Source organism: Chromobacterium sp. INPA-IVC (genome assembly GCF_059047085.1).
This window is the reverse complement of sequence record NZ_JBTNLS010000001.1, coordinates 168,013-225,683: the sequence shown is the minus strand read 5'-3', so window position 1 is coordinate 225,683 and position 57,671 is coordinate 168,013. Positions and strand designations below refer to the sequence as shown.

The 57,671-nt window shown below is 65.9% G+C and carries 44 protein-coding genes (2 of these 44 only partly in view); 11 read left to right on the top strand and 33 right to left on the bottom strand.

What is annotated here, in order from left to right; genetic code table 11:
• The 3 genes in view from fepD to ACX17K_RS01015 are tightly spaced (each overlapping or abutting the next) and all read left to right on the top strand, a layout consistent with a single transcriptional unit that may run on beyond the window.
• Nucleotides 1-78 carry the 3' portion of a Fe(3+)-siderophore ABC transporter permease gene (fepD, locus tag ACX17K_RS01025; protein WP_493773311.1) on the top strand. 903 nt of this gene lie to the left of the window's left edge, so only the last 78 of its 981 coding nucleotides appear in the window; the start codon falls outside the window, past its left edge; its stop codon occupies nt 76-78.
• Nucleotides 75-1,118: an iron-enterobactin ABC transporter permease gene (gene fepG / locus ACX17K_RS01020; RefSeq protein WP_493773310.1), complete on the top strand. Its 1,044-nt coding sequence runs from the start codon at nt 75-77 to the stop codon at nt 1,116-1,118. The genes fepD and fepG overlap by 4 nt, the downstream gene beginning before the upstream one ends.
• Nucleotides 1,115-1,954, top strand: coding sequence for an ABC transporter ATP-binding protein (locus ACX17K_RS01015; RefSeq protein ID WP_493773309.1), 840 nt, complete (start codon nt 1,115-1,117; stop codon nt 1,952-1,954). The genes fepG and ACX17K_RS01015 overlap by 4 nt, the downstream gene beginning before the upstream one ends.
• 53 nt (nt 1,955-2,007) lie before the next feature.
• Here the strand turns inward: ACX17K_RS01015 and ACX17K_RS01010 are convergent, their stop codons facing one another.
• The 4 genes from ACX17K_RS01010 to fes all read right to left on the bottom strand — a co-directional run bounded on the left by ACX17K_RS01010 (nt 2,008) and on the right by fes (nt 13,246).
• A complete protein-coding gene (locus ACX17K_RS01010; RefSeq protein WP_493773308.1) occupies nt 2,008-2,748 on the bottom strand; it encodes a hypothetical protein in 741 nt (246 codons plus the stop codon).
• 304 nt (nt 2,749-3,052) lie between these two features.
• Nucleotides 3,053-11,539, bottom strand: coding sequence for an amino acid adenylation domain-containing protein (locus tag ACX17K_RS01005; RefSeq protein ID WP_493773307.1), 8,487 nt, complete (start codon nt 11,537-11,539; stop codon nt 3,053-3,055).
• A gap of 103 nt (nt 11,540-11,642) precedes the next feature.
• A complete protein-coding gene (locus tag ACX17K_RS01000) occupies nt 11,643-11,855 on the bottom strand; it encodes an MbtH family protein (protein ID WP_021477819.1) in 213 nt (70 codons plus the stop codon).
• A 71-nt stretch (nt 11,856-11,926) separates the two neighbouring features.
• A complete protein-coding gene (gene fes / locus ACX17K_RS00995) occupies nt 11,927-13,246 on the bottom strand; it encodes an enterochelin esterase (RefSeq protein ID WP_493773306.1) in 1,320 nt (439 codons plus the stop codon).
• 252 nt (nt 13,247-13,498) lie between these two features.
• On the opposite strand from fes, the gene ACX17K_RS00990 reads away from it, so the two are divergent.
• A complete protein-coding gene (locus ACX17K_RS00990; RefSeq protein WP_493773305.1) occupies nt 13,499-15,544 on the top strand; it encodes a TonB-dependent receptor in 2,046 nt (681 codons plus the stop codon).
• An 83-nt stretch (nt 15,545-15,627) separates the two neighbouring features.
• On the opposite strand, the gene ACX17K_RS00985 is transcribed toward ACX17K_RS00990, so the two are convergent.
• The 8 genes from ACX17K_RS00985 to ACX17K_RS00950 all read right to left on the bottom strand — a co-directional run bounded on the left by ACX17K_RS00985 (nt 15,628) and on the right by ACX17K_RS00950 (nt 27,748).
• Nucleotides 15,628-17,184, bottom strand: coding sequence for an MAC/perforin domain-containing protein (locus ACX17K_RS00985; RefSeq protein WP_493773304.1), 1,557 nt, complete (start codon nt 17,182-17,184; stop codon nt 15,628-15,630).
• Between the two features lie 244 nt (nt 17,185-17,428).
• Nucleotides 17,429-20,170, bottom strand: a complete 2,742-nt coding sequence (locus ACX17K_RS00980) for a nitrate reductase (protein ID WP_493773303.1) — start codon at nt 20,168-20,170, stop codon at nt 17,429-17,431.
• On the bottom strand, nt 20,155-20,469 hold the full coding sequence (nirD, locus tag ACX17K_RS00975; protein WP_493773302.1) for a nitrite reductase small subunit NirD: 315 nt from the start codon (nt 20,467-20,469) through the stop codon (nt 20,155-20,157). The genes ACX17K_RS00980 and nirD overlap by 16 nt, the downstream gene beginning before the upstream one ends.
• 11 nt (nt 20,470-20,480) lie before the next feature.
• The gene (gene nirB, locus ACX17K_RS00970; RefSeq protein WP_493773301.1) at nt 20,481-22,937 is read right to left on the bottom strand and encodes a nitrite reductase large subunit NirB; all 2,457 of its coding nucleotides are present in this window, start codon (nt 22,935-22,937) and stop codon (nt 20,481-20,483) included.
• A 10-nt stretch (nt 22,938-22,947) separates the two neighbouring features.
• Nucleotides 22,948-24,150 (bottom strand): nitrate/nitrite transporter, encoded by a 1,203-nt coding sequence (locus tag ACX17K_RS00965; RefSeq protein WP_493773300.1) that lies wholly within the window; start codon nt 24,148-24,150, stop codon nt 22,948-22,950.
• Between the two features lie 288 nt (nt 24,151-24,438).
• Nucleotides 24,439-25,545 (bottom strand): CmpA/NrtA family ABC transporter substrate-binding protein, encoded by a 1,107-nt coding sequence (locus tag ACX17K_RS00960; protein ID WP_493773299.1) that lies wholly within the window; start codon nt 25,543-25,545, stop codon nt 24,439-24,441.
• 9 nt (nt 25,546-25,554) lie between these two features.
• Complete coding sequence (locus tag ACX17K_RS00955) at nt 25,555-26,145, bottom strand: ANTAR domain-containing response regulator (protein ID WP_493773298.1); 591 nt, start codon at nt 26,143-26,145, stop codon at nt 25,555-25,557.
• A gap of 100 nt (nt 26,146-26,245) precedes the next feature.
• The gene (locus ACX17K_RS00950; RefSeq protein ID WP_493773297.1) at nt 26,246-27,748 is read right to left on the bottom strand and encodes an alanine/glycine:cation symporter family protein; all 1,503 of its coding nucleotides are present in this window, start codon (nt 27,746-27,748) and stop codon (nt 26,246-26,248) included.
• 271 nt (nt 27,749-28,019) lie between these two features.
• Here ACX17K_RS00950 and ACX17K_RS00945 point away from each other — a divergent pair, with 271 nt between their 5' ends.
• Both ACX17K_RS00945 and ACX17K_RS00940 read left to right on the top strand, forming a co-directional pair.
• Nucleotides 28,020-28,349, top strand: a complete 330-nt coding sequence (locus ACX17K_RS00945; RefSeq protein WP_070978225.1) for a hypothetical protein — start codon at nt 28,020-28,022, stop codon at nt 28,347-28,349.
• A gap of 83 nt (nt 28,350-28,432) precedes the next feature.
• A complete protein-coding gene (locus ACX17K_RS00940) occupies nt 28,433-28,702 on the top strand; it encodes a hypothetical protein (RefSeq protein WP_346560604.1) in 270 nt (89 codons plus the stop codon).
• Here the strand turns inward: ACX17K_RS00940 and ACX17K_RS00935 are convergent.
• Nucleotides 28,699-29,688 (bottom strand): CgnE/CgnB domain-containing protein, encoded by a 990-nt coding sequence (locus ACX17K_RS00935; protein WP_493773296.1) that lies wholly within the window; start codon nt 29,686-29,688, stop codon nt 28,699-28,701. The two genes, ACX17K_RS00940 and ACX17K_RS00935, sit on opposite strands and share 4 nt — an antisense overlap.
• Nucleotides 29,689-29,863: 175 nt before the next feature.
• The gene (locus ACX17K_RS00930; protein ID WP_260799464.1) at nt 29,864-29,995 is read right to left on the bottom strand and encodes a hypothetical protein; all 132 of its coding nucleotides are present in this window, start codon (nt 29,993-29,995) and stop codon (nt 29,864-29,866) included.
• Nucleotides 29,996-30,196: 201 nt separating this feature from the next.
• On the opposite strand from ACX17K_RS00930, the gene ACX17K_RS00925 reads away from it, so the two are divergent.
• Complete coding sequence (locus tag ACX17K_RS00925; protein WP_493773295.1) at nt 30,197-30,703, top strand: GAF domain-containing protein; 507 nt, start codon at nt 30,197-30,199, stop codon at nt 30,701-30,703.
• A gap of 12 nt (nt 30,704-30,715) precedes the next feature.
• On the opposite strand, the gene ACX17K_RS00920 is transcribed toward ACX17K_RS00925, so the two are convergent.
• From ACX17K_RS00920 to ACX17K_RS00900, 5 genes are all read right to left on the bottom strand, one after another.
• Nucleotides 30,716-31,900 (bottom strand): metallophosphoesterase family protein, encoded by a 1,185-nt coding sequence (locus ACX17K_RS00920; RefSeq protein ID WP_493773294.1) that lies wholly within the window; start codon nt 31,898-31,900, stop codon nt 30,716-30,718.
• 34 nt (nt 31,901-31,934) lie between these two features.
• Nucleotides 31,935-33,821, bottom strand: a complete 1,887-nt coding sequence (locus ACX17K_RS00915) for a c-type cytochrome (protein ID WP_493773293.1) — start codon at nt 33,819-33,821, stop codon at nt 31,935-31,937.
• Between the two features lie 75 nt (nt 33,822-33,896).
• Nucleotides 33,897-37,355 carry a GMC family oxidoreductase N-terminal domain-containing protein gene (locus ACX17K_RS00910; protein ID WP_493773292.1) on the bottom strand — a complete coding sequence of 1,153 codons (3,459 nt, stop codon included), beginning with the start codon at nt 37,353-37,355 and terminating at the stop codon, nt 33,897-33,899.
• Nucleotides 37,356-37,627: 272 nt separating this feature from the next.
• Entirely contained in the window at nt 37,628-39,193 is a 1,566-nt protein-coding gene (locus tag ACX17K_RS00905; protein ID WP_493773291.1) for an alkaline phosphatase D family protein, read from the bottom strand.
• Between the two features lie 138 nt (nt 39,194-39,331).
• Nucleotides 39,332-40,933, bottom strand: a complete 1,602-nt coding sequence (locus ACX17K_RS00900) for an NAD(P)/FAD-dependent oxidoreductase (RefSeq protein WP_493773290.1) — start codon at nt 40,931-40,933, stop codon at nt 39,332-39,334.
• Nucleotides 40,934-41,299: 366 nt separating this feature from the next.
• On the opposite strand from ACX17K_RS00900, the gene ACX17K_RS00895 reads away from it, so the two are divergent.
• The 4 genes from ACX17K_RS00895 to ACX17K_RS00880 all read left to right on the top strand — a co-directional run bounded on the left by ACX17K_RS00895 (nt 41,300) and on the right by ACX17K_RS00880 (nt 45,667).
• Nucleotides 41,300-41,620: a hypothetical protein gene (locus ACX17K_RS00895; RefSeq protein WP_021477840.1), complete on the top strand. Its 321-nt coding sequence runs from the start codon at nt 41,300-41,302 to the stop codon at nt 41,618-41,620.
• Between the two features lie 93 nt (nt 41,621-41,713).
• Nucleotides 41,714-42,922 (top strand): EAL domain-containing response regulator, encoded by a 1,209-nt coding sequence (locus ACX17K_RS00890; RefSeq protein WP_493773289.1) that lies wholly within the window; start codon nt 41,714-41,716, stop codon nt 42,920-42,922.
• Between the two features lie 26 nt (nt 42,923-42,948).
• Complete coding sequence (locus tag ACX17K_RS00885) at nt 42,949-43,458, top strand: putative pterin-binding protein (RefSeq protein WP_493773288.1); 510 nt, start codon at nt 42,949-42,951, stop codon at nt 43,456-43,458.
• A 4-nt stretch (nt 43,459-43,462) separates the two neighbouring features.
• The gene (locus ACX17K_RS00880; protein ID WP_493773287.1) at nt 43,463-45,667 is read left to right on the top strand and encodes an ATP-binding protein; all 2,205 of its coding nucleotides are present in this window, start codon (nt 43,463-43,465) and stop codon (nt 45,665-45,667) included.
• Nucleotides 45,668-45,725: 58 nt separating this feature from the next.
• On the opposite strand, the gene ACX17K_RS00875 is transcribed toward ACX17K_RS00880, so the two are convergent.
• The 14 genes in view from ACX17K_RS00875 to frr are tightly spaced (at most 51 nt apart) and all read right to left on the bottom strand, a layout consistent with a single transcriptional unit that may run on beyond the window.
• Nucleotides 45,726-45,941, bottom strand: a complete 216-nt coding sequence (locus ACX17K_RS00875; protein WP_021477844.1) for a hypothetical protein — start codon at nt 45,939-45,941, stop codon at nt 45,726-45,728.
• Nucleotides 45,942-45,967: 26 nt separating this feature from the next.
• Complete coding sequence (locus ACX17K_RS00870) at nt 45,968-46,471, bottom strand: DNA-deoxyinosine glycosylase (RefSeq protein WP_493773286.1); 504 nt, start codon at nt 46,469-46,471, stop codon at nt 45,968-45,970.
• 1 nt (nt 46,472) lies between these two features.
• Nucleotides 46,473-47,060: a ribonuclease HII gene (rnhB, locus tag ACX17K_RS00865; RefSeq protein WP_231163822.1), complete on the bottom strand. Its 588-nt coding sequence runs from the start codon at nt 47,058-47,060 to the stop codon at nt 46,473-46,475.
• A complete protein-coding gene (gene lpxB, locus ACX17K_RS00860) occupies nt 47,051-48,223 on the bottom strand; it encodes a lipid-A-disaccharide synthase (RefSeq protein ID WP_021477847.1) in 1,173 nt (390 codons plus the stop codon). Before lpxB ends, rnhB begins: the two co-directional genes overlap by 10 nt.
• Before the next feature lie 4 nt (nt 48,224-48,227).
• Entirely contained in the window at nt 48,228-49,004 is a 777-nt protein-coding gene (lpxA, locus tag ACX17K_RS00855) for an acyl-ACP--UDP-N-acetylglucosamine O-acyltransferase (protein WP_493773285.1), read from the bottom strand.
• 2 nt (nt 49,005-49,006) lie between these two features.
• Nucleotides 49,007-49,459 carry a 3-hydroxyacyl-ACP dehydratase FabZ gene (gene fabZ, locus ACX17K_RS00850; protein WP_104947085.1) on the bottom strand — a complete coding sequence of 151 codons (453 nt, stop codon included), beginning with the start codon at nt 49,457-49,459 and terminating at the stop codon, nt 49,007-49,009.
• Nucleotides 49,452-50,498, bottom strand: a complete 1,047-nt coding sequence (lpxD, locus tag ACX17K_RS00845; protein ID WP_493773284.1) for a UDP-3-O-(3-hydroxymyristoyl)glucosamine N-acyltransferase — start codon at nt 50,496-50,498, stop codon at nt 49,452-49,454. The genes fabZ and lpxD overlap by 8 nt, the downstream gene beginning before the upstream one ends.
• Before the next feature lie 51 nt (nt 50,499-50,549).
• Nucleotides 50,550-51,035 carry an OmpH/Skp family outer membrane protein gene (locus tag ACX17K_RS00840; RefSeq protein WP_493773283.1) on the bottom strand — a complete coding sequence of 162 codons (486 nt, stop codon included), beginning with the start codon at nt 51,033-51,035 and terminating at the stop codon, nt 50,550-50,552.
• Nucleotides 51,036-51,053: 18 nt separating this feature from the next.
• Nucleotides 51,054-53,369 carry an outer membrane protein assembly factor BamA gene (bamA, locus tag ACX17K_RS00835; protein ID WP_493773282.1) on the bottom strand — a complete coding sequence of 772 codons (2,316 nt, stop codon included), beginning with the start codon at nt 53,367-53,369 and terminating at the stop codon, nt 51,054-51,056.
• 9 nt (nt 53,370-53,378) lie between these two features.
• On the bottom strand, nt 53,379-54,722 hold the full coding sequence (gene rseP / locus ACX17K_RS00830; protein ID WP_493773281.1) for an RIP metalloprotease RseP: 1,344 nt from the start codon (nt 54,720-54,722) through the stop codon (nt 53,379-53,381).
• Entirely contained in the window at nt 54,716-55,900 is a 1,185-nt protein-coding gene (gene ispC / locus ACX17K_RS00825; RefSeq protein ID WP_493773280.1) for a 1-deoxy-D-xylulose-5-phosphate reductoisomerase, read from the bottom strand. The genes rseP and ispC overlap by 7 nt, the downstream gene beginning before the upstream one ends.
• Nucleotides 55,901-55,916: 16 nt before the next feature.
• Nucleotides 55,917-56,723, bottom strand: coding sequence for a phosphatidate cytidylyltransferase (locus ACX17K_RS00820; protein WP_493773279.1), 807 nt, complete (start codon nt 56,721-56,723; stop codon nt 55,917-55,919).
• Between the two features lie 4 nt (nt 56,724-56,727).
• The gene (uppS, locus tag ACX17K_RS00815) at nt 56,728-57,483 is read right to left on the bottom strand and encodes an undecaprenyl pyrophosphate synthase (protein ID WP_115617142.1); all 756 of its coding nucleotides are present in this window, start codon (nt 57,481-57,483) and stop codon (nt 56,728-56,730) included.
• A gap of 10 nt (nt 57,484-57,493) precedes the next feature.
• Nucleotides 57,494-57,671: the end of a ribosome recycling factor gene (frr, locus tag ACX17K_RS00810; protein ID WP_347372181.1), read on the bottom strand. 380 nt of this gene lie beyond the right edge of the window; 178 of the gene's 558 nt are visible here — the last part of the coding sequence; its start codon lies off the right edge, out of view; its stop codon occupies nt 57,494-57,496.

Sequence of the window (57,671 nt, the reverse complement as noted above, 5' to 3'; positions counted from 1 at the left end):
ATCGTCACCGCCTTCATCGGCGCGCCGGCGCTGATCTGGCTGGCGCGCAGCCACGGCGGATCGGGAGGCAAGGCATGAAAACGGCGCATCTGCGGCTGGGCGACCCAGACGGCCGCTTCAATCTTCGCATCAAGCCGGGCCGGCTATGGCCGGCGCTGCTGCTGATGGCGGCCTGCGCCGCGCTGGCGCTGCTGAGCTTGCGCGCAGGCGCCCTGCATCTGAGCGTCGAGCAAGTGTGGGCGGCGTTGCAAGGCCAGGGCAGCCCGCTGAACGTGGCCGTGGTACAGCAATGGCGGCTGCCGAGGGTGGCGATGGCGCTGGTCATCGGCGCGTCGCTGGGCATGAGCGGCGCGATTTTCCAGTCATTGCTGCGCAATCCCTTGGGCAGCCCGGACGTGGTGGGTTTCAACACCGGCGCTTACACCGGCGCGCTGCTGGTGATCACCACCATCGGCGGCAGCCATTTCCAGATCGCCGGCGGCGCGCTGGCCGGCGGTCTCGCCTCCGCCGCGCTGGTTTATCTGCTGGCCTGGAAGCGCGGCGCGCACGGGCTCCGGCTGATCATCGTCGGCATCGCCGTCAGCGCCATGCTGAGCGCGCTCAACAGCTGGCTGCTGATCAACGCCAGCCTGGAGTCGGCGATGAGCGCCGCGATCTGGGGCGCCGGCACGCTGAACGGCATGACCTGGAGCAAGGGCCTGCCCTCGGCGCTGTTCTGCCTGCTGGCCATGCTGGCTGCGCTGGCGCTGAAGCCGCGGATGCGGCTGTTGGAAATGGGCGACGACTGCGCCAATGCGCTGGGCGTGCCGGCCGAGCGCACCCGGCTGTGGCTGATGGGCCTGGGCGTGGCGCTGATCGCCTCCGCCACCGCGGCCGCCGGCCCCATCGCCTTCATCGCGCTGGCCGCGCCGCAAATCGCCCAGCGGCTGCAGCGCGCGCGCGCCACCAGCCCGCTCACCGCCGCCTGGACCGGCGCGCTGCTGCTGTTGGCGGCCGACTACGCCGCCCAGCATCTGTTCTATCCGCGCCAGCTGCCGGTTGGCGTCGTCACCATCTGCATCGGCGGCCTTTACTTGCTGTGGCTGCTGCTGCGCCAAACCGGAGGCGCGAAATCGTGACCACCCTGTCCTTCAAGCTCAACCCCGCCGCGGCACTCGACGCCGCCCTGCCCGCGTCCGGCCTGCCGCGACTATCCGGCGACGGCCTGCGCCTGGGTTACCGCCAACGGACGATTTGCGAGCGGCTGAACCTGCGGATACCCGATGGCTCCTTCACCGTCGTCATCGGCCCCAACGGCTGCGGCAAGTCGACGCTGCTGCGCAGCCTCAGCCGCCTGCTGAAGCCGCTGGAAGGCCAGGTGCGGTTGGACGGCCGCGACATCCACAGCCAGCCGGCCAAGGCGGTAGCCCGCCAGCTGGGCCTGCTGCCGCAAAGCGCCGTGGCGCCGGACGGCATCACCGTGGCCGACTTGGTGGCGCGCGGCCGCTACCCGCACCAGGGCCTGCTGCGGCAATGGAGCCGCGACGACGAGAACGCGGTCAACGAAGCGCTGAAAGCCACCGGCACCGCCGAGCTGGCTAACCAGCTGGTGGATGAGTTGTCCGGCGGCCAGCGCCAGCGCGCCTGGGTGGCGATGGCGCTGGCTCAGCAGACGCCGCTGCTCTTGCTGGACGAGCCGACCACCTATCTGGACATCGCCCACCAGATCGAACTGCTGGAGCTGTTCCGCCGGCTGAACCGCGACGGCGGCCGCACGCTGGTGGCGGTGCTGCACGACATCAACCACGCCTGCCGCTACGCCACCCACTTGATAGCGATGAAAGACGGCCGCATCGTCGCCGAAGGCGCGCCGTCGCGCATCGTCACCGCCGAATTGATCGAACAAGTATTCGGCCTGCCCTGCCTGATCATCGAAGACCCGGTCAGCCACACGCCGATGGTGATTCCGCGCTGAGAGCCACAATAGGGTGACGGGCCGGTTCCATACGATTCAGCTCGGCTCGTCATTCAGCTCTTGCTCAGCGCCAGCGACGCGGTTTCCGTCACCGCGAACTCAGGCGTGGAATGATCCTTGAATCCTTTCAGCGCCTGAATCACCGCCTTCTCATGCTCGTTGATTGTCGGCTTGTCCATGTCTTCTATGTCGACGATAAAAAACAATTGACAAACATCCTCAAACAATCGATCCAGCTTGTCAGACTCGCAAAAATTCTTGATATGGCCATTTTGCCCGACATTCAGTCCGGTCAGCCCACAAGCAATGCAGCTATTGCTCAGCTTATTCAGGATGGCTCCCGGATAGCAATGCAGGCCGATGTATACATCCGGGCGAATAGCATTGATGTCTTTATCTTCAATGCACTTATCCGCCCCCTTCCCATTCAGCAATTGCACCGCGCCCCCGCCAATAATCTGAAAACCGTGGCCGATCACTATCAGGCAAGTACGCTCATTGCGCGCCTTCATCAGTGCTTCCATCAGTCCGGCGATGCTGTCATAGAAGAACGCGGCATCCACAACCGACGTCCTCATGGCCTCGCTCATGATATTGAGATATTCGGAGTGCTGCTGGCTTATGGAGCCGGGGATATAAAGCTCCACCCCCACGCCTCTTGAGTCCTCTTCGCTGAAACGAAGGTATTTTTTCACCAGCTCAAGCCCATACCCGTAAAACTCCAGGGACTGGTCCAAAACCGAGACCCCAGAGCTGTTCGCCACCCCCTCTCCCACTACGATCAAGATTTTCATCTGAGTCTCCTTCGCTTGCGGTTCAAGATGCGGGACGCGGCCGGTTCTCACCAAGCCAATCACCACCCGACTCACAAGATCAGGGACGTCTGGAACAGATGTCTGTGACTCCGACCGTTCAGACATGGCCTAGCCGTTTATGCAAGGTCTTTTCCTAACCGGCATTACACAGAAAACAGCAGTGACCCAGCAAAGATCTTGAGCAAACATCCCATTGCAAAAAAATGCCGCGCCTGATTACCAAGCGCGGCATTTCCGCGTCCTCAATGCGCCTTGCCTATCCAGCACAAGGCAAAACGCACCATCACCCCAGGCTGTCCACCTCCTTCAGGATGCCATCCAGCAACGGTCCTAAAGTCTCCAGCGACTGCGGCGACACGATGTCCTCGTGCGCGCAATCGAGCTCATGCACGGAGAGGCCGGCCAGGTGCGGCCGCCAGGTCTCGCGCACGTCCATGCCTTCCGGCAAGGTACGGCGGGCGACGAACAGCGTGGCCTCGCCGTCGTAGCGCGGCGTGCGCGCCTGCGACAGCAGACGCACCGCGTCCTGGTAGTTGGCGACGATGTGGCCGAACATCTCGGTCTTCTCGCGCAGCATGAAGGCGTCGGCCGCGTCCTCCGTGGCTGACATGAACAGCTCCTGCTCGCGTGCCACCTCGGCCTTGGCCTCGTCCTCGGTCGGGCCGTTCCAGTCCTGACCCTCCGGCGGATAGGTGTCGAGCAGGCCCAGGAAGGCCACCTCCTCGCCCAGCTGCCTGAGCTTGGCTGCCAACGCCTGCGCCACCGTGCCGCCCAGCGAATAGCCGATCAGGTGATACGGCCCTTGCGGCTGGATGCGCCGCAGATTGGCCAGATGGCGTTCGCACACCTCGTCCATGTCGGCGCAGCGCGCGATGGCGCCGTCCGGGCGCGGCGACTGCAGACCCACCAGTGCGAGGCCGGGGCGCAGATGGCGCGACAGGCCGCTGTACTGCCAAGCAAAGCCGGACGCCGGGTGGATGCAGAACAGCGGCCGCCCCTTGCCGGCGCGCAGCGGCAGCACCTCGCCGAAGCCGGCCAGCGCCGGATCGGATGCCAGACCCGCGTCGGACAACACCGCCGTCAGCTTGGCCACCGTCGGCGAGCTCATGATCTGGCCGACCGAGACCGGCAGCTTCAACTCGCGGCGCAGCGTCGCCGCCAGCCGCATCGCCAGCAGCGAGTGGCCGCCCAGCGCGAAGAAGTCGTCGTCGGCGAACACCGCATTACTCTCCAGCGTCTCGGCGAACAACGCGGCAATGCGGCTCTCCAGGCCCGGACGCGGCTCGCGGCCTTGGGCCGCCGCCATAGCGGACGGCTCCGGCAGCGCCTTGCGGTCCAGCTTGCCGTTGGCGCTGAGCGGGAAATCCGCCAGGCGCATCACGGCCACCGGCACCATATGCGCCGGCAACGCCTTGGCCAATGCCGCCCGCAGCGCGTCGGCATCGGGCGGGTTGTCCGGATCGGACGCGATCACATAGCCGACCAGCTGGCGGTTGTCGGCGCCGGCGGCGTGGGCCGCCTGGCCGCCCAGCGCGCGGGCGTGGACCACGGCGCGGGCGACGCCCGGCAGCGCTAGCAGCGCCGCCTCGATCTCGCCCAGCTCGATGCGCTGGCCGCGTATCTTCAGCTGGTCGTCGCTGCGGCCCAGATACTCGACCGCGCCGTCCGGCAGCCAGCGCGCGATGTCGCCAGTGCGGTACATCCGCTCGCCGTCGGCGTACGGATCGGCGACGAAGCGGGCCGCAGTCAGATCCGGCCGGCCCAGATAGCCGTGGGCCAGCTGCGCGCCGCACAGATAGAGCTCGCCCGGCGCGCCGACCGGCACCGGCCGCAGCGCGGCGTCCAGTATCCGCAGCGCGGTGTTCCACACCGGCAGGCCGATGGGCACGCTGGCCGATTCCGGCGCCGGCTTGGCCGCCGGCTGGTAGCTGACATCCACCGCCGCTTCCGTCGGGCCGTACAGATTGTGCAGCGGCGCGTCTATCAGGCCGGCGCAGCCGTCGGCCAGCTCGCGCGACAGCGCCTCGCCGCTGCAGAACACCCGGCGCAGGCCGGCCGCCTGGGCCGAACGCGCCGCCGCGTCGCCCTGCATGTGCGCCAGCAGCGCCGCCAGCATCGACGGAACGAAGTGCAAGGTGGTGACGCCACGCGCGGCGATCAGCTCCAGCAGCGCTTCCGGGTCGCGGTGGGCGTCCGGCGGCGCCATGAACAGCCGCGCGCCGACGATCAGCGGCCAGAAGAACTCCCACACCGACACGTCGAAGCTGCAAGGCGTCTTCTGCAGCACCACGTCGTCCGCGCCCAGGCCGTACTCGTGCTGCATCCACAGCAGGCGGTTGACGATGGCGCGGTGCGAAACCAGCACGCCCTTGGGCCGGCCGGTGGAGCCGGAGGTATACAGCAGATAGGCGGCGTGGTCCGGTGTCAGCGCCGGCGCGTCGAAGGCCTGCGGCTCCACCGCCAACTCGTCCTGCAGCAGCAGCGCGCCCATGTCGGCGAAGCGCGGCGCGAGCTCGGCGCAAGTGACGATCAGCGCCGGCTTGGCGTCGGCCACCATATAGGCCAGCCGCTCGTCTGGGTAGCCGGTGTCCAGCGGCAGGTAGGCGGCACCGGCCTCCTGCGCCGCCATCAGCGCCAAGCTCAGGTGCACCGAGCGCGGCAGCGCCACGGCGACGATGTCGCCCGGTTTGACGCCGGCCGCGCGCAGCCTTCCGGCCAGATGGCCGACCTGGGCGCGGGTTTCGGCGTAGCCGAGCGCGTGCTCCTCGTCCAGCAGCGCCGGCGCGTCGGGCGTCCTGGCGGCCTGGGCCGCCAGTAAGGCCGGCAGCGTGGCTTCGGGTATGACGACGGCGGTGGCGTTGACCTTGTCGATCAGCTCGCGCTCGGCGCCGGTCAACGGGTCGAAGGCCGACCATGCTAGCTCGGGCCGGTAGGCCAGATGCTCGAGCAGCGCCAGCATCCGCTCAGCCAGCTGCTGCGGCTCTTTCACCAGATTGCGGTACTCGATCAGCAGGCGCAGCCGGTCTCCCGGCAGCGCCAGCACCGTCAGCGGATAGTGGGTATGGCCGCGGTTGCGCAGCGAGGCGATGCGCGCGCAGTGGTAGTCGCGCGACTGCATGTCCTGATCCGGGTAGTTCTCCACCACCAGCAGCGTGTCGAACAGCGTGGTCGCGCCGGCCAGGCGCTGGATTTCGGCAAGGCCCAGCCCATCATGCTCCAGCAGACGGATCTGCCGCGCCTGCAAATCGGCCAGCTGTTCCCACAGCGGCGCGTCCGGCCGCAGAACCACCCGCACCGGAATGGTGTTGCTGAACAGGCCGATATGCTCGTCCACGCCGTCCACCGGGCTGAAGCGGCCCGACACCGGCGAGCCGAACACCACGTCGTTGCGGCCGGTCAGCACCGACAGCAGCGCACCCCACATGCCCTGCATCGCGGTATTCAGGGTCAGGCCGCGTTCGCGGCAACGCTCGGTCAGCGCGTCTTCCAGCGCTTGCGGCAGCACCAGCTCGAATTCCCGCACTTCCGGCGCGGCCGTCTGCTGGCCGAACAGCAGCGTGGGCTTGACGCCGCCCAGCGTCTGCAGCCACAGCTGCCGCGCCGGCGTCAGATCGCGCGCGGCCAGCGCGCGGACCACGCTGGGGTAGTCGACGCGGATAGACGGCAGCGTGTCCGGCCCGTCGCCGTAGGCGGCCAGCAGGTCGCGCAGCATGATGGGCGTGGACCAACCATCGACCACCAAATGGTGCGCGGTCAGGAACAGCGTGGACAGTTGGCCGTGGCGCGCCAGCGTGGCCTGCAGCAGCGGGCCGTCGCCGGGGCCGCCGACCGTAAAGTCGCGGTTCAGCTCCTCATGCTCCAGCGCCTGCAGCGCCTCGGCCTCATCGGCCGAGGCGGCCAGCTCCAGTTCGCGCCACGGCCATTCCGGCAGCGCAAGCGGCAGCAGTTGCAACGGCTCGGTTTGGGCCTCGCTGTCGAAACCGGCGGCCAGCTGCGGATGGCGGCGCAATACCGCCGCCAGCGCCGCGCGCAGCCTGTCGCTGCCCAGCGGGCCTTCGAAAGTGACACGGGTGATGGAGTTGTACTTGCCGGCCGCCTCGCCCAGCTGGGCGTGAAACAGCAGGCCCTGCTGCAGCGGCAGCACCGGCAGCGCCGCGGCCAGACTGCCGTGGCGGGCGCAGAGCGCCGCCAGCTCGGCGTCGGACAGCGGCGCGCCGCCGGCGCCGAGCGTCTCAGCGGCCACCAAGGTATCGGCCGCGGCCAGCGGATCGCGTTCAGCGAGATGCGCCAGCGCGGCGATCGCGCCATCCATCCGCTGTCCCAGGCGCTCTATGGCGTCGGCGCCGAACAGCGCGTCGGCCCAGGTCCAGTTGACCGCCACGCGCGGCGCGGCGCCGGACTCGTCGACGAAAACATTGGCCTCCAACCCGTATTGCAGCGGCAAGGCCGGATCGATGTCGACGGCGAAGGCGTCGGCGAAGCGGCCGCCGGCGGCCAGCGGCGTCCATTCGCCTTCGCCGGCCTGGAAGCGGCCCAGGTAGTTGAACAGCAACGCCGGGCGGTTCTGCGCCTCCAGCGCGCCCAGGGCCGGGCCATGCTCGTCGTCCAGATAACGCAGCACGCCATAGCCCAGGCCGTGGTCCGGTATCGCCCGCATCACGCGCTTGACCGCGCGCAGCGCCTCCAGAGCCGCCGCGTCGCCGGCCGCCCGGGCCGACAGGTCGAACAGCGCCGGATATTCGGCGGTCAGCCAGCCGACGGTGCGGCCCAGATGCATGCCGTCGTCGCTGGCGTAGCGGCCATGCGACTCCAAACCTACGCGCAAGCGCGGCGCGTCGAATTCGCCGCGGCAAGCCAGCAGCAGCGCCGCCAGCAGGATTTCCTCCACCGTCGCGCGGCAGGCGTTCGGCAGCTTTTGCAGCAACGCCGCGCTGGCCGCCTCGCCGAGCAGCGCGCGGCGGTGGCGGGCCGCGTCGTGGCGGTCTCGAGCCGGGTCCAGCGCCTTGGCGCTCAATGCGTCGGCCGGCGCGGCCAGCATGCCGCGCCACATCGCCAGCTCGCCGCGGCGGGCCGGCGCCTGGCCGGCCAGCGTCTTCGCCCATTCGCGCAGGCCAAAGTCCTCGCGCGGCAGTTGGACGGCCTCTCCGGCCATCGCCGCCTCGCAGGCGGACTGCAGCTCCGGCAGCAGCGCGCGCCAAGACACGCCGTCGACCGCCAGGTGGTGAACGGCCAGCAACAGATGCTTGCCGTCGGCTCCACTCCGCAGCGCCGCCTGCAACATCAGGCCGTTTTCCGGGTCCAGCCGCGCGCAGGCGGTTTCGAACAGGCTGTCCGGCGTCGCCTCCGGCGCGGCCTTGATCAGTACCCGCACGTCCAATGCGGACGGCGCGGCGTCCAGATGCAGCTGGCCGTCGGCGGCGCGGCTGCGCAATGCCGGGTGGGCGCGCTGCAAGGCCAGCAGGCCGGCGGCCAGGTGTTCGGCGGCCAGCGCCGCCGGCGCCTTCAGCCACACGCCCTGGACGAAGCGGCTGGCCATGCCGTATTGCTCGGCGAACCAGCTGACGATGGGCAGCTTGCCCAAGGGCCCTGCCGCGTCGTCGGCTGCCGGATTAACAGCAGACAGCGGCTGCAGAGCCGCCGCCATGCCGGCCGGCGTGCGCTTGGCGAACACATCGCGCGGGCGCAGCAGGAAGCCGGCGCGGCGCAGCTCGGTGCCCAGGCTCATCGCCGAGATGCTGTCGCCGCCCAGTTGGAAGAAGTCCTCGTCGGGGCCGGCCTGCCCCAGGTTCAGCACCCGGGCCACCGCCGCGCACAGCAAGCGCTCGGCGTCGTTGGCCGGCTCCCGCCCTGCGGCGGCGTTCTGCGGCCGGATCGCCGGCAGCGCCTTGCGGTCTATCTTGCCGTTGATGTTGACCGGCCATTCCGGCAGCACCGCCAGCGCCGACGGCACCATGTAGTCCGGCAGCGTCTCGGCCACTTGCGCCAGCAAGGCGGCGGACAGGCCGGCCTCCTCGTGGCGGCCGGCGTCGGCCATCGTGCAATAGGCGATCAGCCGGTGGCTGCCGCCAACCGCCTCGGCCTGCACCACGGCGGCGTTGACGCCCGGCAGGCTGGCCAGCGCGTGCTCGACCTCGCCCATCTCGATGCGGAAGCCGCGCACCTTGATCTGGTGGTCGACGCGGCCGATGAAGTCCATCTGGCCATGGGCGTTCCAGCGCACCAGGTCGCCGGTGCGGTACATCAGCTCGCCGTCGCCGAAGGGGCTGGCGACGAAGCGGGCCGCGGTCAAGGACGGGCGGTTCAGATAGCCCAGGCCCAGGCCGGCGCCGGCCAGGTACAGCTCGCCGGCCACGCCTATGGCCACCGGGCGCAGCGCGGCGTCCAGCACCAGCGCGCGGGTATTGGCCACCGGCCGGCCCACCACCGGCTCTTCGGCGATGGAGCCCGGCGCGCCCAGCGCGGAGATCGTGTATTCGGTCGGGCCATAGAAATTATGGAAATGCAGCTGTGAGTAGCCGCGCATCTCCTTCCACAGCGCCGGTGGCACCGCTTCGCCGCCCACCATCACCATGCCGGGCTGCCAGTGGCCGTCGTCCATCAGGCCGCAGTCCAACATCTGCCGCAGCAGCGATGGCGGCACGTCCATCTCGTCTATGCGCTCGCGACGCACCAGATCGACCAGCTGCTGCGCGTCGCGGCGCAGCTCCTCGTCGCACAGATGCACTTCCTGGCCCATCAGCAACCAGAACAGCTGCTCCAGCGCTCCGTCGAAAGACAGCGAGGCTGTCTGCATCGTGCGCACCCGGCGGCCGCGGGAGCGGATGAAGTCGCCGAACAAGCCGGTCTGCTGGCTCAACAGCAGGTTGAGGAAGCTGGCGTGGGCGATCATCACGCCCTTAGGTTTGCCGGTAGAGCCGGAGGTGTAGATCATATAGGCCAGCCGGTCGCCGTCCAGCGGACGCAGCCGTTCCGCGTCGTCCAGCGGCTGGGCGGCGCGGGCGGCCAGCCGCGCGCGGACCGCCTCGTCGTCCAGGCACAGCGCCGGCAGGTCCGGCAAGCGACCGCGAACGTCGGAGCGGGTCAGCAGCAGCGCCGGCGCGGCGTCCTCGCACATCATCGCCAGCCGCTCGGGCGGGTAATCCAGGTCCAGCGGCAGGAAGGCGGCGCCGGCCGCCAAGGTACCCAGTATCGCTACCACGGTATCGGCGCTGCGTGGCACCGCGACGCCGACCACGCTGCCGTCGCCGATGCCGCTCGCCAGCAACTCGCGCGCCAGCTGCGCCACGCGGGCCGACAGCTGGCCGTAGCTCAGCCGCTCGTCGCCGCATGCCAACGCGGTCTCATTTTGGTATTGCAAGGCGCTTTGCAGGAACACGTCCAGCGCGGTGCGCACGCCTGCCGGCGCGGCTACCCGCGGCCCCTGAGCCCACTCGTCCAGCGCCATCCGCTCGGCGGCGCTATGCAAGGGCGCGTCGCCGACAGCCGTGCCGCCAGCCAAGGCGGCGATGAAGCCGCGCAGCCGCCACGCATGCCATTCCAGCTCGGCCTCGTCATAGCGCGCCGGATTGGCGCTCAGCTCCACCACCAGCGCCTCGCCCTGCTGCCAGAGGCCGAATTCGATGTCGTCTATCGGCCCCACCGCCAGCGGCAGCGTGACGCCCGCCACCTCGCCCAGCCGCAGCGACTGATCGTAGATCTTCAGGTTCAGCGTCGCGCCGTACAAGGCGCGGTTGGAGCCGACCATGCCGCTGTCGCGCTGGATCTGCTCGGCATCGTAGCGCTCATGGCGGCGCACCTGTTTCAATTCGTCGGCCAAACGCCGCGCGAGCGTAGCCAGATCGTCGCCATCGTCGATATCCAGCGCCACCGGCAGCACGTTGACCACCGGGCCCACGGCCCGCAGCGCCGCCGACCCCATGCGCCGCATGAAAGGCACGCCCATCGCCACCCGGCTCTTGCCGCTCATCCTGGCAAGGTAGGCGAAAACGGCCGCCATGGCCTGCGGCGCCGCCGTTCCTCCGGCGATTTCAAAACGCCGGCGCAGCACCTCGACATTGGCCGCGCCATCTCCGGCCAGCGCGTCGCGCGCGGACAGGGTGGACGGAGATGGCAGCGCGGCGGCGTAGTCGCGCCAGAACGCGCGGTCTTCCTCGCAGCGCGGGCTGGCCAGATAGTTGTCGCGCTCGGCCGCGACATCGGCGAAAGAAACGAATGGCGACGGCGACGGCGCTTCGCCGCGGCTCAAAGCCTGATAGATATCGGCGATGCGGCGAGTCAGCGCGGCAAAGCTGTAGCCGTCAACGCAGACATGGTGGTAACGCTGATACCAGAACCAGCGCTCGCCCGCGCCGCCAGCCAGCTTGAACAGGCGGTGCAGATACAGCGGCCGCTCGCCGTCGGCCGGCAGGCCGGCGGACAAGTCTTCGCGCATCCACCGCCGAGCCAGGCTTTCCGGATCGGCCTCAGCGCTCAGGTCATGGACTTCGGGAAGGGGCAGGCTCTCGGCGCTCAACCCTTGCCGCAGAAGCTGCGCCGGGCCCTCCGGCGTTTCCAGATACTGGGCGACGACAGTGTCGGCCTCGGCCAGGCCCAAGCGGATGGACTGCCGCAGCCGCTCGGCGTCTATCGCGCCGTCCAGTTCGACGCAGTGGGCGACGGTGTAGGTGTTCTTTTGTTCGGCGATCTGGTCCGCTAGCCAGATGCCCAGTTGCGAGCCGAACAGCGGCAGCTCGCGCTCGACGGCGGAGGGTTTTGTTTCAATGGTCAACACGATGCTTCCCCGGATGCGGGTAATCGGAACGGCCGGCGCGCAGCCAGCCGCGCCCAGGCCTGCGGCATGGGCGGGACGATGCGAAAATGAGGAAACGGCGGCCTTAACCGCTGCGCAGCGATCGCGGACGGATGTCGGTCCAGTTGGCGTCGAGATAGGAAACGCACGCGCCGCGGCCGGCCGGGCCGAATACGGCGCGCCAGCCCGCGGGCGACGCGAGTTGCGACGGCCACAGGCTGTGCTGGTCCTGGTGATTTACCAGGACGAGAAAGGAAAGGCTTTCGTCATCGAAAGGGTTGGTTTGCTCCGCGCTCATGGCGAACACTCCAGCAAGGCGAGCCGGCCTGCAGGCGGGCTTGGCCCGCCATCGGACGATTCTGGTTTGTTTTAGGGGGCGACCCAGGGCCGCCACAGACAGCCCAACCCTTGCAACAAACCGCCGCGCCAGCACAGCCAGTCATGCCCTCCCTCGAATATCTGGTAATGCACGTCGTGCCCGGCGGCCTCCAGCGCCGCGCGATGGCTGTCATTGACGTCCACCATCACCTCCTCGCGGCTGCCCACCTCCTGGAACACGCGCAGCCGTCCGGGCGGCGTCTCGCCGGCCTCCAGCCGCTCGGTCAGGCGCCCCTTGCTGCCCGGCAGGCGGCGGGCGCTCGCCGCGCGCGCCTTTTCATGCAATTCCACGCTCGGCCACCAGAACGAGCCGGACTGGCTGAGCACGCAGCCGAAACGATCCGGCCAGTTGAGGCCGGCGAACATCGCCGCCAGGCCGCCATAGCTCTGCCCGGCCACCACTGTGCAATCGGCCCGGCCGCTGAACGGCGCGATCAGCGCCGCCTGCGGCAGCAGTTCCTTTTGCAAGGCCAGCCAGAATTCGGCGTTGCAGGGCAGGTCTTCCTCGCGGTGCTTGCCGTCGATGCTGTCGATCAGCAAATACACCGCGGGCGGCAAACGGCCGCGGCGGGTGTCCTCGTCCAGCGCGGCGAACACCGGCAGGCGCTGCGCCCAATGCTGGCCGTCCAGCAGGATCGCCAGCGGCCTCCCGGCCCATTGTCCGACAGAAACCTCGCCTGTGTGGTAGATCCAGACCCGGCGCGCCTTGCCGAGCATGGCGCTGTCCCAGCGGATTTCCGTCAGGCGGCGCGGATCGGCCCCCTGCCCGGTTTTGTCCCAGGCGGCCCAGGCGGACTGGTCCGGAGCGTCGGGCAGATGCAGCGGCGACAAGCTGGCGCCCCAGCTGCTGCGGTAGCCGGCGGCGGGGTTGAGCGGATCGGCGACGGCCTGGACCATGATGCTCAGCCACCATTCGCGATGGCGCAGCCGGTTCTGGCGGATATCGCCGCCGGGAACGGGAGGCGTCTGTCCCGCCGCTACCGGGATATAGGCGTAACTGCCGCGCCAATCCGCCGGCAACACCGCCTGCCACCACCAGACGTCGGTATCGCCCAGGCGGGACAACGATTGCGGCTGCGGGCTGTGGTGGTCGGTGACGGAGTTGACGTCGGCGTACACGCGGACAATGGACGAAGCGACAGGACCGCCGACAGGGTCCCGCCACAGGAAAGTCACGCATACGCGCCCATCCGGCAGCCGCTCGCGCAGCGGCGCGCCCGCGGCGGCCAGCCGGTCCCACCATTGCGGTTCGCCCGCTTCCGGGTGTTGCAGCCAAGCCGCGCTTTCCACAGCCACTTGATTCAATTCCACAACGTTCTCCACCGATCCAGGCCGCGCAATGAATGCGGCCGCTGCCGGCCAATTCAATTCGCGTTAAGTTATTGCATATTGTTAATGATAAATATTATCATTCGTATCTGTTGATCGCAACGATCTCAACGGGTCAGCACCGGCCCCACAGTTCCGTCCGCCGCATTAGCCAACGATTCCTCGCCAGCCAGACGACGCCGCAGAACCGCCCCCGGTCAATCTGACAATAACCACAATGAGGAATCTGGAACGATGGAAAAACTCCCGCACCGCAAGCGCGACGCCCTGGCCCACGCCACCCTGCTGGCCTTGGCCTGCCTGGGAGGCATGGCGCTGCCCCACTCCGCGCTGGCGGCTCCGGCCGACCAACAAGACGCCGCCCTGCCTACCGTGACCGTCACCGGCGAGAAGATCAACCGTTCGCTGAAAGACACCACCACCGCGGTATCGGTGCTGCGCGACGCCGACACCGGCGAGATCAAATCGGTCTATGACGCGGCAGCAGCCACCCCCAACGCCACGGCCAACGGCGCCGGCATCATCAACATCCGCGGCGTGGAAGGCACCGGCCCCGGCACCGGCTACAACACGCTGGTCTCCGGCTCCCGCCCGCGCGTCAGCACCACGGTGGACGGCATGTCGGAAAGCTGGAACGGCCAGCGCTACGTCGACGCCAGCCCATGGGATGTGGAACAGATAGAAGTGCTGCGCGGCCCGCAGTCCACCACCCAGGGCCGCAATACCATGGCCGGCGCCATCGTGGTCAACACCAAGGACCCGACTTTCGACTGGGAAGGCGCGCTGCGCGCCGGCTATGAAGACAAAGACGGCAAAGTGACGCTGGCCGGCATGATCTCCGGTCCGATCACCGATGAGCTGGCCTTCCGCCTGACTGCCGAAGGTCTGAACGGCCACAGCTACATCGATTACCCGGGTGCCATGCCTTGGGACGCGTCCGAAGTGAAAAACAGCAGCTTCCGCGGCAAGCTGCTGTGGAAGCCCAGCGCGCTGCCGGGCTTCACCGCCAAGCTGACGGTGTCGCACCGCAAGAACAAGGGCGAATACCTGAACTACGTCGACGGCAACTACTTCGACTACCAGTATCACCGCCTGTCGACCGAAGCTCGCTATCAGGACTCGTTCAACAACACCGTCAGCGCCGATCTGCGATACCAGATCAATGACGCCTGGAGCGCCAGCCTGCTGCTGGGCCACGCCGACAACATCAGCGCGTTCAAAGATTCCGACACGCCCGCATTCAGCATGAGGCTGGACGAGAAGGGCAACACCGCCGAGGCCCGCCTGGCCTACGCGCCGCAGGATGGCTGGCTGAGCGGCTTGGTCGGCGTCTATTACTACGACCGCGACCAGGACATGAACGCCTTTCCGCGCGTAGCGGCCAAGGATCGCCTCAAGACCGAGGCGTTTTACGGCGAAGCCACGCTGGCGCTAAACGACAAGTGGAGCCTCAATCTGGGCGGCCGCGCGGAACGCGAGATGCAACGGCGCAACACCACGCTGGGTCCCGGACAGAGCTACGAAGCTCAAGCCAGCTATGACCTCGGCGAAACCTTGTTCCTGCCCAAGGCCGGCCTGAGCTACAAGTACAGCCCATCCACCACTCTGGGCCTGTCCGCGCGCAAAGGCTACAACGCCGGCGGCTCCGGCCTGGACAACGACAACAAGTACTACACCTTCAACAAGGAGCAGGTCACAACCTACGAGCTGAGCAGCCGCTCCACCTTCCTGAAAGAGCGCGTCAGCCTCAACGCCAATGCCTTCTTCAACCAGTACACCGGCTACCAGGCCATACTGGGGTCGCGCTTCACCAATATTCCGGAAGGGCAAAGCTACGGCCTGGAACTGGAAAGCAAAGCGCGCGTCACGCCGAAGCTGACCCTCAGCGCCGGCATCGGCCTGTTGAACACCAAGGTGACCGGCACCGACGCCGCCAATCCCGGCATACAAGGCAATCAGTTCAACTACGCGCCGCACCTGACCGTCAACCTGGGCTTCAAGCAGCGTCTGCCGCGCAACTTCTATATCGGCGGCAGCCTGAACCGCGTCGGGTCCTACTATTCGGACATCACCAATGATCCGGGCCGCACCGCCGGCGACTACACGGTGGCCAACCTGAACACCGGCTACGAGGACGCCCGCTGGGGGGTGCGCGCCTACGTCAACAATCTGACCAATCAAGGCGTGCTCTACGCCCAGATTCCGGCCCGCGGCAACAATCTGGGGGTGATCGGCGCGCCGCGCACGGTCGGCGTGACGGTGGACTACCGCTTCAACTGATCCCGTCCCGCCTGGCGCAGACGGTGAGATAAAACAAGGCTGCCTTCCGGCAGCCTTGTTTTTTTTGCCCAGTCAGACCCCGATCAGAGCTTGGCCATCATCGCTTCCATGCCCTGATGCTGGCTCAGCACGGTCTTCATCTCCTGCGTGGACGCGATCGCACTGGTCTTCACGCAAGCGATGCTGCCGCGCAGGCGGGCGATGTCGGACGAAGTCGGCGGATCGTTGTAGTTGGGCACGCCGACGAAGCAAGACGAGCCCACGGTATTCGCCGCGCCGGTCTGCCACAGGGCGACATCCTTGCGGGCATTGCTGCCCTTGTCTTTCCAGATCCGGCTCTGCAGCGTCTGCACATCGGCGCACAGGCTTTCATGCACGCAGACATAGTCGGGCAGGTTGGGCGGCGTGTAGCCGCTGGTGGCCAGCATCATCACGTCGCCCAGCGCCCGGTAGCCTTGCGGCGGAATGGCGCGCCAGCACGCGTAATCCTTGGCCTTGCTGGAGCCAGCGTCATCCCACACCCGCTGCCAGCCCACCGGCGCCTTCAACACACCCAGGTCGAACAGATCCTTGAAGATGGGCGTATTGCCGTCAGCCACGCTGGAGTGGTTGCGCTGGCCGAACTGCCCCACCATTTTGTAGCCGTTGGAGGCGCTGGGGTTGAACACCGCCAGATCCTCCGACGCCCCGGAGCCGCTGTCGTCCCCGGCCTTCACCATCGGCGGCCTGGTATCCATCAGCAGCACCTTGTCCACCTTGGCGATCGGCTCCTGCGACTTCTTCATGAATTCAGGGAAGCCGTCTTCCAGTTCGGCCCTTCGCTCGGCCGAATCCGCCAATTCCCAGATCGGACGCAGGCTTTCGCTGGCGAAGTCCATCAGCGTCGCATAGTCGAGCAGCGATTCCGCCCACTGCGAGAACGCCTGCTGCGAGTCCGGGCCATGCAGAATGCGGTCGGTCAGTCCCGGCTTGCCGCCGGTGGCGGTCAGCCGGATGGTGGAGCTGCTGCGGAAGCTGTTGATCTGCTTTTCCATCTCCGAGCCGTGCTCGACCTTGATCTCGCCCACCAGCGCCTTGTACGACATCTCGGCGGACGTGGACAAGGATTGGCTGCTGTCCAGCTTCAGCGTCTTGGTCGCTGCGCTGTAGTCCAGGCGGCCGCCCACCGCGGCCTCGGACACGTAATAAGCGCCGTAGCGGCGGAACAGCTCCATCGCCGGCATCTTCGGATTGTTCAGATCTTCGCGGAAGTCGCGGCGCAGCATGGCGCGCAGCGTGGCGGCGCCCGGCAGGTTGATGTACCACAATACGTGGGCTTCCCGCGTCGAGCTGTAGGAGATCTCGGTCAATTTCTGGTCAGTGGTGGAGAAATCCACATTGAGCGAAGCGCTGAACAGCTTGTAGCGGCCCGATACGCCGACGTGCTGGCTCATCTTTTCCCGATACTCTTCGATTTCCTTGCTGACGTCCTGTTTGAAGTCGGAATGGAAATAGGTGTGTACATGCATGCTGCGGGGAAAGGTGTAGCTGCGGCCCTCGATTTCGATGCTGTCCAGCTCGCCGCCGAAATCGAACAAGGGTTGGCCGAGCAGGCTTTCCGGGCTGGCGTACAAACCATTCACGTCATAACCCATGCCCATTGAAGTCACGCCGGGGAGGTTGCCAAGCTGACCTGCATTTGCTGCGGATGCCATGGAAATCCTTTCTTAACGTTATAATCAAATGGCATTTTCACAACGCCGCTAGATATATAGCGCCCATCCCACGGCGATGCCGCTGGTCCTCCGATCAGTAAAATTACGGAACTCGTTTGCGCTGAAACAAGGCGCGACGGCCATCCGCCTCTCGATCCTTGAAGCGCGCCACCCAGCCGCGCATGCGCGCTCAAGCGTTTTGCGCAGCTTCGGCGGCCATTCGCGCCAACTCCGGCGCGCAGGAACCGCAGACTGCGCCGCACCCCAACTCGGCCTTCAACTCCGCCAAGTCCTGCCCCTGCCGCAGCCTGTCCAAAATGGCGGTCTCTCCCACCTGCTTGCATTGACACACGATGCGGTCCCGCTTGACGGCCCCGGTCCGGCCCGGCGAAAACGCGGCGAGCCGCGGCCCCTGCCACAACTCGCCGTCCAGCAGATGCTGCAGCAAGCGCTCGCCCGCGTCGCGGTCCGCCTGCCCGCCGCCGGCGAAAACCAATCCCGCCAGCTTGTCGCCATCCCAGGCCACGCGCTTGAGCACGCCGCGGCCATCGTCGCGGTAATCCAGCACATCCGGTCCCGGGCGCAGCGCCAGTGCGTCCAGCAAGCTCGCCAGCCAATCCGGCCTGGCCGCGGAATCCGCCGCGCGCAGCAGCAAGACATTTCCCGCCGCCAGCGAGATCGCCGCATAGCCCATCTCCCCCAGCAACGGCGTCAAATCCTCCTGCAACGTCGGCAAATCCGGATGGCGCAGCGCAGCCAGCGCGCGCCAGGGCAGATCTGCCCGCTCCACCTTCACCGCCGCATGCTTGAGCTCCGGCTGGAACGACAACCCGTCGACCGCCGAGGTGGTCGCTTCGTTGCTGCCGCCGCTGTTGAGGAACTGCCGGCTCCAATGCATGGCGGCGAACACGCAACCCCGCGTCAGGCCGCCGTCGGTCTTCAGCGGCAACACCCACTGCCCGCGCTTGCTGGCGACCCGCACCAGATCGCCGTCGCGCAGATTCCGCCGCTCGGCGTCCTCCGGGTGCATGCGCAGCTCCGGCTCCGGACTGTGGGAAAACAGACCGGGCACGCGGCCGGTGCGGCTCATGCCGTGCCACTGGTCTCGCAGGCGGCCGGTGATCAGCCGGAACGGATAATGGGCCGATATCTTGTCAGCAGGCGGCTGGTAGTCGATGGCGTGAAAGCGGGCCTTGCCGTCGTCGGTGGCGAAGACGCCGTCGACATAACGCCTCGCCTGGCCCTCTGTCTGGCCAACCGGCAACGGCCATTGCTGCGGCCCCCTAGCCTCCAGCAGAGCGTAATCCAGCCCGCCCATATCCAGATCCCGGCCCACGGTCAGCGCGCGGTGTTCGTCGAACACCTGCCCGGCATCGGCATAGGCGAAATGGTCGGCATCATCCGGATGCAGGCGCGCCGCCAGCCTCCGGCCGAACTCGGCGGCGATCCAGCCATCCGGCTTCGCCTCGCCCGGCGGCGGCGCTGCGGCCCGCACCCGGCTGACGCGGCGCTCGGAATTGGTGACCGTGCCCTCTTTCTCTCCCCAGCTTGCCGCCGGCAGCAGGATGTCGGCGAAAGCGGTGGTGTCGGTTTCGGCGAAAGCGTCCTGCACCACCACCAGCTCGGCGCGGCTCAGCGCCTGCCGCGCCATCGCCAGGTCCGGCAACGAGTGGGCCGGATTGGTGCAGACTATCCACACCGCCTTGATGTCGCCCCGCGCCAGCGCCTCGAACATCGCCACCGCCGGCAGGCCGGGCCGGGAAGACAGCCGGCCCTCCGGCACGCCCCAGTGCGCCGCCACTTCTCGCCGATGATCGGGATTGTCAATGTCGCGGTGCGCGGCCAGCATGGTGGCCATGCCGCCCACCTCGCGCCCGCCCATCGCGTTGGGCTGGCCGGTCAGCGAAAACGGCCCGGCGCCGGGCCGGCCGATCTGGCCTGTCGCCAGGTGCAGATTGATCAACGCCAGGTTCTTGGCCGTGCCCTGGCTGGACTGGTTCAGCCCCATGCAGTACAGCGACAGGCTGGCCGGACTGCGGCCGAACCATTCCGCCGCGGTGACGATGTCCTCGGCCCGCACGCCGCAGATTTCCGCCGCCATTTTCGGTGTGTAGTCGCGGACCGTGCGCTTGAGCGCGTCGAAGCCCTCGGTATGGGCGGCGATGTAGCCGGCGTCGATCAGCCCCTCCCAGACCAGGTGGTGCAGCATCGCGTGGAACAGCGCCACGTCGGTGCCGGGCTGGATCTGCAGGTGCAGGTCGGCCATCGCGGCGGTATCGGTGCGGCGCGGGTCGACCACGATCCAGCGCGCGTCGGGCCAATCCCGCCTGGCGTCTTCCAGCCGGCGGAACAGCACCGGGTGGGCGTAGGCCATATTGCTGCCGGCGAACAGCACGCAGCCGGCGGACTCCAGGTCTTCGTAACAGGTGGGCGGGCCGTCGGCGCCGAAGGCCATCTTGTAGGCGGTGACGGCGCTGGACATGCATAGCCGGGAATTGGTGTCGATATTGTTGGTGCCGGCCACGCCCTTGGCCAGTTTGTTGAACAGATAGTAATCCTCGGTCAACAGCTGGCCGGACGCGTAAAACGCCACCGCGTCAGGGCCATGGCGGCGGATGATGTCGGCGAAGCGGTCCGCCGCCGCGTCCAACGCCTCATCCCAGCCGACGCGCCGGCGCGGCTCGTCCCTGCCCAGCCTCATTTCAGGAAACAAGGCGCGGCCGCTATCGCTGGCTGCGCTGGCGGCCAGGCTCAGGCCCTTGCCGCACAGACGGCCGTAATTGGCCGGGTGGTCCGGGTCGCCGCGCACGCCGGTGATGCGGCCGTTCTCGCTCTCTATCAATACGCCGCAACCCACGCCGCAATAGCAGCAGGTGGATCGGGTTTCCGTCTTGTCCATCGCCTCGCCCTCCCCCGCTACAGCGCCAGCCATACCGCGCCGTTCTCCTCCCTGGCGGGGAAACGGCGCGCGCAGCCGGCATCCGGCGCCAGCGCCTCGCCGCTGGCCAGGTCGATGTTCCAGCCGTGCAGCGGGCAGACCACCGAGCGGCCATGCACCATGCCCTGACTGAGCGGGCCGCCCTTGTGCGGGCAACGGTCCAGCAGCGCGAACACCTGGTCGTCGTGGGTGCGGAACAGCGCGATGTCGCCGTCCTCCCGCGCCAGCACGCGGCTGCCTTGCCGCGGGATGTCGTCCAGCGCGCAGACTCTGGTCCAGTTTTCCATGCTCATCTCGACTCTCCTCAGGCTTCGACCGCGATGGGAATGAACTCGCGCTTCTGCGCGCCGGCGACGCGCGCCGCCCAAGGGTCGGGCAGGCCCTGCAAGGAAAACAGCAGCCGTTGGTGCAGCGCGCGGCGATTGTCGGCGTCGTCCACCACGCGGGCCTTGATGTAATCCAGGCCGACGCGGGCGATGTAGTGGACGGTGCGGTCCAGGTAGTAAGCCTCCTCGCGGTACAGCTGCAGGAAGGCGCCGCTGTATTCCTTCACCTCCTCCGCCGTCTTTACCTTGCACAGAAACTGCGCCACCTCGGTCTTGATGCCGCCGTTGCCGCCCACGTACAGCTCCCAGCCGGACTCCACCGCGATCACGCCCACGTCCTTGATGCCGGCCTCGGCGCAGTTGCGCGGGCAGCCGGACACCGCCAGCTTCACCTTGTGCGGGCTCCACATATTGGCCAGCATGGTTTCCAGATCTATGCCCATCTGGGTGCTGTTCTGGGTGCCGAAGCGGCAGAACTCGCTGCCGACGCAAGTTTTCACCGTGCGGATGGACTTGCCGTAGGCGTGGCCGGAATTCATGCCCAGATCGCGCCAGGCATCGACCAGATCTTCCTTCTTGATCCCCAATAGATCGATGCGCTGGCCGCCGGTGACCTTCAGCATCTTCACCCGGTATTTGTCGGCGACGTCGGCGATGCGGCGCAGCTCGTCGGCGGTGGTGACGCCGCCCTTCATTTGCGGGATCACCGAGAAGGTGCCGTCCTTCTGGATGTTGGCGTGCGCCCGCTCGTTGATGAAGCGGCTCTGCGGGTCGTCCACCGCCTCGTGCGGCCAGGTGGACAGCAGATAGTAGTTGACCGCCGGCCGGCAGCTGGCGCAGCCGTTGGGCGTCCGCCACTCCAGGAAATGGAACACCTCGGCGTGGGTCAGCAGATGATGCTCCCGTATCGCCTGGCGCAGCTCGGCGTGGCTATGGCCGGTGCAGCCGCACACGGCCTTGGTCTTGGGCGTTTCCTGGAAGCTGGAGCCGACCACGCTCATCAGCACTTGCTCGACCAGCCCGGAGCAGGAGCCGCAGGAGCTGGCCGCCTTGGTGTGCTTCTTCACCTCGTCCAGCGTGAACAGGCCCTTGTCCTGGATCGCCTTGACGATGGCGCCCTTGCACACGCCGTTGCAGCCGCAGACCTCGTCTTCGTCCTTCATCGCCGCCGCGCGGCTCTGGCCCTGCACGCCGGCGTCGCCTATCGCCGTTTCGCCGAACATCAGCGTGTCGCGCAGATCGGCCACGCTGCGGCCCTCGCGCAGCAGCTTGAAATACCAGGCGCCGTCGCCGGTGTCGCCGTACAGGCAGACGCCGGCCAGCTTGTCTCCGCGCAGCACCAGCTTCTTGTAAACGCCGCCGGCCGGGTCGGACAGCACGATCTCCTCGCAGCCGTCTCCGCCCATGAAGTCGCCGGCGGAGAACAGGTCGATTCCCGTCACTTTCAGCTTGGTGGACGACACCGAACCGCCATAGCGGGCCACGCCCAGCCGCGCCAGGTGGTTGGCGCACACCTTGGCCTGCTCGAACAGCGGCGCCACCAACCCATAGGCCACGCCGCGGTGGCTGGCGCACTCGCCGACGGCGTAGATGCGCGGGTCCGAGGTTTGCAAGGTGTCGTCCACCACCACGCCGCGGCTGCAATGCAGGCCGGCGGCCTCGGCCAATGCGGCGTTGGGGCGGATGCCCACCGCCATCACCACCAGCTCGGCCGGAATCTCCTCGCCGTCGCTGAAGCGGACGCCGCGCACCCGGCCCTGGCCGTCGTCCAGCAGCGCGGCGGTCTGCCGCCCCATCAGGAAACGGATGCCGCGCGCCTCCAACGCCCGGCGCAGCAGTTCGCCCGCCTGGCGGTCCAGTTGGCGCTCCAGCAGCCAGTCGGCCAGATGGACGACGGCGACGTCCATGCCGCGCAGCCTCAGGCCGTTGGCGGCCTCCAGCCCCAGCAGGCCGCCGCCGATCACCACCGCGCCGCGCCGCCGTCCTGCGGCCTCCATCATGTACTCGGTGTCGGCGATGTCGCGGTAGCCGATCACTCCCTCCAGCTCGCGTCCCGGAATCGGCAGCATCACCGGCGAGGAGCCGGTGGCAAGCAGCAGCCTGTCGTAGCCGGCTACGGCGCCGTCTTCCGCCACCACTTCGCGCCTAACCCTGTCGATGGCGCTGACGCGCTTGCCCATATGCAGCGCGATGCACCGCTCCGCGTACCACTCCGGCGGATTCAGCACGATGTCGCCGAACGCCTGCTCCCCCGCCAGCACCGGCGACAACAGGATGCGGTTGTAGTTGGGATGCGGTTCCGCGCCGAACACCGTGATGTCGTAGAGATCCGGCGCCAGCGCCAGCAGCTCCTCCACCGCGCGGATGCCGGCCATGCCGTTGCCCACCACCACCAGCCGCTGCCGGGCCCGGTCTTTCAGTTCGGCCATGTCCATGTCCGTCTCCTCACACGCGGGCGGCGGCCGCCGCCCAGTTGCCGCGCCAGCGCCGCTGCACGCCGGCCAGGCTGAGCCAGGCCAGCAGGCACAGACCGGCGAACAGCCACAAGCCGGGCGCGTAGTCGCCGCTGGCCTGCTTGACCGCGCCCAGGCCCGCCGCCAGGGTGAAGCCGCCCACGCCGCCGGCCATGCCCACCAAGCCGGTCATCACGCCCAGCTCCCGGCCGAAGCGCTGCGGCACCAGCTGGAACACCGCGCCGTTACCCGCGCCCAGGCACAGCATGGCCAGCACGAACAGGGCCAGCGCCGCGCCCGCGCCGCCGGCGTTCAGCGCGGCCGCGGCCATCAGCAAGGCGCAGGCCAGATAAACCGCCAGCAGCGAACGGGTGCCGCCCAGCCTGTCGGCCAGCATGCCGCCCAAGGGCCGCATCACCGAGCCGGCAAACACGCAGGCGGCGGTATAGAGCCCGGCGGTTTTGGCGTCGAAGCCGAATTGATCGTGGAAATAACCGGGCAAAGCGCCGGCGAAACCGGAAAAGCCGCCGAAAGTCATCGAGTAGAAGAACATGAACCACCAGGCGTCCTTTTCCTTCAGCACGGCCAGGTAATCAGCCAACCGTTTCGGCGCCACGGCGGCGGGCGCCTCCCTGGCGCACAGGGCGAAAATCGCCAGCGTCAGCAACAGCGGCACACAGGCCAGGCCGAACACGTTCTGCCAGCCGTAAGCCATGGCCAGCGCCGGCGCGAACAAGGCCGCCAGCACCGTGCCGGAATTGCCCGCCCCGGCGATGCCCATCGCCGCGCCCTGATGCTGCGGCGGATACCAGCGCGAGGCCAGCGGCAGCGCGGCGGCGAACGAGGCCCCGGCCACGCCCAGCAGCGCGCCCAGCGCCAGCATCGCGCCGAAGCTGGACAGATCGGCGAGCCAGCCGCCGAACAGCGCGGCGATCACGATGATCTGGCCAAGCATCCCGGCGCGCTTGGCGCCGATGCGGTCCGCCAGCGCGCCCATCAGCGGCCGCAGCAAAGCGCCGGCCAGGATGGGCGTGGCCACCATCAGGCCGCGTTGCTGGGTGGAAAGCCCGAGCGCGGCGGCGATGGGCACCTGCAACGGCCCCAGCAGATACCAGGCCATGAAGCTCAAGTCAAAGTACAGAAAGGCGCAAGCCAGCGTAGGCCGGTGCCCGGACTGCCAGAAGCTACGGTTCATGATCGCTCCCGGCGCGCGGTCCGCCCTCTCCGCCCGGCCGGCTTGCGGCCAGGCCATCGGCAGGAACGGCGGATTCAGTCCGCGCGCAGATAGTCAAAACAAAACGGCGTCCTCTCCGTATCTGAACAGGAGAGGACGCCGTTGTCCCTAGTGGCAATCACCTACGCTGGCGTTTGCCCGAATGTGTCCGACGGCGCGCCGTTGCGCCGTCCGGGATCAAGAACGCAAATCGCGTGCCAGCCTGCAAGCCCCGGTTTTAGCTGGCGTGGCCATTTTTGCTGCACCGCATCAGTGCGTTTCCGCCAAATCCGCACCGGTTTTGGGCGGCGGCCACGCCTGCCCGTCCATCAACAGGGCGGGATGCCGACCGGATTCCGGCAAGGCGACGCCGCAGCGCTCCGCCGCCTGGCGGTACAGCGCCGTTCCGCAAATCGCCTGGGCGATGTCCCGATCGCCATCGCCCCGCCACAGCCCCCAGCGGCGGTATTGCCGCAAAAACCACAGCGTGTCGGCCGGATCGGGGAAGTTGACCCGCCCCTCGTCGAAGAAGCGTAGCGGCGCGGCCTGCAAGGGGTGCGCGCGCCAATGCCGCAGGATGGTTTCCGCCGGCACGCCCAGCCAGGCGTCCTCGGCCAGCCAGGCCGCCGCCTGCTCCTGGTTGTCCGGCTGGTCCAGCCAGTGGCAGGCCAGCAGCAGGGTTTCGATCAGCGCCGAGGCCAGCTGCAGCTGCCGATCAGCCAGCTCGCGGCGGCAGATCAGCGCCTTTTCCGGATGTTCCGGCCAGATGGCCGCGCTATCGGCGACCAGGCAAGCGCTGCCCTGCGCTTCGGTCACCGCGTGCCAGGGCTGGCCCGCGCAATAGCCGTCCAGCGCGCCCGTCCGCATCGCCGCGCCCATCTGTGGCGGCGGAATGACCACGCAGCGCGCGTCGCGCAAGGGATGCACGTCCTGGGCCGCCAGCCAGTAATACAGCCACATCGCGTGGGTGCCGGCGGGAAAGGTGTGCGCCAGGCGCAAGGGGCGGCCCAAGCGGCGGGCGATGTCGGCCAGGCTGGCGCCGTCGCGCCGCTGCGCCGCCAGGCCCGGACTCAAGCTGATGCCCTGGCCATTGCGATTCAGCGTCATCAACACCGTCATATCGCATTGCGGCCCGCCCAGGCCCAGCTGCATGCCGCAAGCCAGGCCGTGCAGCGCATGGGCGGCGTCCAGCTGCCCGGCCAGCAGGCGGTCGCGCAATGCCGCCCAGGATGGCTGCCGCAGCGGCTGCAGCGCCAGGCCGTTCATGCGGTCCAGCCCCAGCCGGCAGGCGACCGCCAGCGGCGCGCAATCGGTCAGCGGCAGGAAGCCGACGCGGACCCGCGCCAAGCTGTTGTCTTCAGGATAATCTGCATGCATCGCGGCCTCTCAATCCAGCAGCTCGCTGGCGTGGATCAGTTGAAGAGCCAGGTCGGCCAGGCGCAAGCCCGACCTCATCGCCTGGCTGCGCAGCAGCGCGTACGCCTCTTCTTCGCCAAGCCGCCGCCTGCGCATCAGGATGCCCTTGGCCCGTTCGATCAGCTTGCGCTCCGCCAGTTGCTGCTCCATGTCGGCCAGCTTGCGCTTCAGCGCGGCATCCTCCTCGAACTTGACCCTGGCCATGTCTACGATGGGCGCCAGCCGCTCCGCGGAGACGTGGTCGACGATGTAGGCGGTGACCCCGGCGCGCACCGCGGCCTGGATGGCGGGCACCCCGCCGTGTTCGGCGAACATCACCACCGGGCGCGGCGCGGAGCGCTCCATCAGCGCGAGCTGCTCCAGCGTGTCGCGCGTCGGCGATTCGGTATCGACGATGATGACGTCCGGCCGCTCCGACTCCGCCAGCCGCAGCAGCTCGGCCGCGCCGTCGGCCTGGGCGATGACCAGGTAGCCGGCGTCGGCGAAGGCGTCGCGCAGCTGCCGCATCGGCCGGTCGGTATCGTTGACCAGCAACAGCCTCAAGGGAGCGGACGGGTCCATGGTCTCATTCGCGCAATGGGTCTGCGGGAGATAAAAGCAAACCCCATGCCCGAATGCCATGACGACGCAAAAACGCCCGCGTGAGCGGGCGTTGCGTGAATCAGCCGGCTTTGGCCGGTTCCGGCTTGCCTCCCGGCGGCGGGCCGCCCGACTCCTCGTCCAGATTGCTCTCGGCGCGGCGGCCTGCCCAGTAGGCGGCGTTGACGATGCCCAGCTTTTCCGGATGGAACACCGGGTCCACGCCTTGCGCCTTCTGCGCCTCGTAATCGCGCAGGCAGGCCAGCGCCGGCTTCTGCATCAGGATGATGGCGATGATGTTCAGCCAGGCCATCAGGCCGACGCCGATATCGCCCAGACCCCAAGCCAGATCGGCGGTCTTCACCGTGCCGTAGACGGTGGCCGCCATCAGCCCCACCTTCAGCGCGAACACCAGCCACGGCCGCCGCGCCTTGCGGTTGATGAAGGCGATGTTGGTCTCGGCGATGTAGTAGTAGGCGATGATGGTGGTGAAGGCGAAGAAGAACAGCGCCAGCGCGACGAACACCGAGCCGAAGCCCGGCATGATGCTTTCCATCGCGGTCTGCACATAGCCCGGACCGGCAGCCACGCCGGCAATGCCGGTGTACAGCGCCGCGCCGTCCGGCCCCTGGACATTGTACTGGCCGGTGATCAGCAGCATGAAGGCGGTGGCGGAACAGACGAACAGGGTGTCGATGTAGACCGAGAACGCCTGCACCAGGCCCTGCTTGGCCGGATGGCTGACCGCCGCGGCGCTGGACGCGTGCGGACCGGTGCCCTGGCCGGCCTCGTTGGAATAGATGCCGCGCTTCACGCCCCACTGGATGGCGAAGCCCAGCACCGCGCCCATGCCCGCCTCAAAACCGAAGGCGCTCTTGAAGATCAGCGCCACCACGCCCGGCAATTGCTCGATGTTGAGCGCGATCACCACGCAGGCGACGATGATGTAGCCCAGCGCCATGAAAGGCACCACCGCTCCGGCGAACACTGCGATGCGCTTGACGCCGCCGAAGATGATGAAGCCCAGCATGATGGCCAGCACGGCGGCTGTCACCGTGGGCGCGATGCCGAAGGCCGACTGCATCGAGTTGGCGATGGAATTGGCCTGGATGCCGGGCAGCAGCACGCCGGTGGCCACCACCGTGGTCAGCGCGAACAGCCAGGCATACCACTTCATGCCCAGCCCCTTCTCGATGTAGAAAGCCGGACCGCCGCGGTACTGGCCGTCTATCTTCTCCTTGTACACCTGGCCCAGCGTGGACTCGACGAAGGCGGAGCTGGCGCCGAGAAAGGCCACCAGCCACATCCAGAACATCGCGCCCGGACCGCCGAAAGTGATGGCGGTGGCCACCCCGGCGATATTGCCGGTGCCCACCCGCCCCGCCAGCGTCATCGCCAGCGCCTGGAACGACGACACCCCTGCGCTGCTGCTCTGGCGGTTGAACATCAGGCGCAGCATTTCCTTGAAATGCCGCAGTTGCAGAAAACGGGTGCGCAGCGAAAAATACAGGCCCACGCCCAGGCACAGGTAAATCAGTGCCGGACTCCAGACCACGCCGTTGATGGCGTTGACCAACTCCTCCATGGGTTCTCCTTTGTAAGCGAAGGTATGCAATCGGCGTGTTTTTATATTCCTGCTGCCGATTGTCCGACCGGAACCCGCAAGATAATGGTCAAAGCCTGAATGTTTCCAGATGGTTTACTGTAAAAATAAAGTAAATACCCTAAATAAATATCGCCGCGCCAACGCGGGCAATCTGCCGACAAAGCCCGCGCCTCATCGGGTCCAGGCCGGAGCGGCATGCCCGCGCATGGTATAGTGTGCCCCCGGTTCTCCCAGTAGAAAGCTTCAAGCCATGCCCACCCTCTTCCGTCTGTCCGCCGCCTGCCTGCTGCTGGCCGCGCTCAGCGGCTGCCAGCCGCCGCAACGCATTCAGGCCAGCTACCACTGCGACGATCAGATTCGGTTCAGCTTCGACCGACGCACCCAGACGGTGGAAGTGTTCCGCGGCGGCGAGAGCTTCAAGGGATATATGGACGAGAAAGGCCTGCTGACCTGGCCCAAGCCGCTGGCCGGCAAATCGCTGCCGGACAGCTTCTTCATTTCCCGCAAGACGCCGGACCAGATGAAGCTGTACGGCGGCTTCGCCGGCACCGGCAAGGCGTGCCGGCTGGACCCGGGCTGAGCAAGCGGTCTCACGTCCGTCCTCCGCCAGCGTCCATGGAGCGAGCCGACGCATTCCGCGCCGGCCCCGCTCCGGAGACCGCCATGTCGCTCGCGCTGAACAACTGTCCGCTTACCAACAACACCGCCGTCACGATCCGCGTCGTGCCCGACGCGCCCGGAAACGCTTTCGATGTGCCGGCAGGCCAGACCGTCAACTCGGGCGTGATCGTCTTCGACACCATACAAGTCCCCGGCGACGTGCTGGACACCGACGCGGACCAGGCCGCGAACCAGCTGAATTGTTATTTCGTGCTGGCGGATGGAGAGTACCGGTTGAACATCCCCGACGACTTCACCGCGGTGTTCAGCTAAATCGAGAAACCGCCGTCGAAGAAGACCTTGTCGCCGAAACGCAGCCGGCCGCCGGAAAAGATCAAGTCCAGGTGATGGCTGCCCAGCTCGCCGCCGCCCAGGCCCAGATGCAGTCCTGGGTGGCGCTCCTCGAAGCCGGCGTTCAAACCATACAGTCCCTTCACGCCGCAATTGGTGCCGATGCCGAACTCCGCCACCGCGGCGTTGCCGGCGTTGGCGCTCAGATACTTGTCGAAATCCGCCGAGAAGCGCGCGTCGCCGCAACTGAAGTCCGCCACCCGGCTATCGCGGATGCGCAGCGTGGCGAAATCGCGGACCACGCCGTATTTGACGGCGAACGGTATCGTGCTGAGGAAGGCGCCGCTGAAGCGCACCTCGCCCTGCAGATCAGCGATGGAAGTGGCGATCTCTCCCGGGACGAGATCGACATTGCCGTCGCCGTCTATCGAGGTCCAGGCTTGATCGGGCTGGATCGAGCCGCGGAGCCATCCGCCCCCCTCCTGCTCGAACGCCACGTATCCGGCTTGCTCCGCCAGCGCGATCAGGCTGCGGTTGCGCTCCGCCATCCGGGCCCGAGGCTCGGAGAATGCCTCGTAGAAATACGGCCCGTAGTCCTTGAACAGGATGGATTTCTTCCAATGGAACTGCATTGCTTGCTTGATCGGCAACAGGAAGGCCGGGCCGCGCGGATCGACAGACGGCAACGTGGACGAGCGGTACAGGAAAATGAAGACATCGCATTGTTCGATCTCGGCCGCCAACGCGTCCGCGCTTTCGTTCTCCAGCTCCGCCAAACGGATGTCCGCGGCGATGGCCTCGCCTGCGCCCTCGGCGATGCTCGCGGCAACCTCGCCGTGAAATGCGTCGAATCCCAGCAACAGGCGGATGGCCTCTCCCGAGGCCGCCTTGTCCCTGGCCGCCGGATGCAAGGCCAGACAGGCATACATATTGCGGACGCTACGCGCCTGCTCATCGGTGATGCGCATTCAGCTTTCTCCCAGGAACCGCCAATCAATTCGGGCCAAGGCGCGCTGGCGCCAGCAATGCCGCTCTCGCGGCAAGGAAAGGAAGCGCGGCGCCAGATCGGGAGTTTTGTTGGCGGCTCTAAAAAACGGGGCCGCCAGGGCCCCGTTGTCAGACATGGATTCGGCTAATGCCCTATCAGACCGGCCACAGCGCGGTGCCGAACGGCACCACGGCTTTGTCCTGCATCATCTCCACCGCTTCGGCGAAGGTTTCTTCCTGGAACCAGGCATCCAGCTCGATATCCGCGGTTTGGATTTGATCGTTCATCTGCATCTCCTTTGTTGTTGGAAAACTCGCGATGCTAGAGCAAATGCCCTAACAAAATTACAGACGCATGAAATCCATGTAAGTTCTAATCCCACTTAGTATTAATTATGCTATTAACATTAATAATGGCGCCGTAAATGGCATTAACAGTCTGATGTCACCGCCTATAATGAAAATCATTCTTCATCCCAGGAGGCCGCCATGCAATCTCCCGGCATTCCCGCCAATGAGGCCGAACGCGTCCGGGTGCTGCAAGAGTTGCTGATTCTGGATAGCGATCCTGAAGAACGCTACGACGCGATCACCGCCTACTGCCGCTCCCGCTTCGCGGTCAAGATCGCGCTGATCAGCCTGGTGGACGCCAACCGCCAATGGTTCAAATCGAACTGCGGGCTGGACGCCAGCGAAACTTCCCGCGATATCAGCTTCTGCGGCCACACCATTCTCGGCGACGACATTCTGGAGATTCCGGACGCGCTGGACGACGCCCGCTTCCTGGACAACCCGCTGGTGCAGGGCTATCCCCACATACGCTTCTACGCCGGCGCGCCGCTGCAGCTGTCTTCCGGACACGCCATCGGCACGCTGTGCCTGATCGACTCCAAACCCAAGCATCTGGCCGGAGAGGAAAAAAGACATCTGAAAACGCTGGCCCATGCGGTGGTGCTGGAGATAGAGGGCAGCCGCGCCGTCAGCGAGCCCGGCTGACCCGCTCTCCGGCTAGCGCTCGGGCCACCTCTGGTAGCCGTTTTCGTCGTAGAAGGTTTCCGTCAGCGCCTCTCCATTCAGCTCCAGCTTCACGAAGCCGTTCAACACCCGCTCCGGGTACTTGCTGTCGTCGGCTGAACGCGCCTCCGCCCACGCCACCTGCGGTTTGCCGTCCAGCGCCTTGGCCGGCCCATACGGAATCGCGCCGTGGCCGACGCAGCGGGCCAGCAGCTTGCCCTGAGGCTGGTAACAGATGACATTGTGCAAGTGCCCCCAATACCAGTAATCCGGATCGCGGCCCAGCGCGGCTGCCACCTCCTGGTACAGCGGCGTCTTGGTCGAGCCATCCATGGCATAACCCTGATGGTGGGACAGCAGCATGATCTTCTTGTCCCATCCGGCGGCAAGCTGCTTCAGCCATGCCGCCTGCTGATCGCCCAGCGCGCCGTCCATGTACAGATTCATCTTGTCCGAGTGGTAGGCGCTGTCCAGGCCGATGATCAGCCAGTTCTGGTTGTGCAGGCTGAAATAGCTGGTGCCCTGCTGCATCGGAAATTTATTCGACAGCTCGCCGAAGTAACCAAGCGCGCCGTTGTACATTTCATGATTGGAATTGAGGGTGAACTGCCCCTTGGCGCCGGCGGGCCAGCCGGCAAGATCGTTGCTTTCGTCTGAGCCGACGCCGGCGTAATAGACATCGCCCAAATGAATGGTGTAATCGGCGCCCTGCTTGCTCATCGCGGCAGCCACCTTGGCCGCGATGTAATCGCCGGTTCCCCAGTCGCCCGCGATGGCGAAACTGGTCTGGTCCGCTATCTCGACACGGCCCGGCTGCCCGCCCCATGGCGCAAAGTCCCACAGGTGCCCGATCCACTGCACCAGCGCCTCGCCCCACAACGGGTCCAGCAGCTCCCACTTGCGGCAGCCCAGCAGGGTGCCGTCGTCCATCACCCGGGTGGGCAGCTCGTCCTCGGTGGTCGGCAATGGCTTGCCGTCCAGCACATCGTCCAGGATGGACAAGCCTCGCGCCAGCTCCCACGGAATGCCGTTGGCGGAGGTGCTGCCGGAGTCGATCACGTCCCGCACCTGCTGGTGCACCTGCTGCAGCCGGTCCATGATCTGCTTCTTCTGCTCAAGCGTCTGCCTGGCATCCGCCAGATCGTTCTCGATTCGGCTTTTCCAATCGCTGAAATCCATTTCGCACCTCCGCTCTGTGGACGGCTGCCGCCGCCTACAGGTTTTTCATGTACTCGATCAGATCCCACTTTTCGCTGTCGGACAGATTGGTTCCATACTCGTGGCCGGTGTTATGGTTGCCCGGCAGGCGGGTGTCGAACTTGAAATAACCGCCGCCTTTGACCTCCGGCCCGGCGCTGATGAAGCCGACGTTGCGAGTGTCGAACACGCTGGAGCCGCGGTAGAACGTCTTGGGCCGCTTGTCAGGCTTCTGCAGTAGATCCCACAGCGTCGGCACCGAGCCGTTGTGCAGATACGGCGCGCGCAGCCAGATGCCGTCGGTCGGCGTGTTGCTGTAGCTCTGCGTCTTGCGGTAGGCGCCGAAATCGAACGGCGGCTTCTTGAATTCGTGGAACTTGTCCACCAGGCCGACGGTGAAGGAGTTGACGCGGTAAGGGTCGGTGCCCAGCTCGTCCAGCCCCACGGTCACCTGGCCGGTATCGGCCTTGCCGAAATCGTGGCAGCTGGCGCAATTCTTCTCCCACAGCGCTTGGCCGCGATGCGCGCGCACCTGGTCCAGGCCGCCGAACGGCCACTTGGGCGGCTGATGCGTCAGCAGCCAGTCGGTCACGCGCTTGAACTCGGCCGGCAGCACCGACTGCGGGGTCGCGCCCACCGCCATCGCCGCGGCGTAGTTGCGCTCCTTGATGTCGTTGTTGTTGCCGTCCCAGTGCAGGTACAGCGACTCGCGCGGCTTCTGGTTCCAGATCTGCGGCAGATCGACGGTGCCGATGGTGGAGTCGTCGGGAAAACCGAACACCACCATCTTGGTGGGGTTGAAGGTGTCGGTGCGCCCCGGCCCCTGCTGCGGCCGCAGCTTCTGCCACGCGTACTGCTGCTTCTGCTTCAGGAAGGCTTGGCGCGTGGCCGGCACGATCAAAAAGCGGTAGAACAGCTTTTCTATCGGCCCCAGCTCGTAATGCTGCTCGATGGCGTCGATCACCTTGGCGTTGAAGTCCGGATCGCCGGCGCAGTCGTACAGGAACCACTGGAACGACTCCAGATCCAGCAGCGCCGCCGGCGCGGTGGGTACCGGCACCGGCACGTCGTCGGCGCTCTTGCGGTACATGCCGGTATGGCACAGCGCGCAATTGGGCTCTACCGACGGATAGCCGATCTGGCGCTTGGCCAGGCCGATCGGCAGGTCATGCCCGCCCTCGTAGATGAAGCCGAACGCCTGCCAGCCAGTGCCAAGCTTGGGCATGCGCTGCGCGCACACCTGCGGCAGCACCGAGAACACGTACAAGGGGATGCGCGCGTCCGGCCCCAGGCCTATCGCCGCGTACTTGAAGTGGTCCACGTCGGACACCAGCGGCGGCTGCGGCACTTCGCGCAGCAGATTGGCCCAGGCCTCATAGCCGATGAAGGCCAACACCAGCACGACAACGATGGCGATCTTGCGGCGGACGCCGGAAAAGCACTGGGCCAGGCAGCGCCACAAGCCGCACAGTCCGGCCCGGATCAATGGCCAGGGCCGCTGCTCCGCCGGCAGGCCGACATACAGCAGCGCGCCCAGGATCGCGAACATCGCGGCGTCGGAGTACAGCAAGGGCTTGAAGGCGTCCGGATAGCCGGAGGTGTCTATCAGATAGATCCAGAACACCACCGCGATCAGTCGGGACAGCACGCACAGCCAGGAATACACCGGATAGCGCGCGGCGTTGACGCCGGCCGGCGCGTAAAACAGGCTGACGCCCACCAGCAGCATGCCGGCGTTCTGCAGCCACGGGTACACAGCCTGGCTGGGCAGGCCGAAGCTGCTGTTCAGGAAATCCGGCCAAAATAGCGCCGGAATGGCGAACACCATATTGATGGCGATGCCGATCCAGATGAAGCGCTGGAACCAGCGCAAGCCACATTCCGCGCAACGAGTCTTGTCCATGGGGAGGTCCTTGTGAAGACGGCGTCGAATGGCCAGGCGCGGCCGGGACCGGACAGCGGCCCCGGCGCTTTCGCCTCAGCCGCCTGCGGTCTTGTCCAGATGGGCGACGATGGCCGGGTAGACATCGGCCGCCGCGTTCTTGCCGAACATGCAGTCGATGTGGCCGTAGCCCGGCACCACCAGCCGGTTGTAACGCTCCGGCCCGAAACGCTGCACCAGCTTGTCGTACGTGCGCTCGGTGCTTTCCGGCAGGTAGCACTCGTTCTGCTCGCCGCTGATGAACAGGATGGGCAGCTGCAGCCGGTCGAAGTGCGGCATGTAGATGTCATCGCCGTCGAAGGACACCAGCCGCCCCTCGCGGCACATCCGCGCCAGATGCTCCATGGTGCGCATGTTCGCCACCCCGAACAGCTCGTGCAGATTGTCGTGCAGGGTCTCGTTCAGGGTTTCGTGACGGTACAGCGGCGCGTACATGAAGGTGATGCGATGGCAGACCGGGTTGTTGCAATAGCCCTGCGCCTCCGCCAGCGCATAGCCCTTCAGCGCGGTGTCGTACAGTTTCTCGAACCAATTGGAGTCGGACGCGGTGTAGGCGGTCAGCGATTGCACGCCCAGCTTGTCCAGCACCGTCGGCAGATGCAGACCGGTCTTCACCTGGGTGGCGGCCGGCACCACGATGTCGGCGGCGATCTGCGAGCACACCACCGACCTCACCCCCTCCAGCCCGGCCAGCATGGACATGAAGAAGGTGGTGGCGCCGTAGCAGTGCACCACGCACTGCACGTCGGCCGCGCCGGTGGCTGCCCGTATCGTCCGGATCGCAGCCGGGTAGTCGTAACGCGCCACCTGGTCGCCGTCCCACTGCTGCGGGCTGGCCGGCAGCAGGATGCTGACGCGGAAGTCCAGCAGCCACACGTCGTAGCCGTGCTGGTACAGGTACTCCAGCAGATTGGTGGAGATGGTGTCGGTGGAGAAGATGTTCGACCCTACGCCCAGGCCGTGCACCAGCATCACTGGCCCCTTGCCGCCGCCGTTGTAGCGCGTGAGCCGCAGATTGACGCCGTCGTCGGTCGGGAAGAACGCCACCTCGGGCGCGCCGACATTGAGCGGGCGCTTCTTGCGCGGCGGCGCGTCCGGATTGAAGTAGACATTCGGCGCCAGCACCCCGCCGTAGCTCTCCCACAGCACGCCGGCGAAATACTCGCCGAAGCGGGCCAGCTGCTTCAGCCGTTCCGCCTCGCTGGAGACGTTGAGCACCTTCATCGTGGTCATCTGCCGCGCGAAGTCGGCCGGCTCGATGTGCAGCACCCCGCTGCCGACCACCTCGCCGCCATCGTCCACGCCCTGATACACCGTCACGTACAAGGTGCTGGTATCGGCCCAGATCTTGAGCGGGCCGTGATCGCTGGGCACCGATTTGAACGCGCTGAAGAAGTACTCGGATCCATCCTCGGCGCTCAAGCGCATCTTGTAATTCATGTGCCGCTCGCCCACCTGCTGCGGATACTCCTCGAACAGGTTGAACACGCCGTGGCTGACCGTCAGCGGCAGCGGCGACAGGGCCGGCGCGTTCAGCGTGCCGACGATGGTGGCCGGATGGCTGGGGTCGGAAATCAACCGATCCAGATCGTCGGACGCCACCGTGACGGTGAAGCCCATGGTCGAAGCGGCATCCCGGCCGGCCTGGGCCGCCGCCTCGTACGCGGCCAGATCGGTTCCCGCCGGCTGGCGGTGGGCGGTGGAGAAGAAGCCCTTCATGGTCTCGGTGAATTCGATGCCGGGCTTGTCCGACTGCGGCTGCGGCGCGCGGCGCGGCGCCGACGGCAGCGTGTAGTCGATCTTCCAGCCGCGGTCGGCGGCCAGCAGCGCCATCGCCCGCTCGCTGACCGCCGAGATGGTGAACAGCGGGTTCACCGCCAGCGAGGTGGGAATCACCGAGCCGTCGGTCACATACAAGCCGGGATAGACATCGCGCCCGCTCGTTCCGCTAAACGCCTGGCCCTTGTGGTTGACCACGCCCTGGCCGGCGTCCTCCCCCATCACGCAGCCGCCCAGCGGGTGCACGGTGATCAGGCTGTGCTTGAACAGATCGGTCCAGATCGGATTGCGCACATAGATGCCGCCCAGAGCCCGGGTGGCCTCCTGCAGCCTGTCGTTGCCGATCTTGAAGTTGGGTTGCTCCCCGACGCCAGGCCAATCCAGCCGCAGCTGGTCGTGATCGTCCAAGACCATCCGGCCGGCGCCGTCGTCATGGCTCATGATCAGATAGGTCTGCAACCGGTTCATCGCGCCGTGGTAAGGCCCGCGCAGCGCGCTTTCCACCTCCCTGGCCGCGTATTTGATCTTGGCCAGCGCGCCGGTCTCCGAAGGCTGGCCCAGCTCGGCCGACGCTGCGGCCATCGCCGGCACCATCACCCCGCCGATGGCGCCGGGAATGGAGCCTTCTTCTATCACCATGCGCCGCCGCCAGCCGCTCTCGTCTCGCATGTCGATGATGGAGGTGATACAGGGGCCGACCGGGCCGACCTCCTTGGCAGAGTGCGTGCCGAAGCCGATGCCGTTGATCTTGTCGCCGTTGTTGTAGCCGAAGCCGAGGATGTCGCCGTTGCCGCTCATGTGCTGGCCCAGCTGGTCGGACAGCGGCAGGCCCTCGGCGCGGGAGCGCAGCAGGATTTCGGTGGAGCCCAGCGTGCCGGCGGACAGGATGACGATGTCCGCCTTGACGAACAGCGTCGGCGCGTCGAATTTCTCGCGCCCGGTGCCGACGTACTGGAAATGGACGATCCAGCCGTCGCCGTCCCGCTCAAGGTAGCGCACCGATGCCTGGCAGAAAATCTCCGCGCCGTGATTGCAGGCGTCCGGCAGATAGTTCATCAGCGTGGTGTTCTTGGCGTGGTTGTTGCAGCCGGACACGCAGTCGCCGCAATAATTACAGGGCTTCTGCTCGACGCCGACGTGGTTGAGATCGTTCGGCAGCTTTTCGAAAGTCACGTTGATCGGCGGCCGGTAGAACGCGTGCTTGGCCTGGATGCGTTCGCCGGACTTCTGGTTGGCCTGCAGCTTGGGCAGCGCGGGCGCGGCTTCCGGGTAGGGCGTGGGCTTCAGCATCTGCTGCGCCCGCGCGTATCCCTCTTTCAACAGCGTGTCCACATGATCGCGCACGCCTTCCGGCCAGCGCGGGTCCTCGAACACCTGCGGCTCCGGCTGCAGCGAGACGTTGGCGTTGATCAGCGAAGTGCCGCCCAGGCCGCAGCCGACGATCACGTTCTGCTGCGCGTTGACGTGCAAATCGTAAAGGCCGGTGCGGGAGCCGAGGTGGCCATCCGGGTGGTGGACCTGAAACTCCTCGGTCGCTTCCGCCAGCGTGTCGGGGTACTCGCCGGGAATGATCTCCCTCCCCCGCTCCAGCAGGCAGACGGAGCGGCCCGCCCGCGCCATCCGCGACGCGGCGATGCCGCCGCCGTAGCCGGAGCCGATCACCACAACCTCGTAACGTTCCTTGATTTCACTGATGGGGGACGCGATTCGCACCATTGACTTTCTCCCGGACAGGATCGAACAGTCAGGCCACGAATACCATTGCAGAAGGCGCGGCGCATGGCGTCATGCGCGGGCGCGAAGGCCGGCCGGCGCGCAGCCGGCGGCGTTGTCATTGTAAAAGCATGATTTTATCTAGATCAGAACAATGCCCATGTCAATAACACTGTTAAGCTTCTGTTGCCAAAACCATATCGTGACCGAATGACCGCCGGCGCGAAGCCGCGCGGCGGCAACGGCTCCGAGGTCCAAGCGCAAGCTTGCCGCGATCAGGCGGGCGGCAACTCCTGCGTGAACAGCGTCTGTCCGGCCACATCCTTCAGCCTCACCGTCATCGCCCGGCTGCGGGCATCGATGTCCACCTGGCCGAAGAACTGCATCCCGGCCAGCGGCGAGGTGTTCTGCGCGGGCGGGGCTTTCTGGTATACGACCTTGGGGCCGAAAGTCATGTCCAGCGCGTTCGGCCCGAAGGTGCCGGCGTTGAGCGGGCCGGACACGAATTCCCAGAACGGATTGAAGCCGGCGAACGCCGCCCGCTCCGGATGATAGTGATGGGCGGCGGTGTAATGGACGTCGGCGGTGAACCAGACCACGTTGCGGATGTCCTGCCGCTTGATCTCCCGCAACAGCCAGGCCAGCTCCAGTTCGCGCCCGCGCGGCTGGCCGTGGTCGCCGTTGGCCATCGCCTCCCAGCGCGGGCTGCCGTCGGCGTTCTTGCCGTCTCCCACCTGCAGCGCCAGCGGCATGTCCGCCATCACCGCCTTCCAGACCGCGCGCGACGACTTCAGCCCCTCCAGCAGCCATCGCAGTTGTTCCCGCCCCATGAAGCCGCCGCCCGGCTCGCCCTCGGCCTGCAAATTGGCGCCGTTGGCGTCGCGGTAGCTGCGCATGTCCAGCACGAACACGTCCAGCAGCGGCCCCTGCGGCAGGCGGCGGTACACCCGCTCGCTTTCGCGATCGCCGTAATGGCGCAGCGGCGCGTACTCCATGAAGGCGCGCGTCGCGCGGGCCTGCAGCACGCCTATGCTCTTTTCGCGGTAGCGGGCGTCGTCGGCCAGGTTCTTGCTGTCCGACCAGTTGTTGACCACCTCGTGGTCGTCCCATTGCCAGATCTGCGGCACTTCGGCGGCGAAGCGCCGCACATTGTCGTCCAGCAGGTTATAGCGATAACGGCCGCGGTATTCGTCCAGCGTCTCCGCCACCTTGCTCACCTCGGGCGTCACCAGGTTGCGCCATATTTTCCCTTCTTCCACCGTCATTTCGGCGGCCATCGGGCCGTCGGCGTAGATGGTGTCGCCGCAGTGGACGAAAAAGTCCGGCTGCTGCCGGCGCATGGTTTCATAGATGCGCATGCCGCCCCAATCCGGATTGATGCCGAAGCCCTGCCCGGCGGTGTCGCCGGACCAGACGAAGCGCAAGTCGCGCGGCTGCCGCGATACCGTGCGGAAACGGCCCAGCAGCGGCTCGGACAGCGCGCGCGGCGAAGCGGCGTCCTCGTAGCGCACGCGGACGAACAGTTGCTCGCCGGCCGGCAAGCCGCTCAGATCGATGCGGGTGGTGAAATCGGTGGCCTCGGTGGCCCACGGCCCGCGCAGCTTGCGAGGATCCGCGAAGCGCTCGCTGACATCCCACTCCACCAGCATGCGCGCCGTGCGGTCGGCGCGCGCCCAGACAATCGCCCGGTCCGCGCCCACATCGCCGATCTGGATGCCTGAAGTCGCCTGCGGACGCAGCCGCTCCGGCACGATCAGAGCCGGCGCGGCTTGCGCGGCGGCGCCCAGCAGCCAGCCGCCGCTGCCGGCCAGCGTGGTTTTGAGGAAATTCCGTCTATCCATATTGTTCTCCCGAGCGAAACCGGCATCCTGCCAAGGCCGGATGCCAGCCGTTTGACGCCTGGATGAACATTATGTGGATGGACAAACAAAAAGCCGCCGCGGCTGACGAGCCGCGGCGGCCTGCTGGCGTGCAATCCCTTACTGGCCGGACATGGCCTTGGCCACCGCCTCCGCCACCTTGATGCCGTCCACGCCCGCCGACAAAATGCCGCCGGCGTAACCCGCGCCCTCGCCGGCCGGGAACAGGCCCTTGATGTTCAGGCTCTGGCCATCGTCGCCGCGGGTGATGCGCAACGGCGAACTGGTGCGGGTTTCCAGGCCGGTCAGCACCGCGTCGTGCAGATCGTAGCCGCGGATCTGGCGGGCGAAGTGCGGAATCGCCTCGCGCATCGCTTCCACGCAGAAGTCGGGCAGGATTCGCGCGAGATCGGTCATGGTCACGCCCGGCTTGTACGACGGCTCCACCTCGCCCAGCTGGGTGGATGCCTTGCCGGCCATGAAGTCGCCCAGCAACTGCGCCGGCGCGAAGTAATCGCCGCCGCCCAATTCATATGCCTTGCTTTCCAGCTCGCGCTGGAAGTCCAGGCCGGCCAACGGGCCGCCCGGGTAATCGACCTCGGGCGAAATGCTGACTACGAAGCCGGAGTTGGCATTGCGCTCGTTGCGCGAATACTGGCTCATGCCGTTGGTGACCACGCGCTTCTCTTCCGAAGTGGCCGCCACCACGGTGCCGCCCGGGCACATGCAGAAGCTGTACACCGCGCGGCCGTTGCCGGCGTGGTGCACCAGCTTGTAGTCCGCCGCGCCCAATAGCGGGTGGCCGGCGTACTTGCCCCAGCGCGCCGCGTCGATCAGCGATTGCGGGTGTTCGATGCGGACGCCTACCGAAAACGGTTTGGCTTCCATGTAGACGCCGCGCTTCTCCAGCATCTGGAAGGTGTCGCGCGCGCTGTGGCCGAGCGCCAGCACCACGTGGTCGCTGAGCACTTCGCTGCCATCCGCCAGCTTCACGCCGCGCACGCGGTCGCCGTCCAGAATCAGGTCGTCCACGCGCTGTTCGAAACGGATTTCGCCGCCCAGCTCGATGATTTCGGCGCGCATGTTCTCCACCATGGAGACCAGGCGGAAAGTGCCGATGTGCGGGCGGGCCAGGTAAAGGATTTCCTCCGGCGCGCCGGCCTTGACGAACTCGGTCAGCACCTTGCGGCCCAAATGGCGCGGGTCCTTGATCTGGCTGTACAGCTTGCCATCGGAGAAGGTGCCGGCGCCGCCCTCGCCGTACTGCACGTTGGACTCGGTATTCAGCTCGCTCTTGCGCCACAGACCCCAGGTGTCCTTGGTGCGCTGGCGCACTTCCTTGCCGCGCTCCAGCACGATGGGCTTGAAGCCCATCTGCGCCAGGATCAGCGCGGCGAAAATGCCGCAGGGGCCGAAGCCCACCACCACCGGGCGCTGCTTCAACTGGGCCGGCGCCTGGGCGACATAGTAATAATTGGTGTCCGGAGTGGGCATCACCCGGCGGTCGCCCTGGAAGCGGGCGAACAGCTTGTCCTCATTGGCCACATCCACGTCGATGATGTAGACCAGGCTCATCACGCCCTTCCGGGCGTCGTAACTGCGTTTGAACACGGTGAAGCCGCGAACGTCGTCCGCCGGCGCTTTCAGAAAGCCGGCGACGGCGTCGGCCAGCTCCTCCGGCGTGTGGTCCAGCGGCAGCTTGAGTTCGGAGATGCGCAACATAAAAATCCAGTAATAGGTTGGTGTCTATTCAACGAGGCGCCATTGTAGCGGCAAACCGCGCGCCCGACACGACAATGGTCAAGCCGCTGATTGCAATCCCCTCGCTCGTTGGCTATAGCGTACTGTGGCATTCGCCACCGGCATGGCCTCGCCGGCCACGTCTGCCGTCCTCCACCATCAGGCTGACGGAACCTTCTGCCGCGCCGTTCCAGACAGCGCGAGCAGGGCTTTAAAGTTGCAAGTTATCGGGACTGCTCCTGTTTTCGACTCTTCCGCCGCGACGACAACAAGGCGATATCGCCATGCGCGCGGCTTTTGCCAGGAAGATCGAGACGAGCGGGAAGCGTTGCACCAAGGAGAACCCTCATGAATCTGGACATACTCACCCAGCCGGCTGTGCGGCTGGCGATAGAGGCATTGCAACACGGCGACCACGCCAACTGGATGGCGCAGTTCAACACCGATGCGACACTGACGGATGATGGACTGCCAGCCAATTTCCACAAATTCAGCGAACACGCGATGGGGCACGAGCACTTCACCAGCATAGACCGGGTGGAAAACCAGGGTCTGGACGTGTACGGCGGCTTTCACAGCGACCGTTGGGGCAATTTCAACACCTATTTCAAATTCCATCTGGACGCGAACGGCAAGATCCGCCAGCTGGACATCGGCCAGGATAGTTGACTCCCCGCCGGGCGGCCTCTTACCCGCCCGGAAACCCATCACTATAATTGCAGCATCCACACCGTATGGCGGTCTGGCGCCATGGGAGAGGCGATGCACCAGATACTGGTCATAGACGACGATGCCGTATCGCAGCAATTTCTCGTGATGGTGTTGCAACGCCTCGGCTACGAAAACGTGGTGGTGGCCAGCGACGGCCTGGACGCGCTGATCCAGCTGGACGCTGGCGATCGGCGCTTCGACGTGATCTTCTGCGACCTCGACATGCCGCGCATGGACGGCATCGAGTTCGTCCGCCATCTGGGCGAGCGCGCCTTCCAGGGCATGCTGCTGATTTCCAGCAGCTTCGATGAAAGAGTGATGGAGTCGGTGGCGGAGCTGGCCCGCATGTACGATCTATGGCTGGCCGGCGTGCTGCCCAAGCCCATCAACCACCAGACGCTGCAGCGCCTGATCAATCAGCCTCCCCCCGCCAGCCGCCACGTTCCAGGCGTCGTGTCCCCGCCCACGGAAGACGAGCTGCGCGCCGCCATCGGCAAGGGCGAGCTCCGTCCTTTTCTGCAACCCCAGGTCGCGATGGAAGGCGGCCAGATACGCTCGGCCGAAGTTCTGGCTCGATGGCAGCACCCCCGGCTCGGATTGATAGGCCCCCAGCAGTTCATCCAGCTGGCGGAAAACTCCAGCCTGATCACCGAGCTGACCCTGCAGATGCTCCGGCAGGCTGCCGTCATCATGGACAGGCTGCCCAGCGAAACGCCGCTGGCGATGTCGCTGAACCTGTCGGTGGAGTCGCTGAACGAAATCGCGCTGGTTTCCCGCTTCGAACGCATACTCCACGATTGCGGCTTCCCCTTCAGCCGCCTGATCGTGGAGGTGACGGAAACCGGCCTGATGGCCAATCCGACGCGCGCGCTGGAATTGCTCACCCGCCTGCGGCTGAAAGGCGCGCGGCTGTCCATAGACGATTTCGGCACCGGCTTCGCCAGCATGGACCGCCTGTCGCGCATTCCCTTCACCGAACTGAAGATAGACAAGGGCTTCGTCATCGACGCCGCGCGCAATCCGACCAATTTCTCCATCGTCCGCGCCAGCGCCGAACTCGGGCGTCAACTGGGCCTGGACGTGGTGGCGGAAGGCGTGGCGACGGAATCGGAATGGCAGCTTTGCCGGCAATTAGGCATAGAAATCGCCCAAGGCTCCTTCATTTCCCCTCCAGTGGACGCGGAAAGCTTTCGCCGCTGGCTGCTGAAACACCGCGGCGTTTTCCTTCACGCCGCGCCCAACCTTTCCGATACCGCTTGAAGCCGGAATACATTAGGAGCCTAGCCATGCCCGCCCTCGGTCGCGCCATCCTGATCCTGCTGTTCCTGGCCATCCCGCCGTGCCATGCCGAAAGCCCGCCGCTGCCCAGCCCCACAGGCAAGGTGGTGCTGACCATCAGCGGCCAAATCAGCAACAAGAATCACGACAACGACGCGGTGTTCGACATGGATATGCTCGCGGCGCTGCCGCAGCACACCATCGCCACCCGCACCCCATGGCTGCCGGGCGTCAGCCGCTTCACCGGCCCCTATCTGCAGGACGTGCTCAACCTGGTCGGCGCGAAAGGCCGCATGCTGAAAGCCATCGCGCTGAACGATTACAAGACCGACATCCCGCTGGACGACATCGCGCGCTACCAGGTGGTGCTGGCCCGCTTGCTCAACGGCAAGCCGATGCCGGTGCGGGACAAGGGGCCGCTGTTCATCGTCTACCCCTACGACAACCAACCCGCGCTGCGTTCGGAAATCTACTACGGCCGCTCCGCCTGGCAATTGAAGTCGCTGCAGGTGGAATGAGGCCATGACCCAGGGCAAAGAGCAATCCACTTCCTGGCGGATGCTGGCGGCCATCGGCATCACCCTGCTATGCGTGTTCGCCGGAGCCGCCTATGTCCAGCACCGGCAATCCCAAACGCTCACCAGCGCGGTGCTCTATCAGGACGACAACATCACCTGGGCCTACTTCCAGCTGGAGGCGGAGAATCTCCATCTCCGCGCCGCCCTGCACGCGGCGCAACACGCCCAAATCACCCCGGACCAGTTGCAGCAGCGCTACGACATCTTCGTCAGCCGCATCGGCATCATACGCGGCGGCCAATACCGGCTGCTGCTGCAGGACCAGCCGCAGTACTTGCTGATGCAAAGCCGGCTGGATGCCTTCGTCCGTCAGGGCGACGCCTATTTCAGCGTAGCGCCGGCGGTCCACAACCCTGGCCGGCTGGGGCGGCTGGAACAACTGTCCGCCTCCTTGTCCGACGGCCTGCACGACCTGTCCCTGCTGGCCAACCAGGCGGCCGCCCTACAGGTGGACAATCGAAACCGCACCATGCAGCAATACATCACGGTCAGCAATTGGCTGATGAGCTTTGAATGGGTGCTGATCTTCGGTTTCGGCTTCACCGTGATCCGGCAATTGCGGCAACTGGAGAAGCGCCGCCGGGCGCTGGAAACGCTGACCGATAGCCTGGAGGGGGCCCGCAGCCAGGCGGAAGCCGGCAGCCTGGCCAAAAGCGTCTTCCTCGCCAATATGAGCCACGAAATACGCACGCCGCTCAATGGCGTGCTGGGCATGCTGGCGCTGCTGGCCGACACCCACCCCAGCGTCAACCAGGCCAACTACATCCGCATGGCCGAAGAGTCGGCGCGCCACTTGTTGCTGCTGCTGAACGACGTGCTGGACGCGAGCAAGCTGGAATCGGGCAAGCTGGAACTGGCGCCGGTCACCTGCAACCTGGCCTATCTGCTGCGCCAGGTGGCCAATCTGATGAGCGCCCAGGCGCAGGCCAAGGGCCTGATGCTGAACCTGGACATGGCATCGGAAATTCCGGAATGGGTGGAGCTGGACCCGACTCGTCTGCGGCAGATATTGCTCAATCTGCTGAGCAACGCCATCAAGTTCACCGAGCGCGGCGGCGTCACCGTTCACGCGTCGGCGCCGCAGGGAGAGCAGCCCGGCACGGCCCAGCTGCTGCTGGTGGTGACCGACACCGGCATCGGCATGGACCAGGCCACCCAGGCGAAACTGTTCAAACGCTTCTCCCAGGGCGACGGCTCCACCGCCCGCCAGTACGGCGGCAGCGGCCTGGGCCTGGAGATTTCGCAAAACCTGGCCCGGCTGATGGGCGGCGAAATCTCGGTCAGCAGCGTTCCCGCCCAAGGCAGCTGCTTTCAGCTGACGCTGCCTCTGAGGGTGATCGACGCGCCGGACATCCCTGCCGAGGCCATCGAACCCTTCGCCGGCCACGACACGCTGAGCCGGCCGTTGAAAATCCTGGTGGTGGACGACAACGCGGTCAACCGCAAGTATCTGCAAGCGCTGCTGGAAAGGCTGAACCAGCAGCCAACGCTGGCTTCGGACGGTCCCGAAGCGCTGCGTCTGGCCGCAACCCAACCCTTCGATCTGGTGCTGATGGACCTGCACATGCCGGGCATGGACGGCGTCAAGACCGCGCGCGGACTGCGGGAGAAGGCGCTGACACCCAGGATGCCCATCGTCGCGCTGACCGCGGACGCCTTCCCGGAAACGCGCCAACAGATGCTGGAACAGGGGCTGGACGACTTTCTGACCAAGCCGCTGAGCCGCGATCAGCTGTTGGCGGTACTGCAGAAACAGTTTCCGCCGGCGCCCAGCGCCGCGCCGCAACCAAGGGAAGAACCAGTCCTCGACGCGCGCACCATCACGGACTTCGTCGAACTGCTATCCGATGAGCAATACCGGCAGTTGGTGGAGCAATATTTCGCCAGTCACCAGGAGTCGGTCCGGCAATTGCGGCTCAACCAGCGGCAACCGGATCGGGAAAACCTGTTTCATCTGGCTCATGGCATGAAAGGCGGCGCGGTGACGCTGGGCTTCGCCAGCCTGGCCCAGCGCTGCCAGGAACTGGAAAGCCAGTCGCTGCAATCCAATTGCGCGCCGGCGCCGCAGATCGCGCAGGTGATCGCCCAATTCCAGGCCACCCGGCAAGCATGCGTCGAGCAGGGACACCTGGACAATCCTGCGGATTAGGCTCGCCGCCAGCCAGTCCGGGCGCGGGTTCGCGGCATGAAGGCCGTTAGGGAAGCGATCAGGCCACCCGCACCAGCCGGCCGCCATCCTGCTCCGGCGTTTCGAAGCGCTTCCAGTCCACGATCATCACCTGGCTGAGACCGCACTCCCCGGCCAGCTGCCCCTCGATTTCCTCCAGCACCTGATGGCTGTGGATCACGCCATTGATGGCGACTTCCGCGCGACGCATCACGCTGTCGTCCGTGGTGACAAACCAGATGCAATAACGGTTCATCGGCAACCCTCCGGCTGGGTGCGAAATTACGCTGACAAGTCTAAATATCGTTCCAACTGCCGCCAGACCGCAAGTTTTGCCTCGTAGGCCAGCGTATGCGCCGGGCTGGACGAGGGCAAACGCGCAACGGCGAGGCCCAGTCCGGCCAGCTGCGCTTCCGCCTTGGCTGCGGTCGCGCCGTTGAAAGCCACCGCGCGCAAGGCGGGCAGGCTGGCGACGAAATCGCTCAGGTCGTTATGCTGGATTTCCCTCAGATCGGCGTCCAGGCTGCCCTTGCGGCTGGCCTGAGCCACTACGTCCCACAGGCCCACGCCGGACTCGCGCAAGGCCATCAGGCGTTCGTCGTAGGGCAGGGAAACCAGATCCCGTCCCAGCACTTCGCCCAGCAAGCGCCAGAACTGGTTGCGCGGGTGGGCGTAGTACTGGCTGGCTGCCAGAGAGGCGTCGCCGGGCAACGATCCCAAAATCAACAACCGGGTATCGGCGTCCGCCACCGGCGGAAAACAGCGCTTGCCGCCCTGCTCCGCCATGTTAGAACAAGGCTCCCTGGTGGCTGGCCAGCCAGGCCCTGACCGGGCCGAAGGTCTTCCGGTGCGCCGGCAGGACGCCGTGAGCTTCGATGGCGGCCAAATGCTCGGCGGTGGGATAGCCCTTGTGGCGGGCAAAACCGTATTGCGGATGCAAAGCATCCAGCGCCACCAGCTCGGCGTCGCGCGCGGTCTTGGCCAGGATGGACGCGGCGGAGATGGCCGCCACCTTGGCGTCGCCCTTGACGATGGCCTCGCCCGGCACCGGCAGATGCTTGGGCACGCGGTTGCCGTCGATCTGCGCCAGGTCCGGGCGCACCGGGAGCCCCTCCACCGCGCGCGTCATGGCCAGCATGGTGGCGTGCAGGATGTTGAGCTTGTCGATCTCCTCGACGCTGGCGCTGGCGATGCACCAGGCCAGCGCGTCGCGCTTGATCAACTCCGCCAGCGCGTCGCGCTTCGCTTCGCTCAACACTTTGGAGTCGGCCAAACCGGCGATGGGCTTGGCCGGGTCGAGAATGACCGCCGCGGTGAAGACCGCGCCGGCCAACGGCCCGCGGCCGGCCTCGTCGACGCCGCAAATCAATGGCATCGCGCCACCTCCAGCACCGCGCGCGCGGCGCGGGTGGCGGTATCCTGCTTCAAAGCCAGATGCAGCTCGGTGAAAGCCTTTTCCATATCGGACCGCGCCGCGGAGTCCGTGTAAAGCCGTTGCATCTCTTCAGCCAGCTTTTGCGGCGTGGCTTGCTTCTGCAGCAGCTCCGGAACCACGAACCGGCCGCATAGGATATTGGGCAAACCGACGTACGGCAGCCTGATCTTGCGCTTGACCAGCCGATAGGTGAAGGCGGACAGCTTGTAGCTGATCACCATCGGCCGCTTGGTCAACGCCACCTCCAGCGTCGCCGTGCCGCTGGTGACCAGCACCACGTCGCTGGCGATGGTCGCCATCTGCGCATGGCCGAACAGCCTGCGGATGGGCAGATCGCGCGCCTTGAAGCGGTACAGCATCTGCTCGAACTGATCCATGGTGGCGCGGGTGGCCAGCGGCACCAGGAACTGGGCGTCCGGATACTCGCGGAGCAGCAGGCGCGCGGTATCCAGATAGATGGGCGCCATGTATTCCAGCTCGCTCCGGCGGCTACCCGGCATCAGCGTGAACACCGGCACGCCCTGCGGCAGTCCCAGTTGGTCTCGCATCGCCTCCTTGTCCGGCTCCAGCGGTATCTCGCTGGCCAGCGGATGGCCGACATAGGTGACCGGCACGCCGGCCTGGCGGTACAGCGGCGGCTCCATCGGGAACAGGCACAGCACATGGTTGACCGCGCGGCCGATCTTCTGAATGCGCTCCGGCCGCCACGCCCATACCGACGGGCTGACATAGTGCACGGTGGGAATGCCGGCCTTCTTCAATCCGGCCTCCAGGCCCAGATTGAAATCCGGCGCGTCCACGCCGATGAACACGTCCGGACGCTCCGCCAGTAACTGCTCGCGCAGCCGGCGGCGAATCTTCAGCAACTCGGGCAGGCTCTTCAACACCTCGGAATAGCCGCGCACCGCCAGCTTCTCCTGCGGCACCATGCTGTGGAAGCCGCGAGCCTCCATGCGCGGGCCGCCAATGCCGGCGAATTCGATATCGCTCCGATGCGCGCGCAGCGCGTCCATCAAATGGGCCGCCAACAGGTCGCCGGAAGCCTCTCCGGCCACCATGGCGACCTTCAGCGCGCCCTTTCGCTTGAACAATTGATCGCTCATAAGCTCAGCGGATGATGCCTCGCGCCGATTGACCGAAGAAGCGCACGAACGGCTCCAGCTCGACATGCCCTTCGCCGGCCTCGGCCAAAATGGCTGTCTTGGCCTCGTCGTAGCTCAAGCCCTGGCGATACAAGGTCTTGTAGGCGTTGCGCACGCGGCGGATCTGCTCCGGCGTGAAGCCTCGGCGCTTCATGCCCTCGGCATTGATGCCGGAAGGCACCGCGCGGTTGCCATGCGCCGTCACGTACGCCGGGATGTCCTGCGCCACCGCGCTTGCGAATGCCGTCATCGCATGCTCGCCGACGATGACGAATTGATGCACGCTGGTGAAACCGCCCAGGAACACCCAGTCGCCCAGATGCACGTGGCCGGCCAGCGTCGCGTTATTGGCCAGGATGATGTGGTTACCTACTTGGCAATCGTGCGCGATATGCACGTAGGCCATGATCCAGTTATCGCTGCCGATGCGGGTGACGCCGCCATCCTGCACCGTGCCGGTGTTGAAGGTGCAGAACTCGCGGATGGTGTTGTTGTCGCCGATTTCCAGCCGGGTCGGCTCGCCCGCGTACTTCAAGTCCTGCGGGATGGCGCCCAGCGAGCAGAACTGGAACACGCGGTTGTTCTTGCCGATGGTGGTATGGCCTTCAATCACCACGTGGGGGCCGATCCAGCTGCCGGCGCCGATGCTGACGTTGGGGCCAATGATGGTGTAAGCGCCGATTTCGACATCGTCGGCGATCTTCGCCTTGGGATCTACGATTGCGGTCGGATGGATGGCCATGCTTACACCTCGCGGCGAGCGCACATGATTTCGGCTTCGCAAGCCACCTGGCCGTCCACCAGCGCGCGGGCGGCGTATTTGCCGATGCCGCGCTTGACGGTCATCTGCGTCACTTCGAACACCAGTTGGTCGCCCGGCACCACCTGGCGCTTGAAGCGGGCATGGTCGATGCCGACGAAGAAGTACAATTCGTTCTCCGAACGCTCGCCCTGGCTCTTGATCGCCAAGATGCCGGCGGCCTGGGCCAGCGCTTCGATGATCAGCACGCCCGGCATCACCGGATATTGTTCGAAGTGGCCGGCGAAGAACGGCTCGTTGATGGTGACGTTCTTCAGCGCCTTGATGCGCACGTTGGGCTCCAGCTCGGTGACGCGGTCAACCAGCAGGAACGGGTAACGATGCGGCAGGCAGCGCATGATCTCGCGGACATCGATCGAGACAGCGTGTTCACTCATGAGGTTCTTCCTTCGATTTTTTCAGTGTTTCCAGTTCCCGCTCAAGCTGCTTCACGCGCTTGGCGAAATCGTCCAGATGGCGCACGTGGACGGCGTTGGACAGCCAGTCCTTCATGCTTTGCAACGGGTAGGAGGACGCGTAGTTGCCGGCCTCCTTAATCGACTTCGACACCAAGGTGCCGCCGCCGATATGGGTGCGGTCCGCCACTTCGATATGGCCGACGAACATCGCCGCGCCGCCAACCGTGCAGCGCGCGCCTATCTTGGTGCTGCCGGCGATGCCGACGCAGCCGGCGATGGCGGTATGCTCGCCGATTTCGACGTTATGGGCAATCTGCACCAGATTGTCTATCTTGGCGCCTTTGCGGATCACGGTGTCCACCAGCGCGCCGCGGTCCACCGTGGTGTTGGCGCCGATCTCGACGTCATCCTCCAGCACCACGCGGCCGGTTTGCGGGATCTTGAACCAATGGTCCTTGTCCCAAGCCAGGCCGAAGCCGTCGCCGCCGATCACGCTGCCGGAATGCACGCCGACGCGGTTGCCGATCACGCAGCCATGATAGACGGTGACGTTGGGGTAAAGCGTGACGTCGTCGCCGATCAGGCAACCATCGCCCACCACCACGCCGGGCATGATGCGGCAACGCTCGCCGATGACGACGTTGTCGCCGACGGTGGCGTTGGCCGCGATCTCGCTGCTCTCGCCTATCCGGCAGCCCTCGCCCACCACCGCGCGCGGATGGACGCCGGCGCGCGGCGCCTTCAGCGGATGGAACAAGGTGGCCAGACGCGCGAAATAAAGGTAGGGATCGGCCGCCACGATCAGCGAGCGATCCGGCAGCTCGGCCGCCAGCGCTTCGGTGACGATCAGCGCGCCCGCCGCGCTCTCCTGCATCTGCCGGCGGAATTTGGCGCTGGCGACGAAAGCGATCTCATCGGCGCCCGCCAGTTCCAGCGGCGCCAGACGGAGCACGTCCCGGTTCTGGCCGCGCAGTTCTCCGCCCAGCTGCTCTACGATATGTTCGAGTGTGTAGGACATTAAAAACAAAGCCGACTCGGGGTCGGCTTGCTCCGGTAACGGTTTAAACGACTACTTGTCCAGCTCTTTCAGCACTTGCGGCGTCAGATCGAACTTGGGATTGATGTACACCGCTTCCTGCAGGATCAGGTCGTAGTTCTCGCGCTGGGCGATATCCTTGACCGCGCGGTTGGCCCGCTCGGTCACGCCGGCGAACTCCTCGTTGCGGCGCTGGTTGTAATCCTCGGCCAGCTCACGGGACTTGGCGCGGTAATCCCGGTCCAAGCCCGCGTACTCGCGCTCGAAACGCTTGCGGTCATCCGGCGGCAGGCTGTTTTTCGCCAGCATGGATTCCAGATCCTTGGCGCGCGTCTCCATCTTCTTCAACTCATCGCGGCGGCTGGAGAATTCCTTGTCCAGTTTCTTATAGATGGCGACGGATACGCCGGCTTCGCGATAAATGCGCTCGATGTTGACGAAGCCCAGCTTGAAGTCGGCGGCATGAACCGGCAGCGCCGCCACGCTCAGCACTGCCAGCCACCATTTCAATGCTTTCATGATCTCATCCTGTAACGGTTAGAACGCCGTGCCCAGCTGGAATTGGAAGCGCTGCACCTTGTCGCCCTGCTCTTTCTTCAGCGGGTTGGCGATACTGAACTTCATCGGCCCCATCGGCGACAGCCAGGTCAGCGCCAGGCCCACGGAGTAGCGGAACCCATCGCTAGGCGAGCTGGTGATGCCCTGCGCTTTTTCCGCCGCCGTCAAATTGGTGTTCCACAAGGTGCCGGCGTCGAAGAACAGGCTGGTGCGCAGCGACTTGTTGTCCTTCATGCCGGGGAAGGGGAACAGGATTTCCGCATTGGCCACGACCTTGCGGTTGCCGCCCAGATAGGAGTTGGCCACCGAATCGTACGGGCCGATGCTGCTGCTGTCATAGCCGCGCACCGAACCCAGGCCGCCCATGTAGTAGTTCTTGAAGAACGGCAGCTGTCTGGTCTTGCCATAGCCGTCAGCATAGCCCAACTCGCCATTCAGCATCAGCGTGAAGTCCTTCGACAGCGGGAAGAACCAGGTCTGTTGATGGGTCAGGCTGTAGTACTGCAGCGAACCGCCCGGCAGGCCGAAGTCGGCGTTGACGCGGATGCTGGCGCCGCGGGTCGGCCACAGCGCGCTGTCGCGGGTATCGCGGCCCCAACCCACCGTTCCCAGCAGGGTATAGTTGCTGCTGCCGTACTGATTGACGAAGTCAATGTACTGCTGCGGGCTGTTGCTGTAGGTGGTGATGTCGGTCTTTTCCGCGCCAATCGTGAAATTGATGCGGTCGTACTCGGTGATCGGCACGCCGAAACGCATGTCGGCGCCGGTGGTGCTGGTCTTGTACGCGGAGATCGACGTGGCATCCGGGTTGTAGACGCGGTTGTACAGGTCGTAGCCCAGGCTGACGCCGTCTGGCGTGAAATACGGATCGGTGAACGACAGCGAGTAGTTCTTGTTCACCTTGCCGGTCGACATGCCCAGCGACATGTACTTGCCGGAGCCGAAGATATTGCTCTGGGAGATGTTGGCGCCCAGCACCAGGCCTTCGCCCTGCACATAGCCCAAACTGCCCGAGATGCTGCCGGTGGAGCGCTCTTTCAAGCCAATGTTCATGTCCACCTGGTCCGGCGCGTCCGTCACCGCCGGCGTTTCGACGTTGACGTCCTCGAAGTAGCCGAGCAGCTCCAGGCGCTCCTTGCTGCGCTTGACGTTGGCGGCGTTGTACGGCGCGCCCTCAAGCTGGCGCAGCTCGCGGCGGATCACTTCGTCGCGGGTCTTGCTGTTGCCGGCCACGTTGACTCGGCGCACGTAGGTCTTGCGGCCCGGATCGACGAAGAAGGTGAACGCGGCGGTCTGCTTCTCGCGATCGATGTCCGGCAGCACGTTGACGTTGGCGAAGGCGTAGCCCTCGTTGCCAAGGCGGTCGCTCAACGCCTTCACCGACTCGGTCACCTTCTCGTTGTTGAAGGTGTCGCCGCGCTTGACCTGCAGCAGCTTCATCAATTCGGCTTCCGGCACCTTCAGGTCGCCGGCCAGGCGCACGTCGGACACGGTGAACTTCTTGCCCTCGTGCACATTGATGACCAGATACATGTCTTTCTTGTCGGCGCTGATCGAAACCTGGGAGGAGTCGATGCCGAACTCCATATAGCCCTGGTTCTGGTAGAAAGCCTTCAGCTTCTCCAGATCGCCGGTCAGCTTCTGCTTGGAATACTGGTCGTCCTTGGTCATCCAGGACAGCCAGCCGCCGGTGGTCAGGCTGAACTCGTCCAGCAGTTTGGACTGGGCGAAGGCGTTGGCGCCGACGATGCGGATTTCCTTGATGCGAGCGGTCACGCCCTCATTGATGTCCAGCGTCACCGCCACGCGATTGCGCTCCAGCTTGGTCACGCTGGGGGTGATTTCCACCGAATACTTGCCGCGGCTGTAATACTGGCGCTTCAGTTCCTGCACCGCGCCGTCCAGCAAGGCCTGGTCGAAAATCAGCGATTCGGCGAAGCCGTTGTCCTTCAGCGCCTTCTTCAGCTGGTCCTTGCTGAATTCCTTGGCGCCGTTGATGTTCAGCTGGGTGATCACCGGGCGCTCCGCCACGGTGACGATCAGCGTGCCGCCGCGGCTTTCCACGCGCACGTCGTTGAAGAAACCGGTGCCGAACAGCGCCTTGATCGCTTCTTTGGCCTTGGCATCGGTAAAGGTGTCGCCCACCTTGACCGGCAGATAGTTGAAGACCGTGCCCGGCTCGGTACGCTGCAGGCCTTCAACGCGGATATCTTTGATCACAAACGGATCTGCAGCCATGGCAACGGTGGCCATGGTCAGGCCCATTACGGCCACTGCGAGTCGCTTCAATTTCATAAATGTGTTTTAACCCCCAAATAGGCGGCTGAAATCGTTCAGCATGGCAAATGCCATCAAAGACGCCAGCAATATGAAACCAATCTTTTGTCCGAGCAATTGCACCCGTTCGCTGACGGGCTTACCTCTGACCAGCTCCGCGACATAATACATTAAGTGGCCCCCATCCAGAACCGGTATGGGAAGCAGATTCAACACGCCGATGCTGACGCTGATCAGCGCCAGGAATTCCAGATACGGCGTCAGACCCTCGCGGGCGGTCTGGCCGGCCACGTTGGCGATGGTAAGCGGACCCGACAGATTGTTCAAAGAAGCGCGGCCGATCAGCATGTTGCCGAGGAATTTGACGCTCATCCACGCCGTCTCGCCGGTCTTGGCCCAGGCGGCGGCGAAAGCCCCGGCGGCGTCGTAATGCCGGACAAAGGACAGCTGGTCGCTCCAGGCGCGATCCGGCGACGGCCCCACGCCGATGCGGCCGACCACCTCGTCGTCCTGCGCGACCGCCTGCGGGCGCAGCTTAATCTCCAGCGGCTTGCCGGCCCGCTCGACGCGCACCGTCAATTCCTTGCCCGGACTGTTGCGCACCACGTGCACCCACTCTTCCCAGTTCCGGAGCATCACGCCGTTCACCGCCTGCAGCTTGTCGCCCACCTTGAGGCCGGCTTTGGCCGCGACACCCTTCTCCTCCAGCACGCCCACCTGCGCCAAGAAACGCGCCGGGGATACGCCAGGATCGCCCTGCTGCAGGGCCTGCTCCGCCTTCTCGCCGAAACGGCGGGCATCGATGTCGCGCCGCTTCTTGGCGCCGGACGCGTCCTGCACCTCGACCCGCACCGTGGCGGAAGACATCGCTGCCTCGACGATGCCCAGCCTAACCTCCTGCCAGCTGGCGACGGGCCTGCCCGCCACGCTGAGGATGCGATCGCCTTCCTTGAAACCGGCGGCGGCGGCCGGCGTCTGCTCGACCACAGTGCCCACCAGCGGATGCAATTGCGGCACGCCCTGGGCGATCACTGCCCAGTACAGCAGCGCCGCCAGCAACAGATTGGCCAGCGGCCCCGCGGAGACGATGGCCATGCGCTTGAGCACATGCTGATTGTTGAAAGCCCGCGGACGATCCGCCTCGTCGACCAGACCCTCGCGCTCGTCCAGCATTTTGACGTAGCCGCCCAGCGGAATCGGGCACACCACCCACTCCGTCTCGCGCGGGCGGAAGCGCAGCAACGGCGAACCGAAACCAATGGAGAAGCGCAGCACCTTGACGCCGCATAGCTTGGCCACCCAGTAATGGCCCAACTCGTGAAAAGTCACCAATAGGCCGATGGCCGCCAGGAACGCCAGCAGCGTCAGCATGCCGCCACCCTGCCCTCGGCGAAACGACGCGCCTCCTGGTCACGGGCCAGCAAGCCCTCCAGACTGTCGCTCGCCGCGCAGGACACGCCGGCCAGCGCGGCGGAAACCACGCGCGGGATGTCGACGAAACGCAGCCGCCCCTCCAGGAACGCCGCCACCGCCACCTCATTGGCGGCATTCAATACCGCCGGCGCGTCGCCGCCCATTTCCAGCGCGTCGAACGCCAGTTGCAAACAAGGGAAGCGCTCAAGATCCGGTTTCTCGAACGTGAGATCGGACAGAGCGAAGAAGTCCATGGGCTCCACGCCGGCGTCGATGCGCTCCGGCCAGGCCAGCGCGCAGGCGATCGGCGTGCGCATGTCGGGCGAACCCAGCTGCGCCATCACCGAGCCGTCGCGGTACTGGACCATGGAGTGGATCACGCTTTGCGGATGCACCGCCACCTCGATCCTGCTGGGCGGCACGTTGAACAGCCAGCGCGCCTCGATCACCTCCAGGCCCTTATTCATCAGTGTGGCCGAATCGACGGAAATCTTGCGGCCCATGCTCCAGTTGGGATGGCGGCAGGCATCGTCCGGCGTGACGTGAAGCAGATCGGCAGCCTGGCGGCTGCGGAACGGCCCGCCCGACGCGGTAAGAATGATCTTGCTCACGCCCGCGGCGTCGGGATTGGCGGCGTAATCGGCGGGCAGCGATTGAAAGATGGCGCTGTGCTCGCTATCCACGGGCAGCAGCGCCGAACCGCTGGCGCGCACGGCATCCATGAACAGTCGGCCAGCCACCACCAGCGACTCCTTGTTGGCCAGCAGCATGCGCTTGCCAGCCCGCGCCGCGGCCAGCGCCGACGGCAAGCCGGCCGCGCCGACGATGGCCGCCATCACCGCATCCACCTCCGGCAACGAAGCCACCTGGACCAGCGCGTCCGCGCCATGCAGCACTTCAGCGCTCAGACCGGCACCCGCCAGCCGCGCGCGCAGATCCGCCGCGGCAGAACCGTCGGCCGCCACCAGATAGTCAGGACGAAAACGGAGAGCCTGCTCGAACAGCTTGTCGAGCTGGCGATGGGCGGTCAGCGCCACCACGCGGTAGCGCTCCGGATGACGGGCGATCACATCCAGCGTATTGCAGCCTACGCTGCCGGTCGCCCCCAGTACGGCAATACCCTGAGGTTTGGTCATTGCTATGTTTCCAGAATTACATGCCGCCCAGCGCGCGCAGGGCGTTGCTGACCGCCAGCACGGCGATCAGGCTGTCGATGCGGTCGTAGACGCCGCCATGGCCCGGCAGCAGCCGGCTGCTGTCCTTGATGCCCGCCGAGCGCTTGAACCAGGACTCCAGCAAATCGCCGCACACGCTGACCGCGGTCAGCGGCAGCGCCAGCAACAGCAGGCCCCACAGCGGCAGCTTGATGTCCAGCCAGCCGAAATGATCAACCAAGGCGACGTAGATCGCCACGCAAACCACCGCGCCGTAAACGCCTTCCCAGCTTTTGCCTGGGCTGATGGCCGGCGCCAGCTTGCGTCGTCCGAAAGCCTTGCCGGAGAAATAAGCGGCAATATCGGCTACCCATACCAGGCCCATCACGGCCAGCAGGGCCAGCGCGTCATGCGCCGTGGCATTGGGGCGCCACTCGAGAAAAGCGAACCAGGCCGGCAGCATCAGCGCCCAGCCCAGCATCCAGGCCGGCAGGCCTGACGGCATTTTCCAGCGCTTGGCCAGCCAGGCCGGCACCAGCAGCAGCCACAGCGCCAGCACGGCGCCGTGCTCGAAGCCCTGCATCCGCCAGTGGCCGAACCAGGCCGCGGCGGCGAACAGCGAGGACAGCGCAAGATAGCACGCCTGCAGAGGGAGGGACATCCCGACCATGCGGGCATACTCCCACAGCGCCAAAACAACGATCAACCAGGAAAACCCCGCCCAGGCCGCGGCGGGGAACAGAAACAGCGCCGCCAGCATCAGCGGCAGCAATACGAGCGCGGTGAGAATTCGCGTTATCAGCATGAAGTCAGAGCTTGTCTCGGCGCAGGTGCTCGGGCAATTGCTCGCTGGTGCGGCCAAAGCGACGCTCCCGCTGCCAGTAGGAGTGGATCGCCTCCTGCAGCGCCGCCTTGTCGAAATCGGGCCACAGCAGGTCGGTGAAGTACAACTCGGAATACGCCAGCTGCCACAACAGGAAGTTGCTGATGCGCTGCTCGCCGCCGGTGCGGATGAACAGATCCGGCTCCGGCGCCCACGCCATGCCGAGACGCTCCGTCACCATCGCCTCGGTGATGGCGGACTGCCCCTCGGCGATCAGCTGGTTCACTGCGTGAACGATATCCCAGCGGCCGCCGTAATCGGCGGCGATGGTCAGCACCAGCCCGTCGTTGTCGGCGGTCTTGGCTTCGGCGCGGTCTATGCGTTCGGACAGCTCGGCGCTGAAGCGCTCGCGCGAACCCAGCACTTTCAAGCGGATATTGTTGTTGTGGAGTTTGGAGACTTCATGCTCGAGGGCGCGCAGAAACAGGTCCATCAGGAAAGACACTTCTTCCTGCGGCCGCCGCCAGTTCTCGGTGGAGAAAGCGAACAGCGTCAGATAACCGACGCCCATTTCCTTGCAGGCCTTGACCACCTCGCGCACGGCGTCCAGACCGCGCTTGTGGCCGGCCACGCGCGGCAAGAAGCGTTTCTTGGCCCAGCGGCCATTGCCATCCATGATGATGGCGACATGCCGGGGCGGCTCGCACCCCTCCGGCACGGTTTTCGAAGAACCGGAAAACAAGATCCGCCCCTTATACCGCCAGCAGGTCGGCTTCTTTGGCAGCCAGCATCTTGTCGACTTCGGCGATGTACTTGTCGGTCAGCTTCTGGATCTCGTCCTGGCCGCGGCGCTCGTCGTCCTCAGTGATGGACTTGTCCTTCAGCAGGTTCTTGAATTCGTTGTTGGAATCGCGGCGGATATTGCGCACG

Coding starts and splice junctions, on each gene's coding strand:
- ACX17K_RS00940 (WP_346560604.1), top strand. CDS start 28,433: ATGTCGCTCGCGCTGAACAACTGTCCGCTTACCAACAACACCGCCGTC.
- ACX17K_RS00965 (WP_493773300.1), bottom strand. CDS start 24,150: ATGAACCGTAGCTTCTGGCAGTCCGGGCACCGGCCTACGCTGGCTTGC.
- ACX17K_RS00915 (WP_493773293.1), bottom strand. CDS start 33,821: ATGGACAAGACTCGTTGCGCGGAATGTGGCTTGCGCTGGTTCCAGCGC.
- ACX17K_RS00945 (WP_070978225.1), top strand. CDS start 28,020: ATGCCCACCCTCTTCCGTCTGTCCGCCGCCTGCCTGCTGCTGGCCGCG.
- rnhB (WP_231163822.1), bottom strand. CDS start 47,060: ATGCCATTGATTTGCGGCGTCGACGAGGCCGGCCGCGGGCCGTTGGCC.
- ACX17K_RS00930 (WP_260799464.1), bottom strand. CDS start 29,995: ATGAACGATCAAATCCAAACCGCGGATATCGAGCTGGATGCCTGGTTC.
- lpxD (WP_493773284.1), bottom strand. CDS start 50,498: ATGTCCTACACACTCGAACATATCGTAGAGCAGCTGGGCGGAGAACTG.
- lpxA (WP_493773285.1), bottom strand. CDS start 49,004: ATGGCCATCCATCCGACCGCAATCGTAGATCCCAAGGCGAAGATCGCC.
- ACX17K_RS01010 (WP_493773308.1), bottom strand. CDS start 2,748: ATGAAAATCTTGATCGTAGTGGGAGAGGGGGTGGCGAACAGCTCTGGG.
- ACX17K_RS01000 (WP_021477819.1), bottom strand. CDS start 11,855: ATGAGCGCGGAGCAAACCAACCCTTTCGATGACGAAAGCCTTTCCTTT.
- ACX17K_RS00840 (WP_493773283.1), bottom strand. CDS start 51,035: ATGAAAGCATTGAAATGGTGGCTGGCAGTGCTGAGCGTGGCGGCGCTG.
- rseP (WP_493773281.1), bottom strand. CDS start 54,722: ATGCTGACGCTGCTGGCGTTCCTGGCGGCCATCGGCCTATTGGTGACT.
- nirB (WP_493773301.1), bottom strand. CDS start 22,937: ATGGACATGGCCGAACTGAAAGACCGGGCCCGGCAGCGGCTGGTGGTG.
- ACX17K_RS00990 (WP_493773305.1), top strand. CDS start 13,499: ATGGAAAAACTCCCGCACCGCAAGCGCGACGCCCTGGCCCACGCCACC.
- ACX17K_RS00985 (WP_493773304.1), bottom strand. CDS start 17,184: ATGGGCATGGGTTATGACGTGAATGGTTTGTACGCCAGCCCGGAAAGC.
- ACX17K_RS00950 (WP_493773297.1), bottom strand. CDS start 27,748: ATGGAGGAGTTGGTCAACGCCATCAACGGCGTGGTCTGGAGTCCGGCA.
- fabZ (WP_104947085.1), bottom strand. CDS start 49,459: ATGAGTGAACACGCTGTCTCGATCGATGTCCGCGAGATCATGCGCTGC.
- ACX17K_RS00820 (WP_493773279.1), bottom strand. CDS start 56,723: ATGCTGATAACGCGAATTCTCACCGCGCTCGTATTGCTGCCGCTGATG.
- ACX17K_RS00900 (WP_493773290.1), bottom strand. CDS start 40,933: ATGTTGCGCATCTCCGAACTCAAGCTGCCGCTGGACCACACGCCGGAG.
- ACX17K_RS00925 (WP_493773295.1), top strand. CDS start 30,197: ATGCAATCTCCCGGCATTCCCGCCAATGAGGCCGAACGCGTCCGGGTG.
- fepG (WP_493773310.1), top strand. CDS start 75: ATGAAAACGGCGCATCTGCGGCTGGGCGACCCAGACGGCCGCTTCAAT.
- nirD (WP_493773302.1), bottom strand. CDS start 20,469: ATGAGCATGGAAAACTGGACCAGAGTCTGCGCGCTGGACGACATCCCG.
- ACX17K_RS00880 (WP_493773287.1), top strand. CDS start 43,463: ATGACCCAGGGCAAAGAGCAATCCACTTCCTGGCGGATGCTGGCGGCC.
- ACX17K_RS00960 (WP_493773299.1), bottom strand. CDS start 25,545: ATGCATGCAGATTATCCTGAAGACAACAGCTTGGCGCGGGTCCGCGTC.
- ACX17K_RS00935 (WP_493773296.1), bottom strand. CDS start 29,688: ATGCGCATCACCGATGAGCAGGCGCGTAGCGTCCGCAATATGTATGCC.
- ACX17K_RS00980 (WP_493773303.1), bottom strand. CDS start 20,170: ATGGCTGGCGCTGTAGCGGGGGAGGGCGAGGCGATGGACAAGACGGAA.
- ACX17K_RS00910 (WP_493773292.1), bottom strand. CDS start 37,355: ATGGTGCGAATCGCGTCCCCCATCAGTGAAATCAAGGAACGTTACGAG.
- ACX17K_RS00905 (WP_493773291.1), bottom strand. CDS start 39,193: ATGGATAGACGGAATTTCCTCAAAACCACGCTGGCCGGCAGCGGCGGC.
- ACX17K_RS00895 (WP_021477840.1), top strand. CDS start 41,300: ATGAATCTGGACATACTCACCCAGCCGGCTGTGCGGCTGGCGATAGAG.
- lpxB (WP_021477847.1), bottom strand. CDS start 48,223: ATGAGCGATCAATTGTTCAAGCGAAAGGGCGCGCTGAAGGTCGCCATG.
- ACX17K_RS00920 (WP_493773294.1), bottom strand. CDS start 31,900: ATGGATTTCAGCGATTGGAAAAGCCGAATCGAGAACGATCTGGCGGAT.
- ACX17K_RS00890 (WP_493773289.1), top strand. CDS start 41,714: ATGCACCAGATACTGGTCATAGACGACGATGCCGTATCGCAGCAATTT.
- ACX17K_RS00870 (WP_493773286.1), bottom strand. CDS start 46,471: ATGGCGGAGCAGGGCGGCAAGCGCTGTTTTCCGCCGGTGGCGGACGCC.
- ACX17K_RS00955 (WP_493773298.1), bottom strand. CDS start 26,145: ATGGACCCGTCCGCTCCCTTGAGGCTGTTGCTGGTCAACGATACCGAC.
- ispC (WP_493773280.1), bottom strand. CDS start 55,900: ATGACCAAACCTCAGGGTATTGCCGTACTGGGGGCGACCGGCAGCGTA.
- ACX17K_RS00885 (WP_493773288.1), top strand. CDS start 42,949: ATGCCCGCCCTCGGTCGCGCCATCCTGATCCTGCTGTTCCTGGCCATC.
- ACX17K_RS00875 (WP_021477844.1), bottom strand. CDS start 45,941: ATGAACCGTTATTGCATCTGGTTTGTCACCACGGACGACAGCGTGATG.
- bamA (WP_493773282.1), bottom strand. CDS start 53,369: ATGAAATTGAAGCGACTCGCAGTGGCCGTAATGGGCCTGACCATGGCC.